Origin of the sequence: Conyzicola nivalis (assembly GCF_014639655.1) — a bacterium.
In the GTDB taxonomy this organism is placed as follows: Bacteria; Actinomycetota; Actinomycetes; order Actinomycetales; family Microbacteriaceae; genus Conyzicola; species Conyzicola nivalis.
Window position 1 is genome coordinate 226,262 of sequence record NZ_BMGB01000002.1, and the last position, 56,739, is coordinate 283,000.

Here is a 56,739-nt window from a genome sequence, read left to right on the forward strand (position 1 = left end):
TTCTGCTCGACGGCGAGCCCGTGCTCGTGATGACCTCGGGAGCCCACCGCGTCGATACCGCGTGGCTCGGTAAACAGGTCGGGGGCACGTTCGCACGGGCCGATGCGGCGACGGTGAAGGATGCCACGGGTCAGGTCATCGGCGGGATCGCACCCGTCGGCCATCCCGCACCCCTGCGCACCTTCGTCGACGCCGATCTCGCCGGCTACCCGGAGATCTGGGCGGCCGCGGGGCACGCGCACACGGTTTTCCCGCTGAGCTACGGCCAGCTGGTGTCGATCACCGCGGGCACCGAGACCCCGGTGGTGCCGCCCGCCGCAGCATGACGCCGCCGGGCTAGGGTGGAGTCATGAGTTTCTCCAGTGGCAAGTTCTTGGTCGGCCTCGCTGCCGTGCTCGCGATCGTTCTCGCCGTCGGCTTCATCGCCGTGGCGATTTTCGACGTCAACCTCTTCGGCGCCGTGCGCTGACACCCGCATGGCGGGCGCCGCTCGTTGAATAGCGCCCTCTGCGCACGCGCTGGTTGAGTAGCGCCCTCTGGGGCGCGTATGGAAACCCCCTGCGCCCCCCTCGAGTTGCGCCATATGGGGCAGCCGGGCGAGATAACTGCCCCAATCGCCGCAATCGGATGTCACGTGGCGCGGCCCGCGCGCCGGTGGGGTTTCGATACGGTCGCTGGGCGACCTACTCAACCGGCGTGACCGGCCAACAGGATGCCGCGGCTCCCGCCCCGGCAAACCGTCCTGTCGAGCGTGCGCCGAGGCCATCTCGTCCTGTCGAACGACCCCGGCCCCGGCCCAGGGGAACGGCTAGCTCTCGCGCACGGCCCCGTCGGCGGCGCTCACCGTGAACGTCACCGGCTGGCCGAACCCGTGCTCGGCGAAGGCGCCGTCGATGGCGACCTGCAGTCGCGAGACCGCGTCGCTCGGGATGAGGGCGATCGCCGCTCCGCCGAAACCGCCTCCCGTCATGCGGGCGCCGACGGCTCCGTTCGCGAGGGCCGTCTCCACGGCGAGGTCGAGCTCCGGCACGCTGATCTCGAAGTCGTCGCGCATGCTGCGGTGCGAGGCATCCATCAGCTCGCCGATCGCGGTCGGTCCCTGCTCGCGCAGGGTGCGCACGGTGTCGAGCACGCGCTGGTCTTCGGTGACCACGTGGCGCACGCGGCGGAACGTCTCGTCGTCGAGCAGCTCCTGTGCGCGTGGGAGGTCGTCGACGTGCAGGTCGCGCAGTGCGGGAACACCCATGATGCGGGCGCCCTCCTCGCAGGAGGCGCGGCGTGAGGCGTAGCCGCCGGTCGAGTGCGAGTGGCTGACGCCGGTGTCGATGATGAGCAGTTCGAGGCCCGCGGCGGCGAATCCGAGGTCGATCACTTCGGCCTCGAGCGAGCGGCAGTCGAGGAACACGGCCGAATCCTGCTTGCCGAGCAGCGATGCCGACTGGTCCATGATGCCGGTCGGCGCTCCTACGGCCTTGTTCTCGGCGAGCTGGCCGATCTTGGCGAGCGTGGGGCGGTCGAAGCCGAGCTGCCACACGTCGTTGAGGGCGAGCGCGACGGCGCTCTCGATCGCGGCGCTCGACGAGAGGCCGGCGCCCACGGGCACGACCGAGTCGATGTAGATGTCGACCCCCGGCACGCCGGCGAGGTCGGCGCCGAACTGGCCGATCGCCCAGGCCACGCCGAACGGGTAGGCGGACCACCCGGTCAGCGCCGACGGGGTGAGGTCGGCGATGGCGATCTCGGCGACCTCGTCGGCGAACGAACTGGCGATGCGCAGCACGCCGTCGTCACGCACTCCCAGCGCGAGCACCGTGCGCTTGTTAATCGCGAACGGCAGCACGAAGCCCTCGTTGTAGTCGGTGTGCTCGCCGATGAGGTTCACACGACCGGGAGCCGACCAGACGCCCTCCGGCTCGTAGCCGAACAGCTCGGTGAAGTCGGCCTTAACGTCGTCCCTGATGTCGCTCATACTCGTGCGATCGCCTCTCGAATGAATGCTGCTGTTGCTTCGGGTGTCACGTCGCCGATCCAGGCGCCCATGGCCGCCTCCGACCCCGCGAGGTACTTCAGTTTGTTCTCTGCGCGACGCGGAGACGTGACCTGCAACATTAGACGGATGTCGTCGCGCGCGACGTTGACCGGCGCCTGGTGCCACGCCGCGATGTACGGCGTCGGGGTGTCGTAGAGCTTGTCGATGCCGCGCAGCAGCTTCAGGTACAGGCCGGCAAGCTCGTCGCGCTCCTCACCGTTGGTGGCCGCGAAGTCGGGGATGTGGCGGTGCGGCAGCATGTGCACCTCGATGGGCCAGCGCGCCGCGAACGGAACGTAGGCGGTCCAGTGTTCGCCGGAGATGACGACGCGTTCGGATGCCCGTTCGCTCTCGAGGATGGATTCGAACAGATGGGGGCCGAATTTCTCGATCGACTCGACGAGCCGTTTCGTGCGCGGGGTCACGTAGGGGTAGGAGTAGATCTGCCCGTGCGGGTGCAGCAGCGTGACGCCGATCGCCTCGCCGCGGTTCTCGAAGGGGAAGACCTGCTGGATGCCGGGCAGCGCCGACAGCGCGGCCGTGCGGTCGGCCCACGCCTCGATCACGGTGCGCGCCCGCGACTCGGTCTGGCTGCCGAACGAGCCCTCGTGCTCGGGGCTGAAGCAGACGACCTCACAGCGGCCGATCGACGGCAGCGTGCGGCCGAGACCGATCTGGTCGAGCTCCTCGAGGCTGTATTCGGCGCCGATGGCCGGTCCGAACGAGGGGGAGCGGTTCTCGAAGACCGCGACGTCGTAGTTGCTCGGCACCTCCGAGGGGTTGGTGGGCGTCGCGGGGGCCAGCGGGTCCTGGTCGGCGGGCGGCAGGAACACGCGGTTCTGGCGCGCCGAGGCGATGGAGATCCACTCGCCGGTGAGCACGTCCTGGCGCATGGTCGCGGTCTGCGGGCGCGGGTCGAGAACGCGGGCGTCGACGGCGCGGTCGGGGCCCAGCGTGGTGTCCGCGTCGTCGAAGTAGATGAGCTCCCGACCGTCGGCCAGGATGGTGGGGCGCTTTACGATCACCGGATCTGTCATGCTATTACGATAACGAAAGTTAGCCTTTTGTTTTCGCAAGTATTCGCAAGGAGCAAACGACGATGGCGGACGATTCTGCCCCCACGATCATCCGGCGCGAGCGTCTGCTTCAGGACATCGTCGACCGCGGGTTCCTGCGCGTCGCCGACGCGAGCGTCGAGCTCGGCGTGAGCGCGGTCACCGTGCGCTCCGACCTCAGCGCGCTCGAGCTCGCCGGCAGCATCGTGCGGGTGCACGGCGGCGCGATGCCCCGCGGCTCGGGCAACGAGGGGGAGTCGTCGTTCGAGTCGTCGCTGGCCCGCGAGGCCGCGGCCAAACTCGCCATCGGACGCCGCGCCGCGTCCATGGTGAAGTCGGGACAGAGCGTGCTGCTCGACGTGGGGACGACCGCGCTCGCCGTGGCCCACGCGCTCGCGCGGCGCAGCGACCTGAACGACGTGCTCGTGGTCACGAACGGCCTGTCGATCGCACTCGCACTCGAACCGGGCATGCCCCGGCTGACCGTGGTGGTCACGGGAGGCACCCTGCGCCCCCTGCAGCACTCGCTGGTGAACCCGTTCGCGTCGGCGTTCCTCGAGAGCCTGCACGGCGACATCGCCTTCATCGGGTGCAACGGCGTCGACCCGGAGGTGGGCGTCACCAACGTCAACCTGCCGGAGGCCGAGGTCAAGCGCCGCATGATGCAGTCGGCGGCCCGTCGCGTGCTCGTCGCCGACGCCTCGAAGCTCGGCAGCCGCCGGCTCGGCAACGTCGGACCGCTCTCGGACTTCGAGTCGCTCGTGACCGCGGGCGGTCCGGATGCCGATGTCGTAGCCCGGCTCGAGACCGCCGGTCTGCACGTCATCGACGCCGACAACTAGGCTGAAGAAATGCGTGCACCCACCGGAGAACAATTCGTCTTGACCCGCGCCACCGCGACGGGCTCGTCGACCGCCGTCATCACGGAGGTCGCCGCGTCATTGCGCACCTTCCAGATCGACGGCGTCGACCTCACCGAGCCCTACGCGGCCGAGCGCACGCCGCCGTTCGGCGACGGCATCGTGCTCGCCCCCTGGCCGAACCGCGTCGAAGACGGCATCTGGACCCTCGACGGCAAGCGCCAGCACCTCGACATCACCGAGCCGGCGCGGCACAACGCCATCCACGGCCTGCTGCGGTCCACCGCCTACCGTGTGACCGACCAGTCCGAGTCATCCGTCACCCTGAACGCCACCGTCTACCCGCAGCACGGCTACCCGTTTATGGTCGACACGAGCGTCACCTACGAACTCGTCGAGGGCGGCCTCACCGTGACGCACTCGCTGCACAACGCCTCGGCCGTCAAGGCGCCGGTCGCCGTGGGCACCCACCCCTTCTTCCGCCTCGGCGACGTGCCCACCGAGCAGCTCACGCTCCGCCTCAACGCCACGACCAGGTTCGAGACCGACGACCGGCTGATCCCGATCGCCGAGAACCCCGTCGAGGGCACGGGCTTCGACCTGCGCGACGGGCGCCTGGTCGGCGACCTGTACCTCGACGACGCGTTCGGCGGCGTGGTGTTCGACGGCGGCGAGAGCGTCAGCTCACTCACCGCTCCCGACGGCCGCCGCGTCGAACTCTGGCAGGACGAGAGCCACCCCTACGTGCAGGTGTTCACGACCCGCAAGTTCCCCAAGGACGGCGGGCTCGGGCTCGCCGTCGCCATCGAGCCGATGACCGCGGCCCCGAACGCGCTCAACACCGGGCTGGGCCTCAAGTGGCTGGAACCCGGCGAGAACTGGGTGGTTCGCTGGGGCATCCGCTACTCTGGGTAGCAACGAAGGGGAGTAGTTCCCTCAGCCGGTCCGCACCGGCTAGGCGCGAGACATCGACATACTGGTTCGTCACGACGACGCACCCGGTGCTCCACCTCGGTGATGACAATCACCAGGCGAACGAGACCTTCGGTCAGAATCTTGACTGGCCGAGGTTTTTCGTACCCGGAATTCGTCGGTCGGCCCTAGCCGAAGGACCCCCGCGTGGCCGCCCCGACACCCTCCACCATCCGACGATGGCGCAAGTATCTCGCCGACGAACGCCAAGAGGCGGCCGTGTACCGCGACCTCGCCAGCCGGCGCACCGGTGAGGAGCGCGAGATCCTGCTCGCGCTCGCCGAGGCCGAGGCCCGGCACGAGGCGCACTGGCTGGCGCTGCTCGGCGACAACGCCGGGCGGCCGCACCGTGGCGAGATCCGCACGCGGGCCCTCGGATGGCTCGCCCGCCGTTTCGGCTCGGTGTTCGTCCTCGCGCTCGCGCAACGGGCGGAGGCTCGCTCCCCGTACGAGGGCGACGTCGACGCGACGCCCGCGATGGCGGCCGACGAGCGCATCCACGAGGAGGTCGTGCGCGGCCTCGCCACCCGCGGGCGCAACCGGCTCTCGGGTACCTTCCGCGCCGCGGTGTTCGGCGCCAACGACGGGCTCGTGAGCAACCTCGCCCTCGTGCTCGGCATCGGCGCGACCGGGGTATCCACCCCGATCATCCTGGCGACGGGGCTCGCGGGTCTGCTCGCGGGAGCGCTGTCGATGGGCGCGGGCGAGTTCGTCTCGATCCGCAGCCAGCGCGAACTGCTCGCCGCATCCGACCCCAATCCCGAAACGCGTTCCGCGCTGCCGCACCTCGACGTCGACGCGAACGAGCTCTCGCTCGTCTACCGCGCCCGCGGCATGGACGAGAACGAGGCCCGGGCGCACGCCGCCGAGGTGCTGCGCGACCTCACCGTCGACCACTCGGCGGGCGACACCGTCGACGACCACGAAGAGATCGGTTCGGCGCTCGGCGCCGCGGTATCGAGCTTCCTGTTCTTCGCCTCCGGGGCGATCATCCCCGTGCTGCCCTACATATTCGGCCTCGAAGGCGTCGCGGCGGTCGTGCTCTCGTCGGCCCTGGTGGGGGTTGCCCTGCTCGGCACCGGAGCGGTCACGGGACTGCTCTCGGGCGGCCCGCCCCTCAAGCGCGCGCTGCGGCAGCTGGCGATCGGCTTCGGCGCGGCGGGCGCCACCTACCTGCTCGGCCTGGCGTTCGGGGTCAGCGCGGCCTAGTTCAGGCGAGCCGCCCGTCGGCCAGCCTGATCGTCTGGTCGGCCATCGCCTGCAGGCTCAGGTCGTGCGTCGAGATGATCGCGGTCATCCCCTCCGCGCGCACCACCGACTGCAGCAGCGCCATGACGCTCGCGCCGCTCTCGGCGTCGAGTTGCCCGGTCGGCTCGTCGGCGATGAGCAGCCGCGGCGAATTGGCGAGCGCACGCGCGATCGCCACACGCTGCTGTTGGCCGCCCGACAGTTCGCCGGGGCGCTGCGCCGCCTGGGCACCGATGCCGACCAGGTCGAGCAGGTGCGCCACCCGCGCCGTACGCTCCTTCGCCGCGGCACCGCGCAGGCGTAGCGGGAGCCCGACGTTCTCGGCCGCCGACAGCATCGGCAGCAGGCCGAACGTCTGGAAGACGAAGGCGAGCCGGTCGCGGCGCAGCGCGGTGCGGGCCCGCTCGTCGAGCGACGTCAGCTCGATGCCGTCGACGACGACGGTTCCGCTGGTCGGCTCGTCGAGACCACCGAGGCAGTTGAGCAGGGTGGTCTTTCCCGAGCCCGATCTGCCGACGAGCGCGGCGATCGTGCCGCGCTCGACGCTGAACGAGACGTCCTGCAGCGCGTGCACGTCGCCACCCGCCGAGCCGTAGGTGCGACCCAGCCCGCTGACCGTGACCATGGGGGTGTCCTGCGTGATCATTTCGCGTCTCCGTCCGGCGCGCGGTCGGGCCACACACCCACGTGGTCGGATGCCAGGTCGAGGCGCACCCGGCTGCGCAGGCCGAGTGCTTTGCGGTAGTCGGCGGGCAGTTGCAGGCGCCCGGCGCGGTCGAGCATGGCATACTCCTCGGCGATGACGGCAGAGGTCCCCCACTCGTCGATCTCGGTGCGCCGCACCACCTCCGACGACGTGCGGCCGTCGCGGATCGCCACCGTGCGCTGCACCTGCCCCGAGACATCCGAATCGTGCGTGACGATCACCACGGTGGTTCCGAAACTGGTGTTCGCGGTGCGCAAGGCGGCGAAGACGTCGGCGCCCGTGGCGGTGTCGAGCTCGCCCGTCGGTTCGTCGGCGAACAACACCTGCGGCCGGTTCGCGAGCGAGACGGCGATCGCCACGCGCTGTTGCTCGCCTCCCGAGAGTTCGCCCGGACGCCGGTCGGCCTTCGCACCCATGCCCATGGCCTCGAGCAGTTCCGCCGTGCGGCGGGCGCGGGCCCGCGCCCGCACCCCGGCGAACGACATCGGAAGGGCGACGTTCTCGGCGGCCGAGAGGTACGGCAGCAGGTTGCGCGAGGTCTGCTGCCAGACGAATCCGACGACGGATCGGCGGTAGGCGAGACGGTCGGCGGCCGACATCCGCAGCAGGTCCCAATCGCCCACGCGGGCCCGCCCCGCGGTCGGCACATCGAGCCCCGACAACACGTTGAGCAACGTCGACTTGCCGGAGCCGGACGCGCCGACGATCGCGATCATCTCGCCGCGGTCGACGAGCAGGTCGAGGCCCTGCAGCGCCTGCACCTCGATCTGCTCGACCTGGTAGATGCGCACCACGTTGTCGCACACGATGAGGGCGTCCGCCCCGAACTCCGAAGCCGGTCGCGCCGGCGCATCGGTCTGCGTCATGTCGTCTCTCCCACTCTCAACACTTCTCCCGGCCGGTCGCGGCGGTGTGCCACGACGTCGGCCACAATCGCGATCGCGCACAGCACGACGCTGCCGGCCACGACGAGAACGACCGTCGCCGGGTCCACCCGCAGTACCGGGTCGCCGGTGCCACCCGTGAGGATGCGCAGGCCGAGCGCCGGGCCGGATGCCACGAAAATGGCGACCCCGGCGGCGGCGCCCCCGACGAGCGCGGCGACGACGAGGGGTGCGAGTTCGGCGAGGGCGAGCACCCAGCCGAAGCCGCGCCGCACCCCGAGCGTGCGCAGCAGCGACAGCGACCGTGACCGCGACCGGCCGCCCCCGGCCACCGTGGTCACGAGGGCGACCGCAGCGAGCAACGCCACCGCCGCGACCGATAGCTGCGTCATCCGCTCGACCCCCTGAACGAGCTCCTGGTCGCGTCGATCAGCGAGCCACCGCGCGCGGGTGACCAGTTCGGTCGCGTCGGTCGAGGCGGCGGCCGCGGCTGCCCCGTCACCCATCACGAGCAGCGTGTCGGCGGGCGGGAGCTTGCCCAGCCGCTCGCCCAGCGCCCCGAGATCGGCGTAAGCGATCGGCCCGGAGAGATAGCCGCCCGGCCCGCCCTCGAACGTGGCGACGACACGCACGGGCACGCGATCCTCCCCGAAGACCATCACGAGCTCGTCGATGTCGACCCGTGCCGCGAGCCGCTCGTCGACGAGCACTGGCAGCGCCTCGAAGTCAGCGGACGCCGTGGCGAGGTCGTCGAGGGCCGCGCTGTCGGGCGCGAGGCGCGCGGGGAGCAGACGCGCGACGTCGGCGAAACCGGGGTCGACCGCGATTAGGGTCCCCTGCGTGGATGCCGCACCGCTGTCGAACCCCACGGCGCGGGTGACGAGCTGTGCACTGGCGGCGGAGACACCCGGCGCGGCGCGCACGCCCTCGGCCACCCCCGCGCCGAAGACGCCGGTCGCCCTGGCGTCGGCGCCGATCCGCTGCCACGACGCGTCGACCTGCCCCTCCCGGACGGTCTGCACGAGCAGGGAACCGCCGACGACGAGGGCGACGGCGATGGTGAGCGCGAGCAACGGCAGCACGGCGACCGCCCGGGTGGCGTGCGCGGCCGCGAGCACACCCACCGCGCCGCGGGAACGCGCGGCGACGGCGCCGATCCCGCGCACGACCGGCGGTTGCACCCGCAGCACGACGAGAGTCACGGCGGCGGCGAGGAGGAGCGGCGCGGCAGCCAGCAGGGGGTCGGTGCCGTCGGTGCGCGCGGCCACCAGTCCCCGAGACCGGAGCGACGCGAGCGCGGCGACGGCCAGCAGGATCACGGAAAGCTCAAGCACGAGGCGCCGGATACGGGAGCGCGCGACGAGCTGCTGCCGGTCGCGCCGGTTGGCCGGCTGGCGCCGACCGCTCCACGCCTCCCGGGCGAGCAGCATCGCCCGAACCGGCAGAGCCAGAACGGCTACCACGCCGACGGCGGCGAGCGGTAGCGGATCGGCGAGCGGCCCCGGCGTGACCAGCGCGGCGATCCCGAGTCCCAGCCCGGCGCCCACGACGGCGAGCACCAGGGATTCGGCCAGCCCCCCCACGGCGACCCCGCCCAGTGACGAGCCGCGGGCGCGCTCGAGGGCGAGGTCGGCCGAGCGGCGACGCACGATCAGCCCGCCGACGACCAGCATGACGGCGGCCACAGCCCCGAACAGCCCCGCGATCATCAGCGTCATCTGTGCCACCGCAGCCGCCGCCCGGTCGCCGTAGCCGCGCAGGGCGTCTGCGAAGTCGGTGCGCACGTTCACGGTCACGCCCGACCCCGCCGTCAGTGGAGCCGCGTTGGCCTCGAGCGCATCCGTCTCGGCGATCACCGTCGTCACCAGCTCGCCCGAGAAGCGCTCGGCGCGCAAGGGTAGCCGCACCGATGCGACGAACGGGTCGAAGAACAGCTGCTGGGCAACGGCGATGCCCTCCGCGTCGACGAGCAGCGTCAGTTCGACGCCGCTCCCGCCCAGGCGGGACTTGTCGACCTCTGGCGCCCACATCGTGGGAAGGTCGCACCACTCCGACGCGCAGACGGTCGCCGAAGACGGGTGGGCGGATGCCACGATCCCCACGACCTCCGCCGCGACCACCGTCGGCGGCTCGTCGGGGTCGGCGACCGGAACGGAGGCGTTCAATACCGTTCCGACGGCGAGAGCCGCGACATCCGCGGCCTCGCTCGAGACGACCACCTCGACCCTGTCTCCGTCCCCCGTCCCGGCGGGCAGCCGCCCGTCGACCAGCGTCAGTCCCGACTGCTGGTCGGGGCCGAGCAGGCCGAACTGCGCCTCGATCCGGGCGGCGCCGGCGACGGCCTCCGCGCGGGTCATCCGCACGCCGGGGCTGATCGCCGAGACCGTTGGCGTGTCGGTGACCCGGGCGAGCCCGTCGGGAAGGTTCCCCGGCACGGTGGCCGCCAGGTCGACGATGGCGGGCAGTGTTGCGAAGTCCGACGCGACGTTCGGGTCGCCGACCTGTGCCCGCACGATGATGTCGGCGGTCGGGCCGGCTTCCGCCACCGCCTCGCGCGCACCCCTGTCGACGGCGTCGAGCACGAGGCGGGGCACGGCGACCGCCAGCACCGTGGCCAGGCACAGCAGGGCAATCCACCCCACGAGCAGGGGAGCGTCGCGGGAAGCCCGGCGACGCACGAGCAGGGCTGTCGCCCCAACGAGCGAACGGAGGGAGGTATTCCGGCGGGTGCGCCCCGATGCCGGGCGGCGCCGGGTGTCGGGCGCGCTCACGGTTGCGCCCCCTCGCGCAGCAGGTGCGCGGGCTCGGTGAAGCGCTGCATCCGGGCGACCAGCAGCACGACGGCGGCGAGCACCGCGACGATCCAGGCGAGGAGGAGGGCGATGCCGAGCGGGGGCACCTCGACCACGACGGAGGGCACGGTGGGCGCGCCGGTGGGCGATACCGCGACGAGCGGTCCGACGAGCCACGCCAGCAGCACGCCGATGGAGATGCCGAAGACGGCCCCGAGCAGACACATCAGCAGCGACTCGGCGCCGACAAGCCCCACGAGGCGGCGGCGCGAGTACCCGATCGCCCGCAGCTGGGCGAGCTCCAGTCGGCGCGAACGCAGGCCGGCCGCGCTGTGCACGCCGAATCCGACGGCCGCGAGCAGCGTGCTCGCGGCGATCGCGACCCAGAGCGCCGCCTGCGTCGCGACGCGGAGCGGTGCCTCCTGCAGCCGGTCGCCGAGCAGCGCCGAACCCACGGCGGTCACGCCCGGAGGCAGCGCATCGAGGAAGGAACGGGCGTCGGAGGCCGGAACGCCGACCCACCACTCGTCGACGAGCGACCCTTCGGCACCGGCCTCCACGAGTGAGCGCGTGAGCAGCGTGGTGTCGACGACGGCGAGCTGTGCGGCGGCTCCGCCGAGCGCCGGGGTGGGCCCGGCCAGGTCGGCCGTGCGGGCTGCGCCGGGTACGAGCGGGGCGACGGCGGCAACGCGGATGGTGGTGGGGAGACCGCCCACACGCACGTCGAGCTCGGTGCCGACCGTGAGGCCGAGCTGGTCGGCGATTTCGCCGGCGAGCACCGCGGGCACGGCGGCGTGCGGCCGCCAACCGACGAGCGCGTAGTTGCCCGGGCTGCTGCGGAGGTCGAGCGGAACCGTGACGCCCAGACGCAATTGCCAGCCGTCGGGCACGCCGTTGGTCGCGGGCAGCGACGAGTTGCGTGCCGCCGCGGAGCCGAACCAGCCGTCGTCGCCGGCCTCGACCGCGACGGGCTGCGGCTCGCCCGACGCCGTCGTGCCGGCGAGGTCGGAGAGCAGCACGTCGGCGGGCTCCGGGGCGCCGCGAACCACGGGCTCGTCGCCGCTGGTGTCGACGACCCTCACCTGGAGGCCAGCGAAGCGCAGGGTGCCCGTCGCCGACGCGGGAGGGAGCTCGCCGCTCACCTCGTGCGATGCGCCGTCGCCGTCGATGCGGCCGAGAGGCAGCAGCACGAGCCGTCCGTCGCCGTTCTCGATAACCGCGGTCAGGTCGGCCGCGACGGCTTCGAGCGGTGCCTCGGGATCGCCGAATCGCACCGTCGCGGCGACCCCGGTCGCGCCGTCGGGCAAGTCGACAACGGTCGCGGCGGGCGGGTCGGTCGGGAGGCTGTCGGCGATGACGTCGCCCCCCAGATCACCGAGCTGACCGTCGGCCGCGAGGTCGCGGGCGGCGGGGGTGAGCGCCAGCACCGACGCCAGGCTGCCGCCGAGGTTGTCGGGGTCGCCCGAGAAGCCGCCGATGACCAGCGACCGCCGCAGTGTCGGCTCGGCCGTTGTGCCGGAGGGGGCGGCCACGCCGTCGGCGGCCGCGCCGTCCGCCTCCACCCGCACGGGCGCGCCGACGGCGAAGGCGGCCTGGTCGACCTGCGACCGCTTCCAGGTGTCGAGGAAGCTCAGGCCGAAGGTGCCGACGGCGAGCGTCAGGCTTAACAGCAGCACCGCGGCCGTCGCGCGTTGCGGACGACGACCGAGTTCCCAGGAGGCGAGGGCGACGGTCGCGCCCCGCGCGCCCGAACCGAGGCGCTCGAGCAGCCTCGAGGCGGCGGGAATGAGCCGCGCGCAGACGAGGGCGGCGGCGACCAGCACGATGGCCGGGCCGGCGACGAGCACGGGGTCGACCGTGAGCGTGGCCGACTCCTGCACGGGGGTGCGGTAGGCCTGCAGCTGCCAGTAGGCGATTCCGGCGAGCACCACGAGCGCGACGTCGATGCCCGACCGCGCGACGCCCGAGACGAGGCGCTGCCGGCCGGCGGCCTGCGCACCCTCGGCGAACGACACGTCGCCCCTGATAAGAGGAGCAAGGAGGACGAGCACAAAGACGACGGCGATACCCGCCGAGATGAGCCAGGTGAGCGGCGGGATGCCCGCGTCCGGCGGCATCCCGGCCGCGACCATGGTGGGCTGCGTGGCGAGGAGTCGGTAGGCGAGCGACGCGAGCGGGGGAGTCGCCGCCGCAGTGGCGACCGCGATCACCGCCGCCTCGACAGCCGCGAGAGCCAGGATGTTGCGGCGCGAGGCACCCCGCGCGCGCATGAGCTGGCGCTCCCCGGCGCGTGCATCGCTGTAGAGCCGCGCGAGCTGGGCCATCGCCGCGACGGCGAGCACCAGGAGCAGCAGGCTCACCACGACGACGGTCGACCGGGTGACGGTGAGGCCGGCCGCGACGGCGCTCACGGCCGCGGCCGCGTCGGAGTCGATGAAGACGCTGCCGGCCACGCCGTTCGCGCTGTAGAGGATGTCGATATCGGCGGTCGCCAGCCGGTCGAGCAGGGGCCGCAGCTGCGCCACCGTGGTGTCCGAGAAATCGGGTGTGTACCGCAGGGTGGCGATCGCGACGGGGAGGTCCGCCGACGCGAGGGCTCCCGTGCCGACTACGAGCGGCCCGAACACCACGCTGGGGTTGTAGAAGCTGGTGAACGGGTTGGGGAACTCGGGCTCGTAACCGGCAGAGGCGAGGCGGTCGAGCGCCCAGAACTCGTCGGTGCGGTCGGTCGGCTCGAACACCCCGGTGACGACGGCCGTGACATCCGCGTCCGTCGCCTCGACCACGAGCGTTCCGCCGACGCCGAGCGAGAGCGCGGCCGAGGCCGCGGCCGGAATCGCGACGGCCACACGGTCGCCCGCCGCCGTCTCGCCCGGCCAGTCGCCCGCCACGAGTGTCGCCGCCTGGGCGACGCCGTCGAACTCGCCGAAGTAGGCGAGTGTCGGTGGGGACGGGGCGCGTGGAGCATCCGCGACGGCCGTCACGGGCAGATACGACGACACGGCGCCACCCACCACGGTGGCGGTCGCGGCCGGGGCGTACACGCTCGCGACGGCGTCGGTCACCTCCGCCGTGGCGTCGGCGAGGTCGATGGTCGGGTCGAGGAGGCGCACGTCGAGGTCGCTCTGCTCCGCGGGGATCGCGCCCAGCGCGCCGCGCACGCCGCGCTGTTCCGTCGCCGAGACGAGCAGGCTCAGCGTCGTGACGAGCACGCTCGCGAGTACGGCGACCGCGACCACGCCGAGCAGAAGCCGCCATTGCGCACGGGTGCGGCGAACGGTGGTTCCGACGAGCCACGAGCCGGCCCGGGGCGCGCGCCTGCGCGGACCGTTCTCGCGCGCGGCGATCCGCGTTGCCTGGTGTTTCACCTCGGTCGCTTCTCCGTCATCTTTGACCGGGCCTCAGGAATGCGGCGCCGACGCCAGAGTACAGGCAGCCCGGCCGGCGTCAAGGCGAGCGACGCATAATGATCCGATGATCTCGATCGAACTCGCCAGGGCGTTGCGCGACTCCGACCTCGTCTGGCGTCCCGTGCGCGGCGACAACTTCTGCATCGACCGCGTCGAGGCCGACGCCGAGGTGTACACGCTCAGCGACATGACCGTCGAGGCGCACGAGTTCTCGAGCGGCACGGTCCTGGGTTTCAACGGCACGACGGAGTGGGCGCTCGACTCGGTGGCGCTCGACGACGCCCTCTGGCTGCCGCGCGAAGACCAGTTGCGCGAGCTGCTCGGCGCGGCGTTCCGCTCCCTGGAGCGCGTCGAGAGCACCGAGGCGATCGGTGCCGTCACCCTCGACGCGAGCGCCTACCGGCTGACCGCCCTCGTCGGGGGAGAATCGCGGGCGTTCGAGGCACCGGATGCCGCGGACGCCTACGCCCGGGCGCTGCTCGCGCTGCTGGACGATCTCGCGGGCTGAGGCGTCATCGGCACGAGGGTCGGCTCGGGTTCCGGGGTCACGACGAGACCCTGCGAGCTGTTCGACGACAGGGTCAGGGTCGCGAGCCACTCGCGATTCAGCGTCGGCGGCTTGCTGCCGAGAAACTTGAAGTGCAGCGGGATCGAGGGGTGCAGCCAGAGCGAGCTACGCCCGCCGCCCCCGTCGTTCGACTCTCGCCACGTCATGGAGAAGCTTTCTCCGCGTCGCAGCTTCTGCACGATCACGACGTGCAGGTGGGCGAGAAGCCGGTCGTCGAAGTCGGCTTCGAAACCGTCGTAGGTCAGCAGTCCCATCATTCCCCCAACGTAGGTTGACGCGGGCGTCGAATGGCGGCGATGCAGCCGCCGACGGGTAGTGAGTCGAATTTCGGGTACTCGTCTCGACACTCAGGTGCAGGTGTGAGACACACCATAGCGATTAAGTCTCGGGTTAGCATCCCCCTTTCGCGCGCGGTGAGGGCTCGAAGCACAGGCGCATTGGCTAACATGTTCGTCAGGACGAGCAATTGGAACCGGGGATGACGAGAAAACGTGTGCTGTTCACTGCGGGCGCAGTGATCTTGCTCACGCTCGGCATCAACGCCACCACCGTCGTCTGGCCCGTTTCGACCATCGCCGAGGGCCGGGTCGGCCCCAGCATTCCCCAGGCCGTCGCGCCGATCGCTACGCCCACGACCTTCGCCGTCGTCGGCGATTCGATCTCAGCGCGCGCCAGCCGCGAAGGCCTCGACATGAGCTCCGGATCGTGGACCACCTACGCGTCGCAGGCCGGTGCGGAGTTCGTCGCCGAGGGGTGGGCGCAGAGCGGCGCGAAACTGCTCGAGATGAGTGCCAACGTCACCCCGGTGACCGCCGACGTTCTGGTCGTGCTCGCCGGCACCAACGACCTCGGCGGGGAACTGACCGTCGAGAACCGGCTCATGCTGGTGACCGAGATCGCGGAGAAGTCGGCCGCGCAGCGTGTCATCCTCTCGTCCGTCCCGCCTCTCGACAGGGACCCGGCCGCGTCGACCGCCTGGAACGCCGCCCTGCGGCAACTGGCAGCCGACAACTCGTGGACGTTCGTCGACCCGTGGCAGACGATGCGCACACCGGAGGGCACCTACGTCGCGCAGTACACGCTAGACGGCATGCACCCGACCGGGGAGGCCGCCGTCATCGCGGGCGGGGCGCTGCGCCTCGCCATCGTGGCGACCCCGTCGATGGATGCCTGAGCCGCTCGTCGAACGCGTACTCGCCCTCGCCACACCGGGTTCACGCATCGTCATCGGCATCACGGGCAGCCCCGGCGCCGGCAAGACGACGTTGGCGAAGCGGGTGGTGGCCGGGATCAACAGCGGGTCGGATGTCACGCGCGCCGTGTATCTGCCGATGGACGGCTTCCACCTCGCGAACGCCACCCTCGACCGTCTCGGCCTGCGCGAACGCAAAGGTGCGATCGAGACGTTCGACGGCTGGGGATTCGTGGCGTTGCTCCAGCGTGTGCTCGCCGAACGCGACCACCCCGTCTACGCGCCGAGCTTCGAGCGGGCCGTCGACGAGGGGATAGCCGGTGAGGTGGTCATCCCCCCGGAGGCCGACATCGTGATCGTCGAGGGCAACTATCTGCTCGTCGACCGTCAGCCGTGGAACCGCGTTCCCGGGTTGCTCGCCGAGAGCTGGTTCTGCGAGACCGGCGCCGACGAACGGCTGGCCCGTCTGGTCGCACGGCACACCGAGTACGGTCGCAGCTTCGACGCCGCCCTCGCATGGGCGAGCTCGGTCGACGGCGCAAACGCGCTACTGGTCGAGGCCACAAAGCCGCGCGCCGACCTGCTGGTCTCGGGGACTGCCTGACCGTGCACCACTGCCGTGCCCAATGTCCAGCCTGCGCGCTATTTCGACGCTCGACCTAGTCTGGAATCCGGGCGCGACAGCACCCGACCGACGGGAGAGAATCATGAATCTGGGAAAGTACAGCTCGTATCCACTGCCGGCGGGCGTTCGTCGCTCATTCGGGGTCGAGACCGCCGGTCAGCTCGCCGACCAGCTCGGCGTAAAGGGCGAGATCACCGACGAGTTGGCGCGCGAAGCGGATGCGGCCTACTCGGCCTACACCCGCGGCGACACCGCGGCGGCTCGCGAGTTTCTCACCACGAAGCTCGGCGTCGACGGCGCCGTCGCCGACGACGCACTGGCGAAACTCGCGGCATCCTGATCCTGCGGGCGCTCGCGTGGTGGGTCGCCGATTATGCCTACGCGGTCACCTGGCAGGCGCGCGCGCTGTTCAATCGCACCGACCCGGCGCAGTTCCTGTCGGGTGACCTGACGCCGATCGTCGTGGTGCCGGGGGTGTGGGAGTCGTGGAAGTTCTTGCAGCCGCTCATCACCAGCCTGCACGACCGCGGGCACCCGGTGCACGTGGTGCGCCTGCTCGAGTCCAACAGCCGGCCGGTGGCGGACGCGTCGGAGCTCGTCGATGCCTATCTCGACGAACACGACCTCTCCGACGTGCTGCTCGTCGCCCACAGCAAGGGCGGTCTCATCGGCAAGTACGTGATGGTGAAGGGCGCAGCGGCGCGCAGGGTGCGGGGGATGGTGGCCATCGCGGCGCCTTTCAGCGGTTCGCGCTACGCCCGCTACCTGTTTCTGCCGAGTCTGCGCATCTTCTCGCCGAAGGACGCGGTGATCGTCTCCCTCGCGCGCGAGCTGGTGGCCAACGAGCGAATCGTCTCGGTGTTCGGCGAGTTCGATCCGCATATCCCGGGCGGCAGCTACCTGCCCGGTGCCAAGAACGTGCGTCTCGATACCGGCGGGCACTTCCGCGTGCTCGCCCACCCGCGCGTCATCGCCGAAGTCATGGCGATGGCCGCCTGAACCCAGCGGGTCAGGCCGACCGACTGGCGTCGTCGACGAACGCCAGGATGGCCTTCGCCGTGGCCGACGGGTTGGAATGCACGACGTTGTGGCGGTACCCGGGGATCGTCGCTACCCGCCCGTCGGGGGCGAGCTCGCTCAACGACCGGCACCAGCGGGCGTCGGCGATCGGGTCGTTGCCGCCGCGGATGACCAACACGGGGTGGGACACCAGGGCGACCCCGCGGTCTGTCGCGTAGTCGCGCATGGCCACCGCCTCGGTGAGGAACCACGGAATACCGCACCGCACATAGTTGATCGCCACCATCAGCTGGGTAGCCGGGGGTTCGAGCAGGGAATCCCTCAGCAGCACGACGGACTGCGCCGTGAGCGTGGGCTTGCGCGCGTCGACCACCGGGCCGACGAGCACGACGTGCGAGACCGATTCCGGGCTCTGGCGCGCGAGTTCGACGGCGAACTGCGCGCCCATCGAGTGGCCGACCACGACGACCGGGCCGACGTCGAGCCGTTCGAGCGCGCGCCGCACGATCGCGGCGTACTCCTCGACGGACATCCGGTGTCGGGGCCGGGTGCGGGCACGTGCCAACTCACCGAACCCGGGCAGGTCGAAGGCGATCACCCGGCCCCGTCGCGAGAGGTGACGCGCGAGCCCGGTGAACTCGCGGTGGGAGAGACCGATCCCGTGCAGGAGCAGGAACGTCGGACCCGGTCGGCCCGCCGACGAGGGGACGCTGAACGTGCGCGGGACGTAGTCACCCATTGGGCGCGGCCGCTGGGATACTCTGGGGTCAGTCACTCCGCCATCGTAGGCGCGCGAGTCGCCCACCCCGGCCGTGACCTGAAGAAAGAATCGAGTCACGTGCCTTCTGGCCCCTCTGTGTTATCGGATGACGAGCGCCTGCGCCTCGAGGAGTGCGTTCGGGAGCCGATCCGGGCGCCCGGCTCGATCCAGCCCCATGGCGCCCTGCTCGCCGTCGCGCCCGACACGCTGGACATCATCTACGCCTCCGACAACTGCGCGGTCGTACTCGGCATCGACGCCCGTCTCCTGCTCGGTCGGCCGCTCAGCGCGGTCACTGGCGAATCGTGGGCTCAGGAGCATGTCGATCCGGGCGAGGAGACGGCGAGCGACGGCAACCCGCGGGCCCTGGAACTCGGCGCCAAGCGCTTCGAAGTGATCGTGCACCACGACGGTCCGTTCTCGATCGTCGAGTTCGAGCCGGTCGATAGCGACTACAGCGACCGCATGGCCGTCGCCGTGTACGGAGCGATGCACCGCCTCGCCCGCCTGCGCACGCAGGGTGGTCTATGGCAGGCGACCGCCCGCGAGCTGTGCAAGCTCACCCTGTTCGAACGGGTCACGATCTACTCGTTCCACCCCGACGGCCACGGTGAGATCGTCGCCGAAGAGCTCGAGGACGGGATGGAGCCCTATCTCGGCCTGCATTTCCCGGCATCCGACATCCCCGAGCAGGCGCGTCAGCTCTACCTGACCAAACTCTCCCGCCTGATCGTCGACAACTCGGGCGCGACGTCCGAGCTGTTGACCCTCCCCGCGGACGACGGAAGCGAGCCGGTCTCGCTCGACCTGAGCGCGGCCGAACTGCGCAGCGTCTCGCCGCACCACCTCCAGTTCATGCGCAACATGGGGCAGGCCTCGACGCTGTCGCTGTCGCTCGTGCGCGACGGGCGGCTGATCGGCATGATCACCCTGGCGCAGACGACCACGCATCGCGTGCCCTACTCCCTCAGACAGGGTCTCGAGGTGCTCGCGAACCAGGTCGCCCTGCAGCTGCACTCGATGGAAGAGATCGACCGGCTCACCGCGCAGGTGCACGTGCGGAGCATCAGGGCCCAACTCGTCGATCAGTCCGGCGTCACCGAATCGACGAATACGTCGGACATCGCCGCCGCCCTCTTCGAAGGCAGCCTCACCGTTCTCAACCTGGTGCCCGCCAGCGGCGCAGTTCTGAGTCTCTCGGGCACGCTGACCACGATCGGCACGGTGCCTTCGCCGGAGGCCATCAGCAATCTGGACTGGTGGGCCAAGGTCAACGTCGTCGGTAAGAGCTTCGCCACCGAACGTCTCCCGGCCGAGCATCCGCAACTCGCCGGGCGACTCGTCGGAGTCACCGGCCTGCTCTTCGTGCCGCTCCCCGGCAGCGGCGACTTCATCGCGTGGTTCCGGCCCGAGATCACCGACGACGTGCGCTGGCTGGGCGACCAGACCCCGAGCAACCGCGTGACGACACTCTCCCCGCGCACGTCGTTCTCGGCGTGGACCGAGAGCGTCACGGGCAAGAGCGAGCCGTGGAACGGGCTCGAGCGTGAAGCCGAAGAACTCAGCCGCGACCTCGCCGTCGCGATGGTCCGCCTCGCGGAAGCGAAGCTCGCGGCCCTCGCGATGAGCGACGCGCTTACCGGCCTCCCCAACCGCCGGATGCTGATGGAGCGCCTGTCGAAGGCGCTCTCCATCCCCCTCGAATCCGGCGAGACGACGGTGCTCTTCATCGACCTCGACTCTTTCAAGCAGATCAACGACACGCACGGCCACGACTTCGGCGACCAGGTGCTACTGCACGCCTCGCAACGGATCCTCGAGAGCACCCGCGCCGGCGACACGGTCGCACGGCTCGGCGGCGACGAATTCGTGGTCCTCTGTGAGACCACGAATCGGGACGAGGCGGGGGCGATCGCCGGCCGCATCATCGAGGCGATCCGCGATCCCATAGTGGTCAACGGCGTCGCGATGAGCGTCACGGCCTCGGTGGGCATCGCCGGGGCAAGCGTCGCGTCGTCGGCCGAAGAGCTGCTTCGCGGCGCGGATGTCGCCATGTACCGGGCCAAGTCGATGGGTCGCGACCAGGTCGCCCGCTAGCGCTACTCGCCCTGCGCCAGCTCGGCGAGCATCGCGTCGAGTTCCGGCCCGTTGTCGTCGATGAACCGGGTCTCCCGCGCGACCTGAACGGCGAGTTCCTTGGTGTCGTAGTCGACCGTCTCCGCGCAGCGGAAGTCGGCCACGGCCACCTCGATCTCGTAGGCGCGCCACTCGGCCCGCAGCTCCTCCGAGGGTTCGTCACTCGCGCCCGCGCCCCAGTACTCGGTGGACTGGGCGAAGACGGCGTCGACGGCCGACTGCCTCGTCGCGAGGCCACCGTACCCGGCGTCGTCCATGCAGGTCGACCATTCGGCGTCGATGGGCGCCATCGCCGGATCGGTCAGCTGCTCCTGCTCGAGGGCGTTCATCGCGGCGACGAGCGGTGCGTACCGCTCGCTCTGCGTCGGGTCGTCGCCGGTCACCTCGTGCTGCGCGGCGCCCTGGCAGCCGGCGTTCTCCCAGTCGTAGGCCGGGGTCTCACCATCCTTGATCGCCTCGAGCGACTCGCTGTCGGGGCTGGGGCTCTGCAGGGCCTTGTAGTAGGCCGCCTGTTCCTTCTCCGAAAGGCCGGCGACATACTCCTGGTTGGGATCCTCGGCGATCACCTGCGCGTCGATCGCCGCCGTCTCCTCGGTGGTGGGGAACGCCCCGTAGCCGTGCTCGGCCGCCCAGTTCTCGGTGCCCCAGCCCTCCTCGTAGCTCGAGGCCGTGTCGGCGGGCGTCTGGTCGATCGGGGTGTAGTCGAAGCCCTCGGCCGCCATGCAGGTGGCCACCAGCTCCTCGACCCTCTCCCGCTTCTCGATCTCGTCCCGGGCGTCGTACACGCCGTACATCGCGTCCCAGTAGGGGCTCAGCGGCGTCCGCGTCTCGGGCTGCACGGCGGCGACGCGGTCGTCGTCGGGCTTCGACCCGGTGCCTTCCGCCACGCAACCCGCGAGCGCGAGCGTCGCGGCGGCGGCCAGAACGGCGGCGATGGTCAACAGGCTGCGGTGCATGAAAAATCCTCCGGTGTAGTGGATTCTCACGCTACGGGCGCGCCTCGGAACGCCTCATCGCCCTTTCGGCTTGAGTGCGCGGCAGGCGTCATCCGAAAGTCCGAAACTGGCCGGACGCAAAGAAAAAACGGGACCCGCGCAGAAAACGCGGATCCCGTGAGGGTGGGCCCCGTCGGGCTCGAACCGACGACCCACGGATTAAAAGTCCGATGCTCTACCAACTGAGCTAGAGGCCCTTGGTATTAAATGTAGCGTGTACTGGTGACCGATGAGTTCCATAAGCCCACCCAGTACTCCGGAGACAAGTTCGACACCTTCGAGGGCGGCGAAGATCCGGCTCAGATCCTGCGCATCGCGCACGACACCGCCCACGCGCTGGTTGCACGCGCGCGCTCGTCGAACGATCCGGCCGTCGTGGAGCGTCTGGTCGCCTACACCGACGAGCACGGCGTAGACGCCCTCTCCGAGCTCTGGGCAAGGTCGAGCGCGAAGAGCCTCCCCGGCGCGTTATGGCGCATCTACCTGCTGAGACTGCTGATCCGCCAAGATCCGGATGGCACGGCCTATCTGTTCCAGCGCGGCAGCGAGATCCTCGGCACCATCGACACCGCCGTCGCGGGGGCGCCCATGCCGACCGGTCCCGACGAGATCACCGAGCTCGCCGACGAGATCCTTCGCGGGCTCTTCCGCGGCGACTTCGCCACGGCGCTCGACCGCGCGGCCGCGTTCTGCCGCATCACCGCGGCGGGCTGCGTGAGCGTGGCTGACGATGTCGACCTGATCACGCCCGAGCGGGGGAGCGAGCTCACCACCCGCGCTCTGCGGCTCACCCTCACGGGCGACGAGTTGAGCACGTGCGCCCGACTGGACCGTGCGGGAAGTCTGGACTGAGGTCGCATCCAGCTTCGATCCGGGTAAAATAGATCTCGCCGGGCCGCGGTAACCCCGGGCTCCACTAATAGCCGCTTCGAGCGGCCTTGCGCCGAGAGGCGTTCTGCGGCCCGGCACCTTCCTCGCCCGGATCGACACCCATCCGATTCACGCATCGCACCGAACTACTGTCATGCTTATGCTCGTGACCCGCGAGACCGACGACCGCCAGGACCTCGGTTCTGGTGAACCCCCCACACAAAACCAACTTCTGGCGCGCGTCGCCGCGGGGGATCAGGCCGCGTTCGCCGAACTCTACGACCAGATCGCGCCCCGGGTTCTCGGGCTCGTCCGCCGCCTGCTGCGCGACCACGCGCAGTCGGAGGAGGTCACCCAGGAGATCTTCCTCGAGATCTGGCAGACGGCCACCCGCTACGACCCGGCCAAGGGCGGTGCCTCGACCTGGATCATGACCATGGCCCACCGGCGCGCGGTCGACCGGGTCCGCGCTTCGCAGGCCTCGCGCGACAGGGATACCAAGATCGGCATCCGTGACTACGATGCCGACTACGACAACGTTTCCGACACCGTGCAGACCCGCATCGAGCACGAAAGGGTGGAAAAGGCGATGCTCCGACTTACCGAGTTGCAACGCCAGGCCGTTTCGCTCGCATACTACGGCGGGTACAGCCACAGCGAAGTGGCGAACCTGCTCAGCGTTCCCATCGGAACGGTGAAAACCAGACTGCGCGACGGCATGATCCGCTTGCGCGACGAATTGGGGGTGGCATCGTGAACGACGACAAACGAGAGTCGGCCGACGATCCGGCCACACTTTTGGGAGCCTACGTGCTGAATGCCCTGTCCATCGAGGAGCGTGCGGCGTTCGAGGCCCACCTCGCCGAATCAGAGACCCTGCGCCACGAGACGACCGAACTCGCCGACACCGCGGTGCTGCTGGGCGGCGCCATCGCACCCGTGCAGCCTTCCGCGGCGCTGAAGGCCAACATCATGAGCCTCATCGCGTCGACCCCGCAGCTGCCGGCCGTCACTGGTCCGGTTGCGGGAGAGTCGGATGCCGCGGCTCCCGTCACCCGGCTGACCGCCGTGCCGGCTCCCGCTGCGTCCACTCCTAAGCTCACGCCCGCCGCCCAGAAGGCCCAGTCCCGCTGGTTCACCCGGCCCGCCGTCGCCCTCGTGTCCGCGGCGGCTGTCGTCGGGCTCATCCTCGGCGGTGGCGTGCTCGTCAACACGATCGGCGAATCGCAGTCGCAGCAGCTCGCGGCCGACCAGCTCGCCGCCATCAACGCTTCCCGCGACATGCAGCAGGCGGTCGCCGAGGTCGAGGGTGGCGGAACGGCCACCTTGGTCTGGTCGAACGAGCTGGCCAGTTCGGCGATGATTGTCGACGGCCTGCCTGCGCTTCCCGACGACAAGGTCTACGAGCTCTGGTACATCGACACCGAGAGTGTCGCGCGTCCCGCTGGCACGTTCGGCGTCGGCGAGAACGGCGCCACCTGGCGCGTGCTCGAGGGCGAGATGCACGCCGGAGACACCGTGGGCGTCACCGTGGAGCCCGACGGCGGCTCCAAGACCCCCACGACGGCCCCGATCGTCGCCATCGCCAGCGCGTAGGCACACCCGGTCCCCCTGACCGCCTCCGGGTCATCCGGAAACTCCACCGCCACCTTTTCGCAACTCAGGCAGAATCGCGGATGCCGCGGCGCCCGCCCCGCGTCGGCGCGGTACCCCGGCTCGTCCCACACATCCAGCCTGAGTTGCGCGACGGGCGTTCGTCATTCAGGACGGATCCCGCCGCTGCCGCCGGCGTGATCACGCCGGTGTGCCGTGCCCGCGCCCCGGATCATCCTGAATCACGAACACGACCCGCCACTCCTCCTCGCAACTCAGGCAGAATCGCGGATACCGCGGCGCCCGCCCCGCAACGGTGCGGGCCGGCCGGCTCCCGGGCGAACCCAGCCTGAGTTGCGCGCGGGGCAGACGAAAAAACGCCCCGCAGATGCGGGGCGTTTTTTCGTGGCGCTGACGGCTCGTTATCCGAACTTGCCGGAGACGTAGTCCTCGGTCGCCTGGACGCTCGGCTTGGAGAACATGGTCGCGGTGTCGTCGTACTCGATGAGCTTGCCGGGGGCGCCGGTGCCGGCGATGTTGAAGAACGCCGTCTTGTCGGAGACGCGCGACGCCTGCTGCATGTTGTGGGTCACGATCACGATCGTGTAGTCGGTCTTCAGCTCCTCGATGAGGTCTTCGATCGCGAGCGTGGAGATCGGGTCGAGGGCCGAGCACGGCTCGTCCATCAGGATGACCTCGGGGGAGACGGCAATCGCGCGGGCGATGCAGAGACGCTGCTGCTGTCCACCGGAGAGACCCGATCCGGGCAGTGCCAGGCGGTCCTTCACCTCTTTCCAGAGGTTGGCGCCCTGCAGGCTCTTCTCGACGAGGTCGTCGCCCTCGCTCTTCGACATGCGCGTGTTGTTCAGCTTGACGCCGGCGAGCACGTTGTCGCGGATCGACATCGTCGGGAACGGGTTGGGGCGCTGGAAGACCATGCCCACCTGGCGGCGCACGAGCACCGGGTCGACGCCGGACGCGTAGAGGTTGTTGCCGTCGATGCGTACTTCACCCTCGACGTGGGCGCCGGGGATGACCTCGTGCATGCGGTTGAGCGTGCGCAGGAAGGTGGACTTGCCGCAACCGCTCGGGCCGATGAAGGCGGTGACGGTGCGGGGTTCGATCGTCAACGTGACATCTTCGACAGCCTTGAACTTGCTGTAGTAGACGTTGAGGTCGTTGACTTCAATGCGCTTGGACACTTGGTTTCCTTATGTTCTGCTGGCCGGTGAGGCTAGCGGCCGAGCTTGGGGGAGAAGATCCGGGCGATGAGACGGGCGATGAGGTTGAGCACCATAACGATCACGATGAGGGTGAGCGCTCCGGCCCATGCGCGGTCGAGATAGGGCTGCACGTCGCTTCCGGGGTTCGCGTACTGGGTGTACACGAACACGGGGAGGGACATCATCTTCTCGTCGAACAGGTTGTAGTTCATGCTGGCGGTAAAGCCGGCGATGATGAGCAGCGGCGCGGTCTCGCCGATCACGCGCGAGATGGCCAGCGTGATGCCGGTCGTGATGCCCGCGATCGAGGTGGGAATGACGATCTTGAGGATCGTGAGCCACTTGGGAACGCCCAGTGCGTAGGATGCCTCGCGCAGTTCGTTCGGGACCAGCTTGAGCATTTCCTCGCTCGAGCGCACCACGACGGGAACCATCAGCAGCGACAGCGCGATTGCGCCGCCGAGGCCGAAGCGGATGCCCGGGTCGTCGAAGAGGAGCGAGAAGAACGCGAAAGCGAACAGGCCGGCGACGATCGACGGGATGCCCGTCATGACGTCGACGAAGAAGGTGATCGCGCGGGCGAGCTGGCCGCGGCCGTATTCGACGAGGTAGATCGCGGTGAGCAGGCCGATCGGAACCGAGATGAGGGTCGCGGCGCCGGTGATGAGCAGCGTGCCCATGATGGCGTGCAGGGCGCCGCCGCCCTCACCGACGACGTTACGCATCGACTGCGAGAAGAAAGCCAGGTCGAAACGGGCCGTGCCGTTGACGAGCACGGTGAAGAGCAGGGACACGAGCGGCAGCAGCGCGATGATGAAGGCGGTCGCGACGAGCGACGTCACGAGACGGTCGCGGGCCTGGCGCGCACCCTCGACGAGATACGTGACCGAGAAGATCAGGATGTCGAAGAGGACGGTGCCGAGGAAGAGCGCGGCGGCGATGTTGAACTCGGTCTCGCCCGCCATCGCGATGATTGCGAAGACGACGATGAAGACGAGCCAGCTGAGGGCGAGCAGTGCCCACGGCGCCCAGCGGGGCAGACGGCCCGAGGTGAGGGCGTTGGTGGTGGGGGTGCGGGTTTCGACGGGCGGCGTGGCCGTTGCGGTGCTCACTAGTTGGCTCCAGAGAACGCCTTGCGGCGGTTGATGACTACGCGGGCGATGGAGTTGATCACGAAGGTGATGGCGAACAGGATGAGGCCCGTCGCGATGAGCGCGTTCACGCCGACGCCGTGGGCCTCGGGGAAGTTCAGCGCGATGTTACCGGCGATGGTGGGGGAGTTCGTCGATCCGGTGAGGACGAAGCTGATGACGAGTGCGGGCGACAACACCATGGCGACCACCATCGTCTCGCCGAGCGCCCGGCCGAGACCGAGCATCGCGGCGGAGATCATTCCGGGGCGACCGAACGGCAGCACGGCCATCTGGATCATTTCCCAGCGCGTAGCGCCGAGGGCCAGCGCGGCCTCCTCGTGCAGCGTCGGCGTCTGCAGGAAGACCTCGCGGGTGACCGCGGTGATGATCGGGATGATCATGACGGCCAGCACGATGGCCACGGTGAGTACCGTGCGACCGGTGCCCGAGACGGGAGGGGTGAAGAGCGGGAACCAGCCGAAGTTGTCGACCAGCCAGTTGTAGAGCGGGGTGACGGCGGGGGCGAGGACCTTGATGCCCCAGAGGCCGAAGACCACCGAAGGAACCGCGGCGAGCAGGTCGATGATGTAGCCGAGCGTCTGTGCGACGCGGCGGGGCGCGTAGTGGGAGATGAACAGCGCGATGCCGATGGAGACCGGAAGGGCCATGAGCAGGGCCAGGAAGGCCGCCCAGACGGTGCCGAAGGCGAGCGGAGCGACGAACTCCCAGAAACTCGACGGCGAGCCCTTGAGCTCGGCGGGATCGGCCATCAGAGCGGGGATGCTCTGGGCGATCAGGAAGACGGCCACGGCGGCGAGGGCCACGAGGATGATGACACCCGCGGTCACGGTGCTCGTTGTGAAGATGCGGTCCCCGAGCCGGAGCTTGGCTCTAGGCGACACTCGTGCTGTCGTCATTCGTGTTCCGGGACCCATCTGCTGGTTGTGGCGAAGAGGTGGAGACCTGAGGCTGTCGGGCTGCGGAGATCCGCAGCCCGACAGTCACAAGGGGGGTGTTGTTACTTGATCGACTCGAGAGCCGTTGCGACCTTGGTGGACAGGTCGGCGGAGAGGGGAGCTGCACCGGCGGCGTCAGCAGCCTCGGCCTGGCCGTCCTCGGAGGTGAGGTACTGCGCGTAGGCCTTGACGAGCGGGCCCTGCTCAGCGTCGGTGTACTCCTGGCAAGCGATGATGTAGCTCACGAGAACCAGCGGGTAGTGCGACGGGTCGGTGGTCAGGCGGTCGAGCTTGATCGCCAGGTCGGTCGCTTCGCGTCCCTCGACGAGGGGCGACTCGGCGACGACTGCAGCTGCAGCCTCGGGGGTGTAGTTGACGAACTCTTCGCCGACCTTGATCGCTGCGACACCGAGGTCGCCGGCCTTGGAAGCGTCCGCGTAACCGATGGTGTTGGTGCCGTTGGTCACTGCGTCAACGACGCCAGTGGTGCCCTGTGCAGCCTCGCCACCAGCGTAGGGGAAGGGGTCGGCCGGAGCGGCGTCCCAGACCTGGGGAGCAACCTTGTTGAGGTAGTCCGCGAAGTTCTTGGTGGTGCCCGAGTCGTCGGCGCGGTGAACGGCCGTGATCGGAGCCGAGGGAAGCGTGGCGTCCTCGTTCAGTGCGGCGATTGCTGCATCGTCCCACGTGGTGATGGTGCCCTTGAAGATGCCGGCGAGGGTCGCGGCGTCGAGGTTGAGCTCGTCAACACCCTCCACGTTGAAGATCACGGCGATCGGGGAGATGTAGGCGGGGACCTCGACGTAGCCGGAGTCGGGGACGCAGGAAGCGAACTCGCCCGCGATCTCGTCGTCGCTGAGTGCCGAGTCGGAACCGGCGAACGAAACGCCGCCCGAGAGGAACGCCTCGCGGCCCGCACCCGAACCGGAGGGCTCGTAGTTGATGGTCACGTCGGGGTTCTCGGTCTGGAATGCTGCGACCCAGGCCTCCTGCGCGCTGCCCTGCGACGATGCGCCTGCACCGTCGAGCGTGCCGGAGAGGGTGCTCTCGGACTCGCCGGCGGGCGCGTCCTCGTTTGCGGCGCATGCGGAGAAGAGCATGGTGCCTGCGATAGCGATAGCAGCGACGCTGCCGAAACGCTTGAAGTTCGTTGTTGCCGTCTTCACGGGTTTCCCTTCGGGAATGTTTTTTGAATACAGGATGAGGGCCGGTGCGACCCAAGAGACGACGCTATGCGCGGAGGTTAACCAGACTCGCCCCACGAGGTGAACGGGAGGTAAACAAGCGCGGAAGGTTTAGGCGACCGCCGGTCCGTGAGACTCCACGGCGACGATTCCGGGGGTAGTGGGGTCTAGTGCGATGTGCAGCACGGCGTACTCGCCCGTGGAGAGTTCTGCCGCCCTGCGCAGCGCGGAATCGGTGCGCGTGCCGGTCAGCCGGGCGACCTCGAGAATGATGTCCGGCAGCACCGGTCCGTGGCTGCAGATCACGGCGGACACGCGCTTGGCGAGCCGCTTGGCCACGACCTTCTCGACGTTTCCGCTGCCGTCTTCCCACGCGTCCTGGCTCACGGCGTTCGACGACTTCACCGGCAGGCCGAGCGCACCGGCGAGCGGTGCGATCGTCGCGAGGCAGCGTGCCGCCGAGCTGCTGATCAGCTTGGCCGGAGCGTAGGCGGCGATGGCCGGTGCGACGCTCAACGCCTGGTCGACGCCCCGCTGCATCAGCGGGCGGGTCGAGTCGGCACCGTCCCAGGTGGAGGGCGGGACCGCCGTGCCGTGGCGCAGCGCGATGATCGCGAAGGTGCGGGCCTGTCCGGCGAGCAGCCGCTCCTCGAACCTGTCGATCACGTCGATGTCGTGTGCGTAGCTGAGCCGCTTGCGCACCTTCTCGATCGGCGCCCATTCCACGGCGGCGATCTCGTTGTTCGGCGTGAAGGTCGAGAGCTCGAGGGCGTGGTCGCTTACCTCGGCCGACCAGTAGTAGACGATCTTCTCCCGGCCGCTGGGCAGCGTGTACTCGACGGTGCCGAGCGGCGCGCCGAGGGTGATGGCCAGCCCGGTCTCTTCGGCGATCTCGCGCACGGCCGTCTGCGGAAGCGTCTCGCCCGGGTCGAGCTTTCCCTTCGGCAGCGAGACATCGGCGCGGGCGGCGCGGTGCACGAGCAGCACGCGGGCCTTGCCGTCGACGAGTCGCCAGACCACGGCACCCGCAGCCAGTACGGGCAGGGTGGAATCGCTCACCGCGTGGTCCTCGAAGTGTCGCTCGCGGTGCATAACGTCATACGGACATTCTGCCGGTACGGATGCCCACCCAGGCCACGTTCTCGTTTACGTAACATTCCTCAGTTGCGCTGGTGCGGCATCCGGGCCCTGAATAGCGTTGACGAATGCTTCGGATGACACGGACCCTCGCTCTCGCGGCCGCGGGTGTCGCCCTGCTCCCGGCTCTCGCCGGCTGCAGTTCGGGCGCGTGCCCGGCCGTCGCCTACCTGTATTCCGTCGACGTGCACGCGACGGGGGAGTTCGCATCACTCGAAGTGTGCGCCGACGGGGTGTGCACCGCGTCTACGGGCGGCGGAGCCGCGGAGGCCGTGCAACCGCCCGAGGGCGAGCTGCCGCCGTTCGCCCTGGAGCGCCGTTCCGACGGGCGGTGGAGTGTCACCTCGTTGCAATCCGCGCCCGACCGCCTCACCCTGCGCGCGCTAGACAGCGACGGAGCGGTGGTCGCCGAGCGCGGCTACGAGCTGGAGTGGACCAGAACGGGCGGCTCGGAGCAGTGCGGAGGTCCCATGGAGACCCCCGCACTCGACTTCGACGCGACCGCGGACTAGCGGCTGATCGCGCGCTTGCGCTGCGAGATGCGCTTCATGATGACGTTCTGCATGTCGCGCAACGGTTCGCCTTCGGAGGTGCGTGAGTGCCGCGTCCATTCGCCGTCGCCGTCGAGCCACCACGACGAGGTGTCCTCGGCGAGAGCGAGCTCGAACAGTTCGTCGATCTGGCGCAGCTGGTCGGGCGCCACGAGACGCACGAGCGCCTCGACGCGGCGGTCGAGGTTGCGGTGCATCATGTCGGCGCTGCCGATGTAGACCTGCGGGTCGCCGTTGTTGACGAACGTGAAGATGCGCGCGTGCTCGAGGTAACGGCCGAGCACCGAACGCACGCGGATGTTCTCGCTCAGCCCGGGGACACCGGGGCGAAGGCCGCAGATGCCGCGCACCACCAGGTCGACGGGAACGCCCGCGTTGCTCGCCTGGTACAGCGCGTCGATGATCGCCTCGTCGACGATCGAGTTGAGCTTGATGCGGATGCCACTCGGCAGGCCGGCCTTGGCGTTCTCGGTCTCGGTCTTGATGTGCTTGAGCAGGCCCTTGCGCAGGTGCAGGGGAGCGACGAGCAGGCGCTTGAACTTCTTCTCGATGGCGTAGCCCGAGAGCTCGTTGAACAGGCGGGTGAGGTCTTTGCCGACCACGTCGTCGTCGGTGAGCAGGCCGAGGTCTTCGTAGATGCGGCTGGTCTTCGGGTTGTAGTTACCCGTGCCGATGTGGCTGTAGTGCTTGAGAACGCCGTGCTCCTGGCGGATCACGAGTGCGAGCTTGCAGTGGGTCTTGAGCCCGACGAGGCCGTAGACCACGTGCACGCCGGCCTTCTCGAGCTTGCGCGCCCAGTTGATGTTCGCGGTCTCGTCGAAGCGCGCCTTGATCTCGACCAGTGCGAGCACGGCCTTTCCGGCCTCGGCCGCGGCGATGAGCGCCTCGACGATGGGGCTGTCGCCGCTCGTGCGGTAGAGCGTCTGCTTGATGGCGAGAACGTTCGGGTCGGCGGCGGCCTGCTCGAGGAACGTCTGCACGCTCGTCGAGAACGACTCGTAGGGGTGGTGCACCAGCACGTCGCTCTTCGAGATCGATGTGAAGATGTTCGGCGCCGCGTTCGGCTCGTTCGGCAGCAGGTTCACGCTCGTGGTCGGTACGTGCTTGGCGTACTTCAGCAGCGGGCGGTCGATGCGGTTGAGCTGGAACAGTCCGCCGAGGTCGAGCGGCGCGGGAAGGCGGTAGACCTCCTGCTCGGTGATGTCGAGCTCGCGAACGAGCAGCCCGAGGGTGAGGTCGTCCATGTCCTCGGTGATCTCGAGGCGGATGGGCGGGCCGAACCGGCGGTTGAGCAGCTGCTTCTCGAGCGCCTGGATCAGGTTCTCCGACTCGTCCTCGTCGACCTCGACGTCTTCGTTGCGGGTGACCCGGAACTCGTGGTGCTCCAGGATCTCCATGCCGGGGAAGAGCTCGCTGAGGTGGTTGGAGATCAGGTCTTCGATCGGGATGAAACGCAGGCGGCCGGTGCCGTCGTTGGGCAACTGCACGAATCGCGGCAGCACGGTCGGCACCTTGAGGCGCGCGAACTCCACCTTGTCGGTCTTCGGGTTGCGCACGCGCACGGCCAGGTTGAGCGAGAGGCCGGAGATGTAGGGGAAGGGGTGCGCCGGGTCGACGGCGAGCGGCATGAGCACCGGGAAGATCTGCAGCGAGAAGATCTCGTGCGCGCGGTCGCGGTCGGCCTCGTCGAGGTCGCTCCACACCTCGATGTGGATGCCGGCCTCGTCGAGCGCGGGCTTCACGTGCTCGCCGAAGGCGACGGCGTGACGGTGCTGCAGCTCGTGCGCCTTGGCGCTCACGGCGGCGAGCACGTCCTCGGGTGCGCGGCCCACATTGGTCGGCACGGCGAGCCCGGTGGCGATGCGGCGCTTCAGGCCGGCGACGCGCACCATGAAGAACTCGTCGAGGTTCGAGGTGAAGATGGCGAGGAAGTTCGCGCGCTCCAGCAGCGGCAGCGTGGTGTCTTCGGCCAGTTCGAGCACCCGCTGGTTGAAGGCCAGCCAGCTCAGCTCGCGGTCGAGGTAGCGGTCGTAGGGCAGCGAGCCGTCGTCGACGCTCGACGACTCGTCGATGTCGTACTCGTCGAGCGATTCGCTCGGTGCCGGTGCGTCGAGGAGGGTGTTTTCGCTGTCCATCCCGCCATCATCCCACTGTCTCGTGAATGAGCGGTGAACGAGTTAGCCGGCGTTACGCCTTCGCGTACTGGACGTCGACCGCGTGATCGCCGAAACCGAACGACCGGTAGAGGCGCAGTGCGGCCTCGTTGTCTGCCTCGACATAGAGGCTGGAGATGCGGATGCCGCGCGCGGCCAGTCGGGAAAGCCCCGCCTCGACGAGGCGGCGGCCCAGCCCCTCGCCCTGACGGTCGGGAGAGACACCGACCACGTAGAACTCGCCGATCCCGTGTTCCACCTTGAGCCAGCAGTAGCCGATCAGCTCGTCGCCGTCACGCAGCACGAGAAAGTCCTCGGCGTCGAACCACGGCTCGGCCATCAGCACGTCGAGGTCGGCGCGCGTGACGGCGCCCTGCTCGGGGTGCGCGGCGAACGCGCGGGCGTTGAGCGCGAGCCACGCGGCCTCGTCGGTGCCGCGGCGGAAGGCGTCGATGTCGTTCTGCTGATTGACTCGGCCGTCCACGGCCGTATCGAAGTCGACGCCGCCCAACCGCAGCTGCAACAGCTCCCGCACCGCCTCGAGCCCGTGGCTCGCGGCGAGGGCCCGGGCGGCCTTGTGGTCCCCGTGCGCCCAGACGCGCAGCCGCGGCGAGCGTGTCAGCAATTCTTCGAGCAACGCCGTTCCGTGACCGTGCCGCCGGGCATCCGGATCCACGACGAATTCCGCCTCCCCGTCCCGCACCAGCGCCGCCGCGACATCCCCGATCACGAGCAGCTCGCGCGCTCCGGTGGCGAGCTCGACGAGGCTGCCGTCGGAGAACGGCGGCTGGCCGTCGGCGCGGGTTGCGCGCTGGATGAGCACGTCGAGCCAGTCGGGGCGAGTGGGTAGGGTTTCGACGGTCATGTAACAATCCTCCCTCGCGGGCTCGGTCGGCGCTGGGGTCGCAGAATCGCTAGCGCGATTCTCCCTAGCTCCACCGCGTCAGTTGGCGAGGGGCGCGGGGAAGCGCTCGTTCTCGTCGTCGTACACGTTGAAGCGGTAACCGACGTTGCGCACGGTGCCGATGAGTGACTCGAGGTCGCCGAGCTTGGCGCGCAGGCGTCGCACGTGCACGTCGACCGTGCGGGTTCCGCCGAAGTAGTCGTAGCCCCACACCTCGCTGAGCAACTGCTCGCGGGTGAAGACGCGGGAGGGGTGTGTGGCGAGGAAGCGCAGCAGCTCGAACTCCTTGAAGGTGAGGTCGAGCGGCTTGCCGTGCACCTTCGCCGAGTAGCTGGCCTCGTCGATAACGACACCGGAGGCCTGGATCTTGCTGCTCGACTTGTCCTGGGCCTGGCGTCCGATCGCGAGCCGGATGCGGGCATCCGCCTCCGCCGGTCCGGCGCCCTCGAGGATGACGTCGTCGACGCCCCAGTCGGCGCTGACCGCGGTGAGGCCGCCCTCGGTGAGGATGAGGATGAGCGGAACCGTCACGCCCGTGGTGTTGAGGATCTTGCAGAGCGACTTCGAGCTGGCCAGGTCGTAGCGCGCGTCGATGAAGATGAGGTCGCACGTGGGCGCGTTGATGAGCGAAGCCGGCTCGGCCGGGATTTGTCGAGTTTTATGACTGAGTAGCCCCAATGCGGGGAGAACGTCATTGTCGCCCGCAGAGGTCAGGATAAGCAGCTGCGCCACGGGTCCTCCAAAGTGCCTGCGCACAGTCTACAAGCGCCTTAAGATTGCTTTGTGACCTGGCAGCTGGCAAGCATCCTCCCCGTATGGGCCCTCGCGATCATCGGAAGCGTCGTGATCGGACTCTTTTCGATGCCCGGGCAGTACTTCGTCTGGGTGCCGATCGTGTTCGCCGCCGCGATCCTCTCGGCGTTCACCATCCAGCTGGCGATCCGCCGCAAAGAGGGTTTCGTGACCCGGGTCATGACCTCGACCGGCGGAGCGCTCGTGGTGCTCGTGGTCTCCACGGCGATTTTCGCCGTCGCATCCTGAGCTCGCGCACGAAACGCGGTTAGGCTGGTCCCATGGTCATCGCCCTGGAACTCTTCTTCACCGGACTCCTCATTCTGGCGAGCCTCGCGATCGGGTATACCTCGATCGTCGTGCTCTACAACCTCTTCCGCGGCCAGCGCTAGTCGCCGGGGGCGCTTCGTGATCGAGCTCAACTCCGACCTGCCCGCCGAACTCGTACCACTCTCCTGGCTCATCGGACTCTGGGAGGGCACCGGCGTCGTGCACTACGCCGTGGGCGACGAGATCCGCGAGCACGAATTCGGCCAGCGCCTCAGCTTCACGCACGACGGCCTGCCGTACCTGAACTACAGCTCGTACACCTGGTCGCTCAACGACCAGAACACCCCGCACGTCGCGGAGACCGGCTACTGGCGGCTCAGCCGGCCGTCGCACGCCGGCGACTCGGGCCCAGGCATGCTCCCGGGCGTCGGCGCGAAGCCCTATGCCGACGCGGAGTCGGTCGAGACGCTGCGCAACGCCAACGGCGGCTTCGACATCGAGGTATCGCTCGTGCATCCGCTCGGGGTGAGCGAGCTCTACATCGGGCAGATCAAAGGGCCGCGCATCGATATAGCGACGGATGCCGTGCTGCGCACGGCCACGGCCAAGGAGTACACCGCGGCGACCCGCATCTACGGCCTGGTCGACAGCAAGCTGCTCTGGGCATGGGACATCGCCGCGTTCGGCCAAGACCTGCGCACGCACTCGTCGGGGAGCCTCAGCCGTGTCGAGTGAGTTCGAAACACTTCCCGGCGCCGTCGGCTCGCCTCCCCAGCACTACGGCAACCCGCTCGGCGAGCAGAAGCGTCTCGCAGCGGGCGAGGCGGTCGTCGACCTTTCCGACCGCGCCGTCATCACTCTCTCCGGCCCCGACCGGCTGACCTGGCTCGACTCGCTCACCTCCCAGTCGGTCAAGGGCATGCGACCCGGCGACTCGGGCGAGACCCTGCAGCTCGACGTCAATGGCCGCCTCGAGTACGCGATCCGTCTCGTCGAGGACGGCGAGACCGCGTGGCTGCTCGTCGACGCCGACCAGGCCGAGGGGCTCGTCTCCTGGCTCACGAAGATGCGCTTTATGCTGCGCGTCGAGATCGCCGACCGCACCGCCGACTACGCGACCATCGGCTCGCTCGGGTCGGCGCCGTTCGACTCCGCGGGACTCGAAGCGGCGGCACCGAACGGCGTACCGCTCGTCTGGAACGACCCCTGGGCCGACGTCGTCGCCGGCGGTCACCAGTACGCGAACGTGGCCGAACACCCGGGCGCCGAATGGCGGTACACCGAGAGGCTGATCGACCGGAGTGCGCTCGCCGCGGCATCCGCACTGCCCGCCGCAGGCACGCTCGCTCTCGAGGCGCTGCGCGTGGCTGCCTGGCGTCCGCGCTTCGCGACCGAGGTCGACGAGAAATCGATCCCGCACGAACTCGACTGGCTGCGCTCGGCCGTGCACCTCACCAAGGGCTGCTACCGCGGGCAAGAGACGGTCGCCAAGGTGCACAACCTCGGGCACCCGCCGCGCCGCCTCGTGATGCTGCACCTCGACGGGTCAGACGGGGTGCTGCCCGCGGCGGGCGACTCCGTCGTCGTCGCCGGGCTCGACGACCCGATCGGGGTCGTGACCACGTCGGCCCTGCACTACGAGCTCGGCCCGGTCGCGCTCGCGGTCATCAAGCGCAGTACCGAGCACGACGCGAAGCTCGACGTGTTGTCCGACGGAATCCGCATCGCCGCGGCACAAGAAGTAATCGTGCCGCGCGACGCCGGCGCCGAGGCCAACGTGCCGCGGCTGCCGCGCCTCGGTGCCGTGCGCCGCTAAACCCGTGGTCTCCTCGTCGGCCGACAGGCTACGCCGGTTCGAACGCAGCATGCGGCGCAGGCTCGACCTGAAGATCGCGGTGACGCGGGCGTGGAACTCGGTGCCGGCGGCGCTGCAGATCGTCGTCGCGGTCGTGGCGAGTTACGCATTCTCGCACTACGTTCTCGGGCACTCCGTGCCGCTGCTGTCGATAACCGTGGCCATCTCGAGTCTCGGCTTCGGTCGTGATGCCCGGCCGCGGCGCGTCTTCGACTCGGTGGTCGGCATCCTGGTCGGCATCCTGTTCAGCGAGCTGCTGTTCACGCTGCTCGGAAGCGGGGTGTGGCAGATCGCTCTCATCCTGTTCCTCACCTTCGTGATCGCGCGGCTGGCGTCACCGAGTTCGGCCTTCGCCGCGGCCGCCGGCATCCAGTCGATGATGGTGATGCTGCTCCCCGACCCCGACGGGGGAGTGCTCACCCGCAGCGTCGACGGTCTCGTGGGCGGCGTCATCGCGCTGCTCGTGACCGCGCTGGTGCCGCGCGACCCGCGCGCGCTCGCCCGGCGCGACGCCGGACGGCTGCTCTCGACGCTCGCCGAGTCGTTCGAATCGCTGCTCGACGGCCTGCGCACCGGCGACGAGGCCGCGGCGTCGCTCGCCGTGACGCGGCTGCGGCGCACGCAACCGCTGCTCGACGACTGGAGCGCGGCGCTCGACTCCGCCCTGTCGATCGCGCGCATCTCGCCCTTCCTGCGTCGGCACCTGCCCGCGTTACGGCACCAGGCGCGCGTGCTGCAGGGGCTCGACCTCGCCGCCCGGCACCTGCGGGTGATGGACCGGCGCGTGTCGTTCCTGCTGCGCGACGGCGCCTCCCGCCCGCAACTGGCCGAGCTGCTCGGCGAGGTGGCCGCCGGCATCACCGTGCTCGGCGAGAGCATCGACGACCCGGTCAGGGCGAAGGAGGCCGCGGCGATCTTCGAGCGCATCGCCCCGCGGCTCGACCCCGCCGTCATCATGCCGGGTGCACCGGTGACGGAGACGATCATCGTGCTGCTGACCCGGCCGCTCGTGGTCGACCTGCTGGTGGCGTCGGGGCGCTCGGGCGACGACGCGCGGGCGCTGCTGCCGGCGGTCTAACCCGGCGCGATCCCGATGGCGACCGCCAGACTGCTCGCGAGCCGGTTTCGGCTGAATGAGGCGACCGCGGACGCCTCATTCAGCCGGAATCGGCTCATCTGCGGGCCGGCGACGCCATCAGCGCCCCCACGCGAAGCCGAGCGGCTCGACCGCGTGCCACGCCACCGTCAGTTCGCCGAGCCGCCAGCGCGACTTGGTGCCGAGAACCGGCCAGCCGTCGGCGCGCAGGCCCTGCGCCGTAGCGATCCACCGCTGGCTCGGCGCGTAGGTCGAGAGCGGCGCGTTGTACTGCCAGTGCTTGTCGAGAGCGGCGAGGAAGGCGTGCACCTTCTCGCCCTCCACGTTGCGGTGGATCAGCACCTTGGGCAGGCGTTCCGCCACGATCGACGGCCGGTCGAGACCATCGAGGCGCAGGGAAATCGTGAACGTCTGGGGGCCGTCGGCCGTGACATCCACCCAGCTCGCCACCCGGCCCACCTCGTTGCAGGTGCCCTCGACGAGAACGCCACCCGGCTGCAGCCTGTCGACGCAGCGGTGCCAGTTCTCGAGCACGAGCGACTCGTCGTACTGCCGCAACACGTTGAAGGCGCGGATGACCGCCGCCCTGCGACCGGCGGGCAACGGCACCTCGAAGCCGCCGAGGCGGAAGCTGACCCCCGCCTTGGCGCTGAGCGAGGCGAGCTTCACGCGGGCGGGATCGATCTCGATGCCGATCACCTCGACGTCGGGGCGCACCTTCGAGAGTCGGTGGTGCAGTTCGAGGCTGGTAGTCGCGGATGCGCCGTAGCCGAGGTCGACCACGAGCGGGTCCGCGGTGCGACGCAGGCCGGCGAGGGTCGCGATCCACCGGTCGACGCGGCGGAGACGGTTCGTGCCCGTCGTGCCACGCGTAATGGATCCGATGGGCATTGGTCAAGTATCCCAGCACGCCGGTTTCGATACACGACGCGGACGGCCTTACTCAAGCCGTTGGATGGATAGGCTGAATCCATGACTTACACGCTGATCCTGCTGCGCCATGGAAACTCCGACTGGAACCAGAAGAACCTCTTCACCGGATGGGTCGACGTGCGACTCAGCGACCAGGGCGTCGACGAAGCCAAGCGTGCGGGCGAGCTGCTCGCCGCGTCCGGCCTGAAGCCGGAGATCCTGTACACGAGCGTGCTGACCCGCGCCATCCAGACCGCGAACCTCGCGCTCGAGGTCGCCGACCGCCTCTGGATCCCGGTGAAGCGCACCTGGCGCCTGAACGAGCGCCACTACGGCGCACTGCAGGGCCTCGACAAGGCGGAGACGCTGGAGAAGTTCGGCCAAGAGAAGTTCATGGAGTGGCGTCGCAGCTTCGATGTGCCGCCGCCCGTGCTCGAAGACGACGCCGAGTACAGCCAGGTGCATGACGAGCGCTACATCGGCATCGACGGGGAGATCCCGCGCACCGAGAGCCTCGCCCTCGTGATCGACCGCATGCTTCCCTACTGGGAGAGCGACATCACCGTCGACCTCAAGGCGGGAAAGACGGTGCTGGTCACCGCGCACGGCAACTCGCTGCGCGCGCTCATCAAGCACCTCGACCACATCAGCGACGCCGACATCTCGGAGCTGAACGTGCCCACGGGCATCCCGCTGGTCTACGAGCTCGACGACAACCTCGTGCCGGTCAAGCCGGCGTACTACCTCGACCCCGAGGCCGCCGCGGCAGGCGCCGCCGCGGTCGCGAACCAGGGCAAGAAGTAGCCCGCAAACGCACGAAACCCCGCGCCTTCGAGGAGGGCGCGGGGTTTTCCGTTGCTGGAGGCTTACGCCGAGGGCACGTGCCAGTCGCCGGTCGCGAGGTACTGGACCTTCTTGGCGATCGACACCGCATGGTCGGCGAAGCGCTCGTGGTAGCGCGAGGCGAGGGTCGCGTCGACGGTGTCGACCGCTGCACCCTTCCAGGTCTCGCCGAGCACCTTGTCGAACACGCTGAGGTGCAGCGCGTCGATGCGGTCGTCGTCGTTGCGGATCTCTTCGGCCAGACGCGTGTCCTCGGTCGTGAGCAGCTCGACGAGCTTGTTGGCGATGGCGACGTCGAGCGCGCCCAGTTCGCTGAAGGTTCCGCGCAGGCTCTTCGGAACGACCTTGTCGGGGAAGCGGTAGCGCGCGAGCTGCGCGATGTGCTCCGACATGTCGCCCATGCGCTCGAGCGACGCCGAGATGCGCAGGGCGCTCACGACGATGCGCAGGTCGCGGGCGACCGGCTGCTGGCGGGCCAGGATGTTGATGGCGAGCTCGTCGAGCTCGAGGGCGGCGACGTCGATCTTCTCGTCGTCGGCGATGACGGTCTCCGCGAGGGAGACGTTGGAGTCGTTGAACGCCCGGGTGGCGTTGTCGATCGATACCGCGACCAGGGTCGCAATCTCGACGAGGCGCTCCTGTACTTCTCGGAGCTCCTGCTGGAATACCTCGCGCACGTTTTCGTCCCTTTCGGTGTGGACATAGATCGGTCCGCACAGTTCACGCCAGACTGCCCGGACCAGGTGAACAACGCGTGTTGACCAGTTGAACAGTGGGCGAAGTGCAGCGCCTGTGGGGCGCAGCTGTCAGGCTGCCTTCAAGTTGTAACTAACCTAGTGCGTATGGACTCCGGATGGCTGGTGCCCCTGTCGCTTGTCTTCGGTGTCATTGTCGGAGCCGGCATGGTGGCGATCATCGTCGCAGCCGCACAACGCGGTCAGCGTGCGGTCGATGTGGTCAGTTCGGCAGTTCCCGACGGTGTCGACCAGGTGATCGATGCGCTGGAGTCGGCGGGCGTCGTGCTCGATCCCTCGAACAACGTCGTCAAGGTCAGCCCGGGCGCGCTCGCCTTCGGTCTGGTCTCGCACCAGGCCCTCGTGCACGCCGAGCTGGTGAAGCTCGTCGACCGGGTGCGTCGCTCGGGCGAGTCGCTCACCGAAGAGGTGCACATCGCCCGCGGTCCGTTCGGTGACGCCAATCTCTACCTGCAGGTGCGGGTGGCCCGGCTGGGCGCGCGCTATATCCTGCTGCTCGCCGAAGACCGCACCGAGGCCTACCGCCTCGACGACGTGCGGCGCGACTTCGTGGCCAACATCAGCCACGAACTGAAGACCCCGATCGGCGCGGTCAGCCTGCTCGCCGAGGCGCTGGCCATCGCGGCCGACGACCCCGAGCAGGTGCGCAAGTTTGCGAAGCGCCTGACCAAGGAGAGCGAGCGCCTCACCCGCATCACGCAGGAGATCATCGAGCTTTCGAGGCTGCAGGCCGCTGACGCCCTCGCCAAGCCCGAGCTCGTGTCGATCGACCACGTGGTGTCGCTCGCGATCGACCAGAACCACGTGGCGGCCGACGCGAGCGCCGTGCAGCTCGTGAGCGGCGGGGACCACGGCGCCACGGTCTACGGCGACGAGGCCCTGCTCGTGGTGGCCCTGCACAACCTCATCGCCAACGCGATCCAGTACTCTCCGTCGACGTCGCGCATCGGCATCGGCGTGAGCAACACCGACGGCATCGTCGAGATCGCGGTGACCGACCAGGGCATCGGCATCCCCGAGGAAGACCTCGACCGCGTCTTCGAGCGGTTCTTCCGCATCGACCCGGCGCGCAGCAGGAACACGGGCGGCTCCGGACTGGGGCTCAGCATCGTCAAACACGTCGCCCACAACCACGGCGGCGACGTTCGCGTCTGGTCGCAGGTCGGCAACGGTTCCACGTTTACCATTCGACTGCCCGAGGCGACCGACGCCGGGGCCCGCACTGGAGAAGAAAAATGACCTCGATTCTCATCGTCGAAGACGAACAGTCTCTCAGCGAGCCGCTCGCCTACCTGCTCGAACGAGAGGGATACGAGACGACGGTCGCCGCGGACGGCGTCACCGCCGTGGCGGAGTTCGACCGCAACGGCGCCGACCTGGTGCTGCTCGACCTCATGCTGCCCGGCCTTTCCGGCACCGAGGTGTGCCGCGAGATCCGCACGCGCTCGACCGTGCCGATCATCATGCTCACGGCCAAGGACAGCGAGATCGACATCGTCGTTGGCCTGGAGCTCGGCGCCGACGACTACGTGACGAAGCCCTATTCGACCCGCGAGCTGCTGGCCCGCATCCGCGCCGTGCTGCGCCGCCGCCTCGAGGTGGACGACGACCACGAGGCGATCCTCGAGGCCGGCTCCGTGCGTATGGACGTCGAGCGCCACACGGTCACGGTCGACGGCACCGAGACGGCCATGCCGCTCAAGGAGTTCGAGCTGCTCGAACTGCTGCTGCGCAACTCGGGTCGTGTGCTCACCCGCGGGCAGCTCATCGACCGGGTCTGGGGCGCCGACTACTTCGGTGACACCAAGACCCTCGACGTGCACATCAAGCGCATCCGCTCACGCATCGAGAAGGTGCCGTCCGAGCCGACGATGCTCGTGACCGTTCGCGGTCTGGGTTACCGCTTCGAGGCGTAACCCCACGCACAAAAGAGGTGCGGATGCCGCGGCATCCGCACCTCTTTTGTGTCGTTATTCGGCCGCGGGTGTGCTCGTCGGTGACGGCGTGCCCGTGGGCTCGGCCGTCGGGGTGCTCGTGGGTTCGGTCGGCACGAGGGTCGAGTACTCGCCGAGGCTGCCGTCGAACACGGGAACCAGCAGTTCTTTGCCCGGGGTGTCGCCGTACTGCGCGTAGAGCGGCATGAGGCCGCCGATCTCGACGTCGGCGTCGGTGAGGATCACGGAGTCTTCGTCGGGCTGACCGAACGACTTCGAGGAGTTGCCGGCCACGTAGAGCTGCTCTTCGCCCGCGCCGTCGTTGTACTGGAAGCTGACGAAGATGCCCTCGTCGCTGGTGTTGTTCGCGGTCAGCACGAGGTTGACGGTCTCGCCGTCCTCCGAGATCGCGAGCACGTTTCGCAGCTCGATGTCGCCGAGGTTCGCGGCGGTGCCGTCGCTGGGCTCGTACTGGATCAGCGTCGCCTTCTCGGAGAAGAGCGAGCAACCGGTCGTGCCAAGAAGCAGGCCGCCGATGAGGATGGCGGATGCCGCGCCGCGAGCAATCACTGGAGCCTCCAGTACAGAGAAAAGTTTGACCAGAACCGCATGGCTCTGCTGAAGCTTCAGTTTAGCGAGACGCGGTCGCAAAGCCCGGTAAGGCAAGCCTTACTCAGAGGCCATTATGGTAAACTCGACTCTTGCTGAAAGGACCAGAACCCCATGCTGTTTGAGGTCGGCGAGACTGTCGTTTATCCCCATCACGGTGCCGCAACGATCACCGAGGTCAAGACCCGGGTGATCAAGGGCGTCGACAAGCTGTACCTCACACTTCGGGTCGCACAGGGCGATCTGGTCATCGAAGTCCCCGCCGAGAACGTCGACCTGGTGGGTGTGCGGGACGTCATCGGGCGCGAGGGAGTCGACCGGGTCTTCGACGTGCTGCGCGCCGCGTTCACCGAAGAGCCGACTAACTGGTCACGCCGGTACAAGGCTAATCTCGAGAAGCTCGCCACCGGCGACGTGATCAAGGTGGCCGAGGTCGTGCGCGACCTGTGGCGCCGCGACCAAGACAAGGGTCTCTCCGCCGGCGAGAAGAGCATGCTCGCCAAGGCCCGCCAGATACTCGTCTCCGAGCTCGCGCTCGCCGAGAAGACCGACGAAGAAAAGGCATCAACCATGCTCGACGAAGTTCTGGCCTCAGACGCTGTGGCCTCCTAAATCGCGCCCGTGACCGGCTCGACCGTCGCAATCATCGTGGTTGCCGCGGGGAGCGGAACCCGCCTCGGCGCCGCCGAACCGAAGGCACTCGTGACCGTCGGCGGCCAGACGATCCTCGAGCACGCGCTCTCCCGCGTCTTCGACATGACGGATGCCGCGCAGGTCGTCGTCGTGGCGCCGGCCAACCGGCTCGACGATGCCCGCGCCCTCGCGACCCGCGTCGCGGGTGCTGCGACCGACCACGTCACCGTCGTAGCCGGGGGAGACACGCGCCAGCAGTCCGTCTCCGCCGGTCTCGCGGTGCTCGAGCCGGGCGTCGAGGTCGTGCTCGTGCACGACTCCGCGCGCGCGTTCACCCCCGCCGCCCAGTTCGAGGCCGTGATCGCCGCGGTGCGCGCCACCGGCGGCGGCGTCATCCCCGGACTCGCGGTGGCCGACACGATCAAGCAGCTCGACTGGACCGGCGCCGTCGAGCGCACCGTCGACCGCTCGCAGCTCGTCGCCGTGCAGACGCCGCAGGGCTTCCCGCGCGACGGCCTGCTCGGCGCCTACGCGTCGGCGGCCGAGGACTACACCGACGACGCCGCCGTATTCGCGGCGGCCGGCCTGCCGGTGACCGTCGTCGACGGCGACCCGCTCGCGTTCAAGATCACCACCCCGTGGGACCTGCGCCGCGCCGAATCGATCCTCGGGGAGTCGGCCGCGACGGGTGGCACGCTGCGCACCGGCGTCGGCATCGACGTTCACGGTTTCGACCCCGACCAGCCGTTGTGGCTCGGTGGCCTGCACTGGCCGGGGGAGCCCGGCCTCGCCGGTCACAGCGACGGCGACGCCGTGGCGCATGCCGTGTGCGACGCCCTGCTGTCGGCGGCCGGACTCGGTGACATCGGCGGTAATTTTGGCACCGACGATCCACGGTTCGCCGGGGCGCACGGCGACGTGTTCGTGTGCGCGACCGTGCGGCTCGTCATCGAGGCGGGATTCGCCGTTGAGAACGTCGCGGTGCAGATCGTCGGCAACCGTCCGAAGGTCGCGCCCCGTCGCATCCTGATCGAACAGCGCATGAGCGACCTCGTCGGCGCTCCCGTCAGCGTTTCGGCCACGACCACCGACGGCCTCGGCTTCACCGGCCGAGGCGAGGGCGTCACGGCGATCGCCACCGCCCTATTGCGCCGCTAGCGCGGTTGCGCGGCGCGATCGCCACCGCCCTATTGCGCCGCTAGCGCGGTTGCGCGGCGCGATCGCCACCGCCCTATTGCGCCGCTAGTACACGCGCGCCGATAAACTGGCGCGCGTGACTGTGCGCCTCTACGACTCCAAACGCCAAGAAACCACCGACTTCGAGCCCATCGTGGCTGGCCAGGTGGGACTCTACGTGTGCGGCCCCACCGTGCAGTCGTCGCCGCACATCGGGCACCTGCGTTCGGCCCTCGTCTACGACCTGTGGCGCCGCTGGCTCACCTACCGCGGCTTCGACGTGACGCTCGTGCGCAACGTCACCGACATCGACGACAAGATCCTGGCCAACGCTTCGACGGGCTCAGCGCAGGCGGGAGACGGGGGAGAAGAGTGGTGGGCGCTCGCCTACCGCTTCGAGCTCGAGTTCACGGCGGGCTACAACCGGCTCGGCATCCTGCCTCCGACGTACGAACCGCGGGCTACCGCGTCGATCAGCGAGATGCAGCGGATCATCCAGCGTCTCATCGACAACGGCCATGCCTACCCGGCCGAGGGCGACGTCTACTTCGACACCGCCTCGTGGGCCTCGTACGGCGAGCTCACCAACCAGAAGCCCGCCGACATGGTGGCGGCGTCCGACGCTGACCCGCGCGGCAAGCGCGCTCCGCAGGACTTCGCCCTGTGGAAGGGCCACAAGCCCGACGAGCCCGCCTCGGCGGCGTGGGAATCGCCCTGGGGAGCCGGTCGCCCGGGCTGGCACATCGAGTGCTCGGCCATGAGCTCGCGCTACCTCGGCGCCAACTTCGACATCCACGGCGGCGGACTCGACCTGCGCTTCCCTCACCACGAGAACGAGCTCGCCCAGTCGACTGCCGCCGGCGACGCCTTCGCGAACTACTGGGTGCACAACGGCCTGGTCAACGTGAACGGCCAGAAGATGTCGAAGTCGCTCGGCAACTCGATCTACGCCGCCGAGTTCCTCGACCTGGCCCGCCCGTTGGTGATCCGCTACTACCTGGGCGCCGCGCACTACCGGTCCACGATCGACTACCACGACGGAGCGCTCGTCGAGGCGGAGGCGGCGCTCGAACGCATCGAGGTGTTCCTCGACCGCTCGCACCGTCGCATCGCGAACACCAGGTTCTCGGGAACCGGCCTGCCGGTCGTGCCCGCGGAGTTCGCCGAGGCGATGGACGACGACCTCGCCGTCCCCCAGGCGCTCGCTGTACTGCACGAGCGGGTGCGGGCCGGCAACGCGGCGCTCGACAGCGAAGACCTCGCGGTCGTGGCGACCATCCGCGCCGAGATCGTGGCCATGGTCGAGGTTCTCGGAATAAACCCCGACGCACCCGAGTGGGCCACTGTAAGCTCTGTACCGGCGGAACGGGCACTCGCATCCCTCGTCGAACGGCTTATTGCCGACCGTGAGCACGCACGGGAGACCCGCGATTTCAGCGCAGCTGACCGCATTCGTGATGAACTAGTGGCCGCGGGCATCTCTATTGAGGACACCCCGTCAGGCCCCCATTGGAGTATTGAGTCGTGAAGAATCCAGGTAACAAGTCGCGCGCAGGCGCCGTACGCAAGACCAGCACGGGCAAGCAGGTCGGCTCGGGCGGCCAGGGTCGACAGGCCCTCGAGGGCAAGAAGCCGACGCCCAAGGCGGAGGACCGTCCGTACCACCCCGCCGGCAAGCGCAAGGCGGCGAACGAGCGCTTCGAGGCGTCCGGCGGCCGTCGACCCGCCCGCGGCAAAGAGGCTCCCGGCGCCGAACAGCGCCCCCAGCAGCAGCGACGCGCCAAGTCGAGCGACGAGATCGAGGTCGTGACCGGCCGCAACTCGGTGCTCGAGGCCCTGCGCGCCAACATCCCCGCACAGACCCTCTACATGGCCACGCGCATCGAGTACGACGACCGCGTGAAGGAGGTCGTCAAGATCGCGACGACCCGTGGCATCCCGATTCTCGAGGTCATGCGCCCAGAGCTCGACCGCCTCGCTGGCTTCGACTCGGTGCACCAGGGCCTTGCCCTCAAGGTGCCGCCGTACGAGTACGCGCACCCCATGGAGCTGCTCGAGAAGATCGAGAAGTCGGGCCGCGTGCCACTGCTCGTCGCCCTCGACGGCATCACCGACCCACGCAACCTCGGCGCCATCATCCGTTCGGTCGCCGCGTTCGGCGGTCACGGCGTGATCGTGCCGCAGCGTCGTTCGGTCGGCCTCACCGCCTCGGCGTGGAAGACCTCCGCCGGAGCCGCGGCCCGCACGCCCGTCGCCATGGCCACCAATCTCACCGCGACGATCAAGGCGTACAAAGAGGCTGGCGTGTTCGTGCTCGGCCTCGCCGGAGACGGCGACGTGTCGCTGCCCGACCTGCAGCTCGCCAAGGAGCCGGTGTTGCTCGTGATCGGCAGCGAGGGCAAAGGCCTGTCGCGCCTCGTCACCGACAACTGCGACGCGATCGTGTCGATCCCGATCAACGCGTCGACCGAGTCGCTGAACGCCGGCATCGCCGCGTCGGTCGCGCTCTACGAGGTCAGCCGCCTGCGCGCGGCGGCGAAGAAGAAGTAACGCCTCGGCCGGGGCGGCGGGCCGGGTTCGTGATTCAGGATGATTCGGGGCGCCGGTATCAGGCTGCGGCGTGATTGCGCGGGCGGGTCCGGCGGCGCGGGTGATGCGTCCTGAATGACGAACGCCGATCGCGCAACTCAGGCTGGATGTGTGAGGTGAGCCGGGGTGCCGCGCCGACGCGCGGGCGCCGCCGCGGCATCCGCTTTTCTGCGTGAGTTGCGAGACGGGGCGGCGGGCCGGGTTCGTGATTCAGGATGATTCGGGGCGCCGGTACCGGGCTCCGGCGTGATTGCGCGGGCGGGTCCGGCGGCGCGGGTGATGCGTCCTGAATGACGAACGCCGATCGCGCAACTCAGGCTGGTTGTCTTGGGCGAGCCGGGGTGCCGCGCCGACGCGCGGGTGGCGCCGCGGCATCCGCGTTTCTGCCTGAGTTGCGAGACGGGGCCGGCGCGGTCAGACCGTCGAACGCCAGTCGTCGGCGGCCACGTCGACCGGCAGGGTGATCGCGCCGGTGGGCGGGTCGATCACGGTGGCCTCGTCGCGGCGGTGACGAAGCACGTTGTCGACGTAGCTCGACACGGCCTCGGCGAGCGGGATGTCGCGGCTCTCGTTCTGCGCCATGTACCAGCGGTGGTCGAGCAGCTGGTGGAAGATCTCGGCGGGTTCGAGCCGTCCGCGCAGTTCACGCGGGATCGCCCGGATCACGGGCTCGAACACGCGCTGCGCCCACTCGTGCGCCACGACCTCCTCGTCGAGGTTCTGCTTGCCGAAGCTCGCGGTGTACGAGTCGAGGTCGTTGAGCAGTCGGCGCGCCTGGTTCTCCTGCGCGTCGAGTCCGGTGAGGCGCAGCAGTCGCCGCGAGTGGTGGCCGGCGTCGACCACCTTCGGCTGGATGCGCACCTTCGTGCCGGTCTCGTCGGTCTTGATCGCCAGCTCTTCGATGTCGAAGCCGAGGTCGTTGAGGCGCTGCACGCGGTCGTTGATGCGCCAGCGCTCGGAGGAGTCGAACTGCTCGGAGCCGGTGAGCTCTTTCCACAGCGTGCGGTACTGGGCGACGATTCCGTCGCTGATCGCGATCGGGTCGACCTCTTCGGCCATCTTGCCGCCGGCCTGCAGGTCGAACAGCTCGCCGGCGATGTTGACGCGGGCGATCTCGAGGTCGTTCTCGCGCTGCCCGTTGGAGAGGCCGTCGTAGAGCTGGCCGGTCTCGGCGTCGACGAGGTAGGCGGCGAACGCGCCGGCGTCGCGGCGGAAGAGGGTGTTCGAGAGCGACACGTCGCCCCAGAAGAAGCCGACGACGTGCAGGCGCACGAGCAGCACCGCGAGGGCGTCGACGAGGCGGGTCGCGGTGTCGGGGCGCAGGGTCTGCGAGAAGAGGGCGCGGTAGGGGAGCGAGAACTTGAGGTGGCGCGTGACCAAGGATGATTCGAGGGCTTCGCCCGCGGTCGTCGTGCGGTTGGTGATGACGGCGATCGGGTCGACGCAGGGGATGTCGAGCCGCTGCAGGGTGCGCAGCATGTCGTACTCCTTGCGCGCCAGCTCGGCCGAGGTCTCCTTGATCGCGACGACGTAACCGCTCAGGTGCACGAACCGCACCAGGTGGCGTGAGATTCCCTTCGGGAGCGCCGCGATCGTGTCATCCGGCCACACCTCGAGGGGGAGACTCCAGGGGAGGTCGAGCAGGGCGGGATCGACCGTCGCCGCGGTGATGTTCAGTGAGCCACTCATACCGAGAATTCTCCTTTAAATGCTGATCGAGTAGCGCGAAGCGCGTATCGAGATCCGGGTGGGGGTCTCGATACGCGGCTTCGCCGCTACTCGACCGGCGTACAACGACTAGCTTGCGACGACTGCCTTCTTGCTGAGGCGCAGTCCCGACTCGGTGTTGAACACGTGCACGTGGTTCGGCTCGGGAAGCACGAAGACCTTCTCGCCGGCGTTCGGGTGCGAACGGCCGTCGACGCGGGCAACGATGTCGACGCGGTTGCCGTCGATCTCGGTGTGACCGTAGAGGTAGCCGTCTGCGCCGAGCTCCTCGACGAGGTCGACGTCAACCGGGAGGCCCTCGCCGGTCGCCGAGACACGGATGTCTTCGGGGCGAATTCCGATGGTGACCTTCTTGGCGGTCGCTTCACCGAGGGTGTCGCGGTCGACAGCGGCGATCGCCGTGCCGAACTTGAGGCCGCCGTCGACGACGTCGGCGTCGAACAGGTTCATCGCGGGCGAGCCGATGAATCCGGCGACGAACACGTTCTGAGGCTGTTCGTAGAGGTCGCGGGGCGTTCCGACCTGCTGGAGCACGCCGTCCTTCAGGACCGCGATGCGGTCGCCCATGGTGAGGGCCTCGGTCTGGTCGTGGGTCACGTAGACCGTGGTGACGCCGAGGCGACGCTGCAGCGAGGCGATCTGCGTGCGGGTCTGCACGCGCAGCTTGGCGTCGAGGTTCGACAGCGGCTCGTCCATCAGGAACACCTGCGGCTGGCGCACGATCGCGCGGCCCATGGCGACGCGCTGACGCTGTCCACCGGAGAGCGCCTTCGGCTTGCGGCCGAGGTAGGGCTCGAGGTCGAGCAGCTTGGCGGCCTCGAGCACGCGGGTGGCGCGCTCGTCCTTGCCGATACCGGCGATCTTGAGCGCGAAGCCCATGTTCTCGGCGACGGTCATGTGGGGGTACAGCGCGTAGTTCTGGAAGACCATCGCGATGTCGCGGTCCTTCGGCGGAACGTCGGTGACGTTGCGGTCACCGATGAGGATGTTGCCGTCGTTGACCTCTTCGAGGCCGGCGAGCATGCGCAGGGAGGTGGACTTTCCGCAACCGGAAGGGCCGACGAGGACGAGGAATTCGCCGTCTGCGACCGAGAGGTCGAGTGCGTCGACGGCGGGGCGGGTGGAACCCGGGTAGAGGCGGGTTGCCTTGTCAAAAGTGACTGATGCCATGACTAGTAATGCTCCTTCACCGGCAGGTACGTGCCGGACGATCCGAGTGAATGGACAGCGACTAGACGTCGCCACAGTCATTATTGCACTTTCACGCGTTCAGCCGTCGTTTGGGCGATTCCCAGAGTCCGCTCCTAAGATCAAACAGTCCATGGCATTGTGCTGTCCCGGCACGGACATTTCTCCCCAACTTCTGGTTTCAGCGAGGTTCTTTTGACACACGGCATTTCTGGCAGCGATCGCCAGAGCAAAAACGAACGGCGGGAAGCCGCCCGCGAGAAGGCGAAAGCGCTGCGCGACAGCCAGCGCAAGAAGGACCGCCGCAGCAAGGTGGTGCTGCAGGGCAGCGTCATCCTCGTCGCCGTGGCCATCGTCGCGGTCGTGGCCTTCGCCATCGTGACGACGATCAAGCCGGCCAGCCCGGGCCCGCGCAACATGCTCAGCGACGGCATCCTCATCGGCGAGGGTCTGACCGCCACGCCGACGGCCGCCCTGCAGCCCGGGGCCGACCCGGTGCCGAACCTGCGCAACGACGACGACGACGTCATCCGTATTCAGATGTACGTCGACTACTTCTGCCCGATCTGCGGCCAGTTCGAGAAGGCCAACGGCGACCAGCTCACCACCTGGCTCGAGAGCGGCGCCGCGAACGTCGAGATCTTCCCGATGGCGATCCTCGACCGCGCGTCGCAGGGAACGAAGTATGCCACCCGCGCCGCCAACGCCGCGGCCTGCGTCGCCGACACCTCGCCCGACAAGTACTACGACTTCCACAACAGCCTCTTCGCGAACCAGCCCGAGGAGGGCACGGTCGGTCTCACCGACCCCGAGCTCATCTCGCTGACCAAGGAGGTCGGCGTCGAGAATCCCCGCGTCGTCGAGAACTGCATCAAGGACCAGAAGTTCAAGAACTGGGTGGCCGACGCCCGCACCCGGGCGCAGAACGGACCGATCGTCGACAGCAACATCGAGAAGATCGCCGGCACCCCGACCGTGATCGTCAACGGCCTCAAGTACACGGGGGCTCTCGACGACGCCAAGGCGTTCTCCGCGTTCGTCATCCAAGCCGAGAACACCAACTTCAACGAGAGCTCGACGGCGACGCCCACGCCGACCCCCGCTCCGTAGGGGTCGTGCCGTAGCGTTAGGGCATGCGCGAAGAACAAGCCCGGATCATCCAGGATCTCAACGTCCAGCCCCAGATCGACGCGGAGGCGGAGATCGACCGCCGCGTCGGCTTCCTCTGCGACTACCTGCGGTCGACGGGGGCCAAGGGCCTCGTGCTCGGCATCAGCGGCGGGCAGGACTCGTCGCTCGCCGGCCGGCTCTGCCAGCTGGCGGTCGAACGTCTCGCCGCCGAGGGGGTGACCGTCGAGTTCGTCGCCGTGCGCCTGCCCTACGCCGTGCAGGCCGACGAGGAGGACGCGCAGCTCGCCGTCTCGTTCATCCGCCCGACCCGCGTCGTCACCTTCGACATCAAGCGCGGTGTCGACGGCGTGGCCGACGAGTTCGCCGATGCCGTCGGCGCGAAGATCAGCGACTTCACCAAGGGCAACACGAAGGCGCGCATGCGCATGGTGGCCCAGTACGCGCTCGCCGGCGACCACGGCCTGCTCGTCGTCGGGACCGACCACGCTGCCGAGGCGATCACGGGCTTCTTCACCAAGTTCGGCGACGGCGGCGCCGACATCCTGCCGCTCTCCGGCCTGACCAAGCGGCAGGGCCGCGCGCTGCTCGAGACCCTCGGCGCCCCCGAGCGCCTCTACCTCAAGCACCCCACCGCCGACCTGCTCGACGAGAACCCCGGGCAGACCGACGAGAACAATCTCGGCATCAAGTATTCCGAGATCGACGACTTCTTGGAGGGCAAGGACGTGGATGACACGGTGGCCGACGCCCTCGTCGCGCGGTATCGCGCCACCGAGCACAAGCGCCAGCTGCCGGTGACCCCGGCCGACTCCTGGTGGCACACGAAGTAGTTGACAAAGCGCAACTAAGTCGTATAGTTGACATAGATCAACTGATTATGGCCCTCACCGACGAGCACCCGCTCGCGTGGGGGTCATTGTCGTGAATGGGAAAAACCGTGTCAGAAACAACCGCTCCACCGGCCATGACGCACCGCCAGGTGCTCGAGGCTCTCTCCGGCCTGCTCGCCGGTCTCTTCGTCGCCGTGCTCGCATCGACCGTCGTGTCGACGTCGCTGCCGAAGATCATCTCCGACCTCGAGGGCGACCAGACCGCCTACACCTGGGTCGTCGTCTCCACGCTGCTGGCCACCACGGTGAGCACGCCCATCTGGGGCAAGCTCGCCGACCTGTTCAACCGCAAGCTGCTCGTGCAGATCGCGATCGTGGTCTTCGTGCTCGGCTCGGCGCTCGCCGGATTCTCGCAGGGCACCGACACCCTCATCGTGTTCCGGGTGCTGCAGGGCCTAGGTGCCGGCGGCGTCATCTCGCTCGTGCAGGTGCTCATCTCCGACATCGTCAGCCCGCGTGAGCGCGGCCGCTACGTCGGGCTGCTCGGAGCCGTGCTCGCGGTCGGTACCGCCGGCGGCCCGCTGCTCGGCGGAGTGATCACCGACACCATCGGCTGGCGCTGGAACTTCTACGTCGCGGTGCCGTTCGCTGTGCTGGCCCTCATCCTCATCCAGCGCACCCTGCACCTGCCCAAGCGGCCCAAGCGCACAGTGTCGATCGACTACCTCGGCGCGGTGCTCATCGCCGCGGGCGTCTCGCTGCTGCTCATCTGGGTCTCGCTCGCGGGCAACCAGTTCGAGTGGAACTCGGCCACCTCGTGGTTCATGGCCGTCGGTGCGGCCGTCTTGCTCGCCGCCGCCGTGGTCACAGAGATCGTGGTGAAGGAGCCCATCCTGCCGATGAACCTCTTCAAGAACCGCAGCTTCACGCTCGTGGTCGTGGCGAGCCTCACGGTCGGTGTGGCGCTGTTCGCGTCGTCGGTGTTCCTCAGCCAGTACTGGCAGCTCAGCCGCGGTGCCAATCCGACCCAGTCGGGGCTGCTCAGCCTCCCGCAGGTGGTCGGTTCGCTCGTGGCATCCACCCTCATCGGCACCCTGATCAGCCGCACCGGCAAATGGAAGCGCTGGATGGTGGTCGGCGCCTCGCTGCTCACCGTCGGTCTCGGCCTGATGGCGACCATCCGCTACGACACCGACATCACCCTCGTGTCGATCTACCTCGCCCTGATGGGCCTCGGGCTCGGCATGGTGATGCAGAACCTCGTACTCGTGGTGCAGAACTCGGTGGACGTGCGCCAGATCGGTGCGGCGAGTTCGGCCGTGGCGTTCTTCCGCAGCCTCGGCGGCACGCTCGGTGTCTCGATCCTCGGCGCGGTGCTCGCGTCGCAGGTAGCGGGCCACATCACCGAGGGCATCGTGAAGATCAGCGCCCCGGCGAGCGAGCTCAAGGCGCTCGCCTCCGGTACCATCCCCGACGTGAACGAGCTGTCGAAGCCGGTGCGGGTGCTCGTCGAGAGCGCCTACGGCCAGGCAATTGGCGAGATCTTCCTCATCGCCGCTCCGCTCGCGCTCATCACCCTGCTCTGCATCATCTTCCTGCCTAACGCCGAGCTCGGCACCAAGACCGGCGTGCAGCAGCTCGCCGAGACCGAGGCGGAGCTGCTGCTCAACGTGGCCGGCGGCGAGGCCGTCGTGCCGAGCGCCGTCACGCGTCCGGTGCCCGTGATCAAAGATTCGGATGCTCGTGCCTGATTCCCCGGAGTCCGACGCGGCCCGCGACGTCTACGCGCTCGAGATCGAGCAGGGCGTCGCGGTGCTGTACCGCGCGAGCAAGGCGCGGGTGAAGCGCCTCGTCGAGCACCTCGACCCCGACATGCAGACCGCCGGCTACCTCGTGCTGCGCTACGTGATGGCGCACGAGCCGATCCGCGCCGGCGACGTCGCGGCGGGACTGTCGATGGACAAGAGCGCCGTCAGCCGCCAGCTCACCGCGCTCCGCGAGAGCGGGCTCATCGAGGCGCAGCCCGATCCGGAGGACGGCCGGGCCAGCCTCGTGGTGTCGAGCGTCAAGGCCAACGAACGGCTCGACGAGTTCCGGGTCGAGTTGAAGAGCGACTACCGCCGCATGCTCGCCAGTTGGGACGCCGCGGACATCGAGGCCTTCGCCCGGCTGCTGAACAAGTTCAACGAGTCGCGCTAGGCGCCCAGCGCGGCCGCCACGCGGTCCCACCACGCGGCCGAGGCGGCACGGTTCGACTCGGCGAGGGAGAGCCCGCGCGCGCGGATGGCCTCGCGGTCGTTCCAGACCCCGGATGCCACGGCCGGCGCCGCACCCGCGACGAGTTGCGCGGCACTGACCAACGAGCTCTGGCCGAAGTTGCCGAGGGCGCCGGTGAGCTTCGTGGTCGTGTACTCGTCGACGGGGATGCCGATGGTGGGCACGCCGCCCGAGACCGCGAACACGGCGGGGTGGTAGCGGCTGCTGACGACGAGGGCGGCGCCGCGGGCGAGCCGTGCCGCCGCGACCGAGTCGCCCTCGTTGAGCGTGGCGACGCGGGTGGTGGCCATACGGGCGATCACGGCGTCGTGCATCACCGTGTCGCCGCGCGACTCGGTCGCGTCGAGGGAGGCGAAGTGGGCGTAGAAGCGGACGTCGAGTCCGGTGGTCTCGACCACGTGGTCGAGCAGGTCGGCGACCGCCTGCTGAAACTCGTCGCGGTTCTCGGCGCCGACGTGGGTCGAGAGCGAGACGAGGCAGTACGGGGTGGCGGTGTCGGCCGAGGCATCCGCGACTCTGTCCTGTTCGCTCAGGAAACTGGCGTCGTCCACCGTCTGCGCGAGCAGCGTGGGGTCGACGCCGAGTTCGAGCGAGAGGGCGTGCGAGGGCTTCTCGCGCAGGCCGACCAGTCGGGCCGACGAGAGCAGGGTCGCGACGAGGGCGCGGTCGGCGTCGTCGAGGTGCGGGCCGATCGTCTGGCCGGAGACGACGAACGGCTTGCCGAGCAGGCGGGCGATCTCGCCGATCGTCGCGCGCTCGAAGATGTGCGACGGCCAGGTGCTGGCCATGTTGCCGCCGCCCGAGACGGCCACTCCGTCGCTCGCCCGGATGGCCTCGATCACGGCGAGGGCGCTGTCGTCCGCGGCCAGCAGGCCGGTTTCGCCCGCGGCAGTGCGCACCACGCGCTGCATGCGGTCGGCCTGCTCGTCGCGCGTCTTCTGGGTGCGGAAACCGATGCCGGCGACCGCGTCGATGCCGTAACGCTCCCGGGTCTCGGCGGGGTTGGACGAGATGCCGGTGATGCCGTCGACGCCGCGGCGACGCAGCTGGTAGACCATCTCGTCGAACATGGCCTCGTCGCCGACGTGCACCATGCTGTCGATCACTCCGACGTCACCGATTACTACTATTCGCAAACTCTTCACTCCGGGCGCTGGGATCGATCCCGCACGCCGCGGGCCGGAACCACGTTAGTCGACTTACATGACGCTGTGAGTCGCCCGCCGCTCGCGCGCGCAACCGGACTAACTACTGTCGGTTAGACGAGACGACCCACCACGAGAGACCAGCCATGACGACGAGCCGCTTCGACGAGATCAGCCGCCAACAGCTGAGCCGCCCCGACAGCCGCAAGTGGAGCCTGCACCCCGGCACCATCGGCGCGTGGGTCGCCGAGATGGACTTCGGCACCGCGCCCGAGGTCACCGCGGCCCTGCACCGCGCCATCGACGACGGCGACCTCGGCTATCTCGCGCCGGCTACGACGCGACGCATGGCGGAGGCCACCTCGGCGTGGTTGAAGAACGACTGTCGGTGGGACATCGCGCCCGAGAACATCCACCCGGTCTCCGACGTGATGTCCGCCCTCGAGGTGGCGATCACCAAGTTTTCTCCCGACGGTACAGGCGTCATCATCCCGACGCCCGCCTACATGCCGTTCCTCAGCTTCGTACCCACCCTCGGCCGCGAGGTCTTCCAGGTCCCCGGCCTCGTCACCGACGGACGGTGGAGCCACGACCTCGAGGCCATCGACCGGGCCTTCCACGCCGGCGCCCGCACCCTCATCCTGTGCAACCCGCAGAACCCCACCGGCACCGCCATCGGGCGCGACGAGCTCGAGGCCATCGCCGCGGTCGTCGAGCGTCACAACGGCCGCGTCTTCGCCGACGAGATCCACTCGCCGCTGCGCTACGGCAATGCGCCGCACGTCCCCTACGCCTCCGTCTCGCCGGCGGCGGCGAAGCACACGATCACCGCCACCTCGGCCTCGAAGGCGTGGAACCTGCCCGGCCTCAAGGCCGCCCAGCTGATCACCTCGAACGAGGCCGACGAGGAGCTCTACCAGATCTTCGGCTTCGCGGTTCTGCACGGTGCATCCACCCCCGGCGTCATCGCGGCCACGGCCGCCTATTCGCACGGCCGCGAGTGGCTCACCGAGGTCACCGACTACCTCGACGGCAGCCGGTTCCTGCTGCGCGACCTGCTGGCCGAGCACCTGCCCGAGGTGAAATACACGGTTCCGGATGCCACGTACATCGCCTGGTTGGACTGCTCCGCTCTCGGCATCCAGGGTTCCCTCGGCGACTTCTTCCGCACCGAGGCCGGAGTGGCGCTCACCGACGGCGCGCTGTGCGGCACCGGATACGAAGACCACGTGCGCATCATCTTCGCGATGCCGCGCCCGATTCTCGAAGAAACAGTCATCAGCATGGCCGCCGCCGTGCGTCGATCGAGGGAGTGACAGTGACCGACCACGAGGTGTTCGAGCCCGAGTACGACTGGCAGGGCTACGCGTTCGACACCCGGCAGGTGCACGCCGGCGAGTACGACGACCTGAATAGCGGCGCCCGCGTCTCGCCCATCGCGATGACGGCCGGTTACCGGTTCGGCTCGTTCGACGACGCGCGCGGCCGGTTCGCCGGCGAGAACGACGGTCTCATCTACTCGAGGCAGCGCAACCCCTCGGGCAACGTGGCCGAGAAGCGCATCGCGTCGCTCGAGGGCGGCACCGAGGCGATCGTCGTCGCTTCCGGGCAGGCGGCCATCACGTCGGCGCTGCTGTCCCTCGCCGGCAGCGGCGACCGCATCGTGTCGACCGCGAGCATCTACAGCGGCACCCGCATCCTCTTCGGCCGCAGCTTCGCCCGCTTCGGCGTGACCGTCGATTACGTCTGGGACGAGAACGACGACGACGAGTGGGACCGCCTGATCACTCCCGAGACCAAGGCCATCTTCAGCGAGACGATCCCCAACCCGAAGAACGACATCGTCGACATCGGCCGGGTGGCCGCGGTCGCGAAGCGCCACGGCATCCCGTTCGTCGTCGACAACACCATTGCGACGCCGTTCCTTATCCGCCCGTTCGAGCACGGCGCCGACATCGTGGTGCACTCGTCGACCAAGTTCTTCTCCGGTCACGGCGCCGCCATCTCGGGCACGATCGTCGAT

At 69.0% G+C, this 56,739-nt stretch carries 54 protein-coding genes and 1 tRNA gene (2 of these 55 only partly in view); 31 read left to right on the top strand and 24 right to left on the bottom strand.

From position 1 onward, the window contains the following. On the top strand, positions 1-326 hold the 3' portion of the coding sequence (locus IEV96_RS14555) for a YbaK/EbsC family protein (RefSeq protein WP_188511477.1). It extends 181 nt beyond the left edge of the window; only the last 326 of its 507 coding nucleotides appear in the window; its start codon lies beyond the left edge, outside the window; the stop codon is at positions 324-326. Between the two features lie 482 nt (positions 327-808). Here IEV96_RS14555 and galK read toward each other — a convergent pair whose 3' ends face one another. Further along, positions 809-1,969, bottom strand: a complete 1,161-nt coding sequence (gene galK / locus IEV96_RS14560) for a galactokinase (RefSeq protein WP_188511478.1) — start codon at positions 1,967-1,969, stop codon at positions 809-811. Further along, positions 1,966-3,066, bottom strand: coding sequence for a galactose-1-phosphate uridylyltransferase (gene galT, locus IEV96_RS14565; RefSeq protein WP_188511479.1), 1,101 nt, complete (start codon positions 3,064-3,066; stop codon positions 1,966-1,968). Before galT ends, galK begins: the two co-directional genes overlap by 4 nt. A 62-nt stretch (positions 3,067-3,128) precedes the next feature. On the opposite strand from galT, the gene IEV96_RS14570 reads away from it, so the two are divergent. The 3 genes from IEV96_RS14570 to IEV96_RS14580 all read left to right on the top strand — a co-directional run bounded on the left by IEV96_RS14570 (position 3,129) and on the right by IEV96_RS14580 (position 6,125). Then, a complete protein-coding gene (locus IEV96_RS14570) occupies positions 3,129-3,926 on the top strand; it encodes a DeoR/GlpR family DNA-binding transcription regulator (protein WP_188511480.1) in 798 nt (265 codons plus the stop codon). 9 nt (positions 3,927-3,935) lie between these two features. Next, a complete protein-coding gene (locus IEV96_RS14575) occupies positions 3,936-4,859 on the top strand; it encodes an aldose 1-epimerase family protein (protein ID WP_188511481.1) in 924 nt (307 codons plus the stop codon). A gap of 204 nt (positions 4,860-5,063) precedes the next feature. Beyond that, the gene (locus IEV96_RS14580) at positions 5,064-6,125 is read left to right on the top strand and encodes a VIT1/CCC1 transporter family protein (protein ID WP_188511482.1); all 1,062 of its coding nucleotides are present in this window, start codon (positions 5,064-5,066) and stop codon (positions 6,123-6,125) included. Position 6,126: 1 nt separating this feature from the next. Here the strand turns inward: IEV96_RS14580 and IEV96_RS14585 are convergent, their stop codons facing one another. The 4 genes from IEV96_RS14585 to IEV96_RS14600 are packed head-to-tail and all read right to left on the bottom strand — an operon-like array spanning position 6,127 to position 13,914. Beyond that, entirely contained in the window at positions 6,127-6,810 is a 684-nt protein-coding gene (locus IEV96_RS14585) for an ABC transporter ATP-binding protein (RefSeq protein WP_229733430.1), read from the bottom strand. After that, on the bottom strand, positions 6,807-7,736 hold the full coding sequence (locus tag IEV96_RS14590; RefSeq protein WP_188511483.1) for an ATP-binding cassette domain-containing protein: 930 nt from the start codon (positions 7,734-7,736) through the stop codon (positions 6,807-6,809). Before IEV96_RS14590 ends, IEV96_RS14585 begins: the two co-directional genes overlap by 4 nt. Then, entirely contained in the window at positions 7,733-10,525 is a 2,793-nt protein-coding gene (locus IEV96_RS14595; protein WP_188511484.1) for a hypothetical protein, read from the bottom strand. Before IEV96_RS14595 ends, IEV96_RS14590 begins: the two co-directional genes overlap by 4 nt. After that, complete coding sequence (locus IEV96_RS14600) at positions 10,522-13,914, bottom strand: FtsX-like permease family protein (protein WP_188511485.1); 3,393 nt, start codon at positions 13,912-13,914, stop codon at positions 10,522-10,524. Before IEV96_RS14600 ends, IEV96_RS14595 begins: the two co-directional genes overlap by 4 nt. Before the next feature lie 106 nt (positions 13,915-14,020). On the opposite strand from IEV96_RS14600, the gene IEV96_RS14605 reads away from it, so the two are divergent. Then, entirely contained in the window at positions 14,021-14,464 is a 444-nt protein-coding gene (locus tag IEV96_RS14605; RefSeq protein ID WP_188511486.1) for a hypothetical protein, read from the top strand. Here IEV96_RS14605 and IEV96_RS14610 read toward each other — a convergent pair. After that, complete coding sequence (locus IEV96_RS14610) at positions 14,419-14,781, bottom strand: DUF7882 family protein (RefSeq protein WP_308419491.1); 363 nt, start codon at positions 14,779-14,781, stop codon at positions 14,419-14,421. The genes IEV96_RS14605 and IEV96_RS14610 overlap by 46 nt on opposite strands. Before the next feature lie 221 nt (positions 14,782-15,002). Between IEV96_RS14610 and IEV96_RS14615 the strand changes: the two genes are divergently transcribed. The 4 genes from IEV96_RS14615 (at position 15,003) to IEV96_RS14630 (ending at position 17,340) form a co-directional block, all read left to right on the top strand. After that, a complete protein-coding gene (locus IEV96_RS14615) occupies positions 15,003-15,698 on the top strand; it encodes an SGNH/GDSL hydrolase family protein (protein WP_188511487.1) in 696 nt (231 codons plus the stop codon). Continuing rightward, on the top strand, positions 15,691-16,320 hold the full coding sequence (locus IEV96_RS14620) for a nucleoside/nucleotide kinase family protein (RefSeq protein ID WP_188511488.1): 630 nt from the start codon (positions 15,691-15,693) through the stop codon (positions 16,318-16,320). Before IEV96_RS14615 ends, IEV96_RS14620 begins: the two co-directional genes overlap by 8 nt. A gap of 103 nt (positions 16,321-16,423) precedes the next feature. Then, positions 16,424-16,681, top strand: coding sequence for a hypothetical protein (locus IEV96_RS14625; RefSeq protein ID WP_188511883.1), 258 nt, complete (start codon positions 16,424-16,426; stop codon positions 16,679-16,681). A 122-nt stretch (positions 16,682-16,803) separates the two neighbouring features. Continuing rightward, positions 16,804-17,340: an esterase/lipase family protein gene (locus IEV96_RS14630; RefSeq protein WP_229733431.1), complete on the top strand. Its 537-nt coding sequence runs from the start codon at positions 16,804-16,806 to the stop codon at positions 17,338-17,340. 10 nt (positions 17,341-17,350) lie between these two features. Here the strand turns inward: IEV96_RS14630 and IEV96_RS14635 are convergent, their stop codons facing one another. Continuing rightward, the gene (locus IEV96_RS14635) at positions 17,351-18,136 is read right to left on the bottom strand and encodes an alpha/beta fold hydrolase (protein ID WP_188511489.1); all 786 of its coding nucleotides are present in this window, start codon (positions 18,134-18,136) and stop codon (positions 17,351-17,353) included. A gap of 63 nt (positions 18,137-18,199) precedes the next feature. Between IEV96_RS14635 and IEV96_RS14640 the strand changes: the two genes are divergently transcribed. Then, the gene (locus IEV96_RS14640; RefSeq protein ID WP_188511490.1) at positions 18,200-20,218 is read left to right on the top strand and encodes a sensor domain-containing diguanylate cyclase; all 2,019 of its coding nucleotides are present in this window, start codon (positions 18,200-18,202) and stop codon (positions 20,216-20,218) included. 2 nt (positions 20,219-20,220) lie between these two features. Here the strand turns inward: IEV96_RS14640 and IEV96_RS14645 are convergent, their stop codons facing one another. After that, the gene (locus tag IEV96_RS14645) at positions 20,221-21,213 is read right to left on the bottom strand and encodes a hypothetical protein (RefSeq protein ID WP_188511491.1); all 993 of its coding nucleotides are present in this window, start codon (positions 21,211-21,213) and stop codon (positions 20,221-20,223) included. 163 nt (positions 21,214-21,376) lie between these two features. Beyond that, positions 21,377-21,449: transfer RNA gene (locus tag IEV96_RS14650), tRNA-Lys, on the bottom strand. A gap of 25 nt (positions 21,450-21,474) precedes the next feature. Between IEV96_RS14650 and IEV96_RS14655 the strand changes: the two genes are divergently transcribed. The 3 genes from IEV96_RS14655 to IEV96_RS14665 all read left to right on the top strand — a co-directional run bounded on the left by IEV96_RS14655 (position 21,475) and on the right by IEV96_RS14665 (position 23,718). Beyond that, entirely contained in the window at positions 21,475-22,104 is a 630-nt protein-coding gene (locus IEV96_RS14655) for a DNA-directed RNA polymerase subunit beta (protein ID WP_188511492.1), read from the top strand. Between the two features lie 178 nt (positions 22,105-22,282). Continuing rightward, positions 22,283-22,879, top strand: a complete 597-nt coding sequence (locus IEV96_RS14660; RefSeq protein ID WP_229733487.1) for a sigma-70 family RNA polymerase sigma factor — start codon at positions 22,283-22,285, stop codon at positions 22,877-22,879. After that, entirely contained in the window at positions 22,876-23,718 is an 843-nt protein-coding gene (locus IEV96_RS14665) for an anti-sigma factor (protein ID WP_229733432.1), read from the top strand. The genes IEV96_RS14660 and IEV96_RS14665 overlap by 4 nt, the downstream gene beginning before the upstream one ends. A 419-nt stretch (positions 23,719-24,137) precedes the next feature. Here IEV96_RS14665 and pstB read toward each other — a convergent pair whose 3' ends face one another. From pstB to IEV96_RS14690, 5 genes are all read right to left on the bottom strand, one after another. Then, the gene (pstB, locus tag IEV96_RS14670) at positions 24,138-24,917 is read right to left on the bottom strand and encodes a phosphate ABC transporter ATP-binding protein PstB (RefSeq protein ID WP_188511494.1); all 780 of its coding nucleotides are present in this window, start codon (positions 24,915-24,917) and stop codon (positions 24,138-24,140) included. Positions 24,918-24,949: 32 nt separating this feature from the next. Then, a complete protein-coding gene (pstA, locus tag IEV96_RS14675) occupies positions 24,950-26,050 on the bottom strand; it encodes a phosphate ABC transporter permease PstA (RefSeq protein WP_188511495.1) in 1,101 nt (366 codons plus the stop codon). Beyond that, positions 26,050-26,988, bottom strand: a complete 939-nt coding sequence (gene pstC, locus IEV96_RS14680) for a phosphate ABC transporter permease subunit PstC (protein WP_188511496.1) — start codon at positions 26,986-26,988, stop codon at positions 26,050-26,052. The genes pstA and pstC overlap by 1 nt, the downstream gene beginning before the upstream one ends. A gap of 101 nt (positions 26,989-27,089) precedes the next feature. Further along, positions 27,090-28,124, bottom strand: a complete 1,035-nt coding sequence (locus IEV96_RS14685; protein ID WP_188511836.1) for a phosphate ABC transporter substrate-binding protein PstS — start codon at positions 28,122-28,124, stop codon at positions 27,090-27,092. A 195-nt stretch (positions 28,125-28,319) separates the two neighbouring features. Next, positions 28,320-29,267, bottom strand: a complete 948-nt coding sequence (locus tag IEV96_RS14690; RefSeq protein ID WP_229733433.1) for an NUDIX hydrolase — start codon at positions 29,265-29,267, stop codon at positions 28,320-28,322. Positions 29,268-29,413: 146 nt separating this feature from the next. Here IEV96_RS14690 and IEV96_RS14695 point away from each other — a divergent pair, with 146 nt between their 5' ends. Next, positions 29,414-29,857 carry a hypothetical protein gene (locus IEV96_RS14695; protein ID WP_188511498.1) on the top strand — a complete coding sequence of 148 codons (444 nt, stop codon included), beginning with the start codon at positions 29,414-29,416 and terminating at the stop codon, positions 29,855-29,857. On the opposite strand, the gene IEV96_RS14700 is transcribed toward IEV96_RS14695, so the two are convergent. From IEV96_RS14700 to IEV96_RS14710, 3 genes are all read right to left on the bottom strand, one after another. Continuing rightward, the gene (locus IEV96_RS14700; RefSeq protein WP_188511499.1) at positions 29,854-32,031 is read right to left on the bottom strand and encodes an RNA degradosome polyphosphate kinase; all 2,178 of its coding nucleotides are present in this window, start codon (positions 32,029-32,031) and stop codon (positions 29,854-29,856) included. The genes IEV96_RS14695 and IEV96_RS14700 overlap by 4 nt on opposite strands. A gap of 52 nt (positions 32,032-32,083) precedes the next feature. Beyond that, positions 32,084-32,914 carry a mycothiol synthase gene (gene mshD, locus IEV96_RS14705; RefSeq protein WP_188511500.1) on the bottom strand — a complete coding sequence of 277 codons (831 nt, stop codon included), beginning with the start codon at positions 32,912-32,914 and terminating at the stop codon, positions 32,084-32,086. A gap of 78 nt (positions 32,915-32,992) precedes the next feature. Further along, complete coding sequence (locus tag IEV96_RS14710) at positions 32,993-33,685, bottom strand: response regulator transcription factor (RefSeq protein ID WP_188511501.1); 693 nt, start codon at positions 33,683-33,685, stop codon at positions 32,993-32,995. Positions 33,686-33,736: 51 nt separating this feature from the next. On the opposite strand from IEV96_RS14710, the gene IEV96_RS14715 reads away from it, so the two are divergent. From IEV96_RS14715 to IEV96_RS14730, 4 genes are all read left to right on the top strand, one after another. Beyond that, entirely contained in the window at positions 33,737-33,994 is a 258-nt protein-coding gene (locus tag IEV96_RS14715) for a hypothetical protein (RefSeq protein ID WP_188511502.1), read from the top strand. Between the two features lie 159 nt (positions 33,995-34,153). After that, positions 34,154-34,750, top strand: a complete 597-nt coding sequence (locus IEV96_RS14720) for a heme-binding beta-barrel domain-containing protein (protein ID WP_188511503.1) — start codon at positions 34,154-34,156, stop codon at positions 34,748-34,750. Further along, on the top strand, positions 34,740-35,831 hold the full coding sequence (ygfZ, locus tag IEV96_RS14725) for a CAF17-like 4Fe-4S cluster assembly/insertion protein YgfZ (RefSeq protein ID WP_188511504.1): 1,092 nt from the start codon (positions 34,740-34,742) through the stop codon (positions 35,829-35,831). The genes IEV96_RS14720 and ygfZ overlap by 11 nt, the downstream gene beginning before the upstream one ends. Before the next feature lie 49 nt (positions 35,832-35,880). Next, positions 35,881-36,948, top strand: a complete 1,068-nt coding sequence (locus IEV96_RS14730) for an FUSC family protein (RefSeq protein ID WP_188511505.1) — start codon at positions 35,881-35,883, stop codon at positions 36,946-36,948. A gap of 117 nt (positions 36,949-37,065) precedes the next feature. Here the strand turns inward: IEV96_RS14730 and IEV96_RS14735 are convergent, their stop codons facing one another. Next, positions 37,066-37,857, bottom strand: coding sequence for a class I SAM-dependent methyltransferase (locus IEV96_RS14735; RefSeq protein ID WP_188511506.1), 792 nt, complete (start codon positions 37,855-37,857; stop codon positions 37,066-37,068). A gap of 81 nt (positions 37,858-37,938) precedes the next feature. Here IEV96_RS14735 and IEV96_RS14740 point away from each other — a divergent pair, with 81 nt between their 5' ends. Continuing rightward, positions 37,939-38,682: a phosphoglyceromutase gene (locus IEV96_RS14740; RefSeq protein ID WP_188511507.1), complete on the top strand. Its 744-nt coding sequence runs from the start codon at positions 37,939-37,941 to the stop codon at positions 38,680-38,682. 62 nt (positions 38,683-38,744) lie between these two features. Here the strand turns inward: IEV96_RS14740 and phoU are convergent, their stop codons facing one another. Then, positions 38,745-39,398 (bottom strand): phosphate signaling complex protein PhoU, encoded by a 654-nt coding sequence (phoU, locus tag IEV96_RS14745; protein WP_188511508.1) that lies wholly within the window; start codon positions 39,396-39,398, stop codon positions 38,745-38,747. A 165-nt stretch (positions 39,399-39,563) separates the two neighbouring features. Here phoU and IEV96_RS14750 point away from each other — a divergent pair, with 165 nt between their 5' ends. Both IEV96_RS14750 and IEV96_RS14755 read left to right on the top strand, forming a co-directional pair. Then, positions 39,564-40,715, top strand: coding sequence for a sensor histidine kinase (locus IEV96_RS14750; RefSeq protein WP_188511509.1), 1,152 nt, complete (start codon positions 39,564-39,566; stop codon positions 40,713-40,715). Then, complete coding sequence (locus IEV96_RS14755; protein WP_188511510.1) at positions 40,712-41,392, top strand: response regulator; 681 nt, start codon at positions 40,712-40,714, stop codon at positions 41,390-41,392. Before IEV96_RS14750 ends, IEV96_RS14755 begins: the two co-directional genes overlap by 4 nt. 54 nt (positions 41,393-41,446) lie before the next feature. Here the strand turns inward: IEV96_RS14755 and IEV96_RS14760 are convergent, their stop codons facing one another. Next, entirely contained in the window at positions 41,447-41,980 is a 534-nt protein-coding gene (locus IEV96_RS14760; protein ID WP_188511511.1) for a hypothetical protein, read from the bottom strand. 153 nt (positions 41,981-42,133) lie between these two features. Here IEV96_RS14760 and IEV96_RS14765 point away from each other — a divergent pair, with 153 nt between their 5' ends. The 4 genes from IEV96_RS14765 to rlmB all read left to right on the top strand — a co-directional run bounded on the left by IEV96_RS14765 (position 42,134) and on the right by rlmB (position 46,378). Continuing rightward, positions 42,134-42,631 carry a CarD family transcriptional regulator gene (locus tag IEV96_RS14765; RefSeq protein ID WP_188511512.1) on the top strand — a complete coding sequence of 166 codons (498 nt, stop codon included), beginning with the start codon at positions 42,134-42,136 and terminating at the stop codon, positions 42,629-42,631. Continuing rightward, a complete protein-coding gene (ispD, locus tag IEV96_RS14770) occupies positions 42,632-43,810 on the top strand; it encodes a 2-C-methyl-D-erythritol 4-phosphate cytidylyltransferase (protein WP_188511837.1) in 1,179 nt (392 codons plus the stop codon). A 115-nt stretch (positions 43,811-43,925) separates the two neighbouring features. Continuing rightward, positions 43,926-45,356, top strand: coding sequence for a cysteine--tRNA ligase (gene cysS, locus IEV96_RS14775; RefSeq protein WP_188511513.1), 1,431 nt, complete (start codon positions 43,926-43,928; stop codon positions 45,354-45,356). Continuing rightward, positions 45,353-46,378 (top strand): 23S rRNA (guanosine(2251)-2'-O)-methyltransferase RlmB, encoded by a 1,026-nt coding sequence (gene rlmB / locus IEV96_RS14780; protein WP_188511514.1) that lies wholly within the window; start codon positions 45,353-45,355, stop codon positions 46,376-46,378. Before cysS ends, rlmB begins: the two co-directional genes overlap by 4 nt. Before the next feature lie 453 nt (positions 46,379-46,831). Here the strand turns inward: rlmB and IEV96_RS14785 are convergent, their stop codons facing one another. Both IEV96_RS14785 and IEV96_RS14790 read right to left on the bottom strand, forming a co-directional pair. After that, positions 46,832-48,106, bottom strand: coding sequence for a DUF4032 domain-containing protein (locus tag IEV96_RS14785; RefSeq protein WP_188511515.1), 1,275 nt, complete (start codon positions 48,104-48,106; stop codon positions 46,832-46,834). A gap of 108 nt (positions 48,107-48,214) precedes the next feature. Further along, positions 48,215-49,315 (bottom strand): ABC transporter ATP-binding protein, encoded by a 1,101-nt coding sequence (locus tag IEV96_RS14790; RefSeq protein ID WP_188511516.1) that lies wholly within the window; start codon positions 49,313-49,315, stop codon positions 48,215-48,217. 213 nt (positions 49,316-49,528) lie between these two features. Here IEV96_RS14790 and IEV96_RS14795 point away from each other — a divergent pair, with 213 nt between their 5' ends. The 4 genes from IEV96_RS14795 (at position 49,529) to IEV96_RS14810 (ending at position 53,493) form a co-directional block, all read left to right on the top strand. After that, entirely contained in the window at positions 49,529-50,443 is a 915-nt protein-coding gene (locus IEV96_RS14795; RefSeq protein ID WP_229733435.1) for a DsbA family protein, read from the top strand. A gap of 23 nt (positions 50,444-50,466) precedes the next feature. Next, a complete protein-coding gene (nadE, locus tag IEV96_RS14800) occupies positions 50,467-51,294 on the top strand; it encodes an NAD(+) synthase (RefSeq protein ID WP_188511517.1) in 828 nt (275 codons plus the stop codon). 134 nt (positions 51,295-51,428) lie between these two features. After that, positions 51,429-53,045 carry an MDR family MFS transporter gene (locus IEV96_RS14805; protein ID WP_188511839.1) on the top strand — a complete coding sequence of 539 codons (1,617 nt, stop codon included), beginning with the start codon at positions 51,429-51,431 and terminating at the stop codon, positions 53,043-53,045. After that, complete coding sequence (locus IEV96_RS14810; RefSeq protein WP_188511518.1) at positions 53,038-53,493, top strand: MarR family winged helix-turn-helix transcriptional regulator; 456 nt, start codon at positions 53,038-53,040, stop codon at positions 53,491-53,493. Before IEV96_RS14805 ends, IEV96_RS14810 begins: the two co-directional genes overlap by 8 nt. On the opposite strand, the gene IEV96_RS14815 is transcribed toward IEV96_RS14810, so the two are convergent. After that, the gene (locus tag IEV96_RS14815; RefSeq protein WP_229733436.1) at positions 53,490-54,707 is read right to left on the bottom strand and encodes a polysaccharide pyruvyl transferase family protein; all 1,218 of its coding nucleotides are present in this window, start codon (positions 54,705-54,707) and stop codon (positions 53,490-53,492) included. The genes IEV96_RS14810 and IEV96_RS14815 overlap by 4 nt on opposite strands. Before the next feature lie 155 nt (positions 54,708-54,862). Here IEV96_RS14815 and IEV96_RS14820 point away from each other — a divergent pair, with 155 nt between their 5' ends. Both IEV96_RS14820 and IEV96_RS14825 read left to right on the top strand, forming a co-directional pair. After that, positions 54,863-56,032, top strand: coding sequence for a MalY/PatB family protein (locus tag IEV96_RS14820; RefSeq protein WP_188511520.1), 1,170 nt, complete (start codon positions 54,863-54,865; stop codon positions 56,030-56,032). 2 nt (positions 56,033-56,034) lie between these two features. After that, on the top strand, positions 56,035-56,739 hold the 5' portion of the coding sequence (locus IEV96_RS14825) for an O-acetylhomoserine aminocarboxypropyltransferase/cysteine synthase family protein (RefSeq protein WP_229733437.1). Its footprint extends 609 nt past the window's final position; the window shows 705 of its 1,314 coding nt (coding positions 1-705); it begins with the start codon at positions 56,035-56,037; the stop codon falls past the right edge of the window.

What these genes read in the sequence shown, in the direction of transcription:
- galK (WP_188511478.1), bottom strand. Translation starts at nt 1,969, where the DNA reads ATGAGCGACATCAGGGACGACGTTAAGGCCGACTTCACCGAGCTGTTC.
- galT (WP_188511479.1), bottom strand. Translation starts at nt 3,066, where the DNA reads ATGACAGATCCGGTGATCGTAAAGCGCCCCACCATCCTGGCCGACGGT.
- IEV96_RS14570 (WP_188511480.1), top strand. Translation starts at nt 3,129, where the DNA reads ATGGCGGACGATTCTGCCCCCACGATCATCCGGCGCGAGCGTCTGCTT.
- IEV96_RS14575 (WP_188511481.1), top strand. Translation starts at nt 3,936, where the DNA reads ATGCGTGCACCCACCGGAGAACAATTCGTCTTGACCCGCGCCACCGCG.
- IEV96_RS14585 (WP_229733430.1), bottom strand. Translation starts at nt 6,810, where the DNA reads ATGATCACGCAGGACACCCCCATGGTCACGGTCAGCGGGCTGGGTCGC.
- IEV96_RS14590 (WP_188511483.1), bottom strand. Translation starts at nt 7,736, where the DNA reads ATGACGCAGACCGATGCGCCGGCGCGACCGGCTTCGGAGTTCGGGGCG.
- IEV96_RS14605 (WP_188511486.1), top strand. Translation starts at nt 14,021, where the DNA reads ATGATCTCGATCGAACTCGCCAGGGCGTTGCGCGACTCCGACCTCGTC.
- IEV96_RS14610 (WP_308419491.1), bottom strand. Translation starts at nt 14,781, where the DNA reads ATGATGGGACTGCTGACCTACGACGGTTTCGAAGCCGACTTCGACGAC.
- IEV96_RS14615 (WP_188511487.1), top strand. Translation starts at nt 15,003, where the DNA reads ATGACGAGAAAACGTGTGCTGTTCACTGCGGGCGCAGTGATCTTGCTC.
- IEV96_RS14620 (WP_188511488.1), top strand. Translation starts at nt 15,691, where the DNA reads ATGCCTGAGCCGCTCGTCGAACGCGTACTCGCCCTCGCCACACCGGGT.
- IEV96_RS14625 (WP_188511883.1), top strand. Translation starts at nt 16,424, where the DNA reads ATGAATCTGGGAAAGTACAGCTCGTATCCACTGCCGGCGGGCGTTCGT.
- IEV96_RS14645 (WP_188511491.1), bottom strand. Translation starts at nt 21,213, where the DNA reads ATGCACCGCAGCCTGTTGACCATCGCCGCCGTTCTGGCCGCCGCCGCG.
- IEV96_RS14660 (WP_229733487.1), top strand. Translation starts at nt 22,283, where the DNA reads ATGCTCGTGACCCGCGAGACCGACGACCGCCAGGACCTCGGTTCTGGT.
- pstC (WP_188511496.1), bottom strand. Translation starts at nt 26,988, where the DNA reads ATGACGACAGCACGAGTGTCGCCTAGAGCCAAGCTCCGGCTCGGGGAC.
- IEV96_RS14685 (WP_188511836.1), bottom strand. Translation starts at nt 28,124, where the DNA reads ATGCTCTTCTCCGCATGCGCCGCAAACGAGGACGCGCCCGCCGGCGAG.
- IEV96_RS14695 (WP_188511498.1), top strand. Translation starts at nt 29,414, where the DNA reads ATGCTTCGGATGACACGGACCCTCGCTCTCGCGGCCGCGGGTGTCGCC.
- IEV96_RS14700 (WP_188511499.1), bottom strand. Translation starts at nt 32,031, where the DNA reads ATGGACAGCGAAAACACCCTCCTCGACGCACCGGCACCGAGCGAATCG.
- mshD (WP_188511500.1), bottom strand. Translation starts at nt 32,914, where the DNA reads ATGACCGTCGAAACCCTACCCACTCGCCCCGACTGGCTCGACGTGCTC.
- IEV96_RS14730 (WP_188511505.1), top strand. Translation starts at nt 35,881, where the DNA reads ATGCGGCGCAGGCTCGACCTGAAGATCGCGGTGACGCGGGCGTGGAAC.
- IEV96_RS14735 (WP_188511506.1), bottom strand. Translation starts at nt 37,857, where the DNA reads ATGCCCATCGGATCCATTACGCGTGGCACGACGGGCACGAACCGTCTC.
- IEV96_RS14740 (WP_188511507.1), top strand. Translation starts at nt 37,939, where the DNA reads ATGACTTACACGCTGATCCTGCTGCGCCATGGAAACTCCGACTGGAAC.
- IEV96_RS14750 (WP_188511509.1), top strand. Translation starts at nt 39,564, where the DNA reads ATGGACTCCGGATGGCTGGTGCCCCTGTCGCTTGTCTTCGGTGTCATT.
- IEV96_RS14755 (WP_188511510.1), top strand. Translation starts at nt 40,712, where the DNA reads ATGACCTCGATTCTCATCGTCGAAGACGAACAGTCTCTCAGCGAGCCG.
- IEV96_RS14765 (WP_188511512.1), top strand. Translation starts at nt 42,134, where the DNA reads ATGCTGTTTGAGGTCGGCGAGACTGTCGTTTATCCCCATCACGGTGCC.
- IEV96_RS14785 (WP_188511515.1), bottom strand. Translation starts at nt 48,106, where the DNA reads ATGAGTGGCTCACTGAACATCACCGCGGCGACGGTCGATCCCGCCCTG.
- IEV96_RS14790 (WP_188511516.1), bottom strand. Translation starts at nt 49,315, where the DNA reads ATGGCATCAGTCACTTTTGACAAGGCAACCCGCCTCTACCCGGGTTCC.
- nadE (WP_188511517.1), top strand. Translation starts at nt 50,467, where the DNA reads ATGCGCGAAGAACAAGCCCGGATCATCCAGGATCTCAACGTCCAGCCC.
- IEV96_RS14805 (WP_188511839.1), top strand. Translation starts at nt 51,429, where the DNA reads ATGACGCACCGCCAGGTGCTCGAGGCTCTCTCCGGCCTGCTCGCCGGT.
- IEV96_RS14820 (WP_188511520.1), top strand. Translation starts at nt 54,863, where the DNA reads ATGACGACGAGCCGCTTCGACGAGATCAGCCGCCAACAGCTGAGCCGC.